Genomic DNA, 57157 nt, shown 5'->3' with positions numbered 1-57157 from the left:
GAAGACGCCTGATGGAGAAGATCGCCGACCCGCGCGACATCATCATCAAGCCGGTTGTCTCCGAGAAGAGCTACGGCCTGATCGACGAGCACAACAAGTACACGTTCCTGGTGCGGAAGACGGCCAACAAGACGCAGGTCAAGATCGCCGTTGAGAAGATCTTCGGTGTCAAGGTCGCCAGCGTCAACACCATCAACCGCCAGGGCAAGCGCAAGCGGACCAGGTTCGGCTACGGCCAGCGCCCGGCCACCAAGCGAGCCATCGTCAGCCTGGTCGAGGGTGACCGGATTGACATCTTCGGCCAGATCGGCTGACGCGCTCGCTCAGTAAGTACAGGGAGAAAGCCCCTCGCCGTCTGGCGAGGGGCATTCGACCGGATTAACCGACGAAGGATGAACGAAAAAGATGGGCATCCGTAAACTCAAGCCGACGACCCCGGGTCGCCGCGGCGCCAGCGTCTCGGACTTCGCCGAGATCACGCGCAGCACGCCCGAGAAGTCGCTGCTTGCACCCCTGCACAGCAAGGGTGGCCGTAACGTCCACGGCCGAGTCACCACCCGTCACCAGGGTGGTGGCCACAAGCGCGCCTACCGGATCATCGATTTCCGGCGTCACGACAAGGACGGGATCCCGGCCAAGGTCGCTCACATCGAGTACGACCCGAACCGCACGTCCCGCATCGCGCTGCTGCACTACGCCGACGGGGAGAAGCGCTACATCCTCTGCCCGACCGGCCTCAAGCAGGGCGACCACATCGAGAACGGCCCCACGGCCGACATCAAGCCGGGCAACTGCCTCCCGCTGCGCAACATCCCGACCGGTACCTTCATCCACGCGGTGGAGCTCCGTCCGGGCGGTGGCGCCAAGCTGGGCCGGTCCGCCGGCGCGCAGATCCAGCTCCTCGCCAAGGAGGGCCAGTACGCCACGCTGCGTATGCCCTCCGGTGAGATGCGCCAGGTCGATGTCCGCTGCCGGGCCTCGATCGGCCAGGTCGGCAACGCCGAGCAGGCCAACATCAACTGGGGCAAGGCCGGACGCATGCGGTGGAAGGGCAAGCGCCCCACCGTCCGCGGTGTCGCGATGAACCCGGTCGACCACCCGCACGGTGGTGGTGAGGGTAAGACCTCCGGCGGTCGTCACCCCGTCAACCCCAAGGGCAAGCCCGAGGGACGTACCCGTGCGGCGAACAAGGCCAGCGACCGGCTGATCATCCGCCGTCGTACCAAGCGGAAGAAGCGGTAGGAGCAGCCAAAATGCCACGTAGCCTTAAGAAGGGTCCCTTCGTGGACGACCACCTTCAGAAGAAGGTGGATGTCCAGAACGAGAAGGGCACCAAGAACGTCATCAAGACGTGGTCGCGGCGCTCCATGATCGTGCCCGACATGCTTGGTCACACGATCGCCGTTCACGACGGCCGCAAGCACGTCCCGGTGTTCGTCACCGAGTCGATGATCGGCCACAAGCTGGGTGAGTTCGCTCCCACGCGAACCTTCCGCAGCCACGTCAAGGAAGACCGCCGCAGCCGGCGATAAGCGCCTCAGGAAGAGGACGTCGAGCCGAGAACGATCGGAAGCGATCGTCACGGGTGAGACGGACTCGACCAAAACGAAGGGTAAGAGGAGTAAGCGATGGAAGCCAGGGCTCAGGCGCGGTTCGCGCGCCACACGCCCATGAAGGCCCGCCGTGTGGTGGACCTCATTCGCGGGCTGCCCGCTTCGGAGGCGCAGGCCGTGCTGCAGTTCGCTCCCCAGTCGGCGAGCGAGACCGTGTACAAGGTGCTTTCGAGCGCCATTGCCAACGCGGAGCACAATTTCAAGCTCGACCGTGACACGCTCTTCGTGAGCCGTGCCTGGGTCGACGAGGGCCCGACGCTGAAGCGGTTTCGTCCCCGTGCTCAGGGTCGTGCCTATCGGATCAACAAGCGGACCAGCCACATCACCGTGATCGTGGAGTCCCGCGAGCCGAAGGGGAGGACCCGCTAGTGGGTCAGAAGGTTAACCCGCACGGGTTCCGCCTCGGCATCACGACCGACTTCAAGAGCCGGTGGTATGCCGACAAGCTCTACAAGTCGTACGTTGCCGAGGATGTGGCGATCCGCCGCATGCTCAAGAAGGGCATGGAGCGGGCCGGCATCTCCAAGGTGGAGATCGAGCGGACCACCGACCGGGTACAGGTCGACATTCACACCGCCCGTCCGGGCATCGTCATCGGCCGCCGCGGCGCCGAGGCGGACCGGATCCGCGGTGACCTCGAGAAGCTGACCAAGAAGCAGGTCCAGCTGAACATCCTCGAGGTCAAGAACCCTGAGATCGACGCTCAGCTCGTCGCCCAGGGTGTGGCCGAGCAGCTGTCCAGCCGTGTCTCGTTCCGCCGTGCCATGCGCAAGGCGATGCAGTCGGCGATGAAGAGCGGTGCCAAGGGCATCCGGGTGCAGTGCTCCGGCCGTCTCGGCGGCGCCGAGATGTCCCGTTCGGAGTTCTACCGCGAGGGCCGCGTGCCCCTGCACACCCTCCGCGCGGACATCGACTACGGCCTGTACGAGGCCCGCACCACCTTCGGTCGCATCGGCGTGAAGGTGTGGATCTACAAGGGTGAGGCTCCGACCAGCCGCGCCGAGCGCGAGGCGGCCGCCGCCGGTGCTCGCGCGGGCCAGCGCCGTGACCGCGACGACCGTCGTGGCCCCGGTGCCGGTGGCGGCGACCGTCCCCGTCGTGGCGCCGGTGGCGCCCGTCGTGGTGCCGGTGCCGGCCGCGGTGACCGCGCTTCGGGTGGCTCCGCCGCCCCCAGGACCGAGGCGGCCTCGCAGGCCGCCCCCGAGACCGGCCCGGCTGCGCAGCCGGGTGCTGAAGGGAGCTGACCATGCTGATCCCGCGCAGGGTCAAGCACCGCAAGCAGCACCGGCCCGACCGTCACGGCGCCGCCAAGGGTGGCACCAGGGTCGTGTTCGGCGAGTTCGGCATTCAGGCGATTGAGCACTCCTACGTGACCAACCGTCAGATCGAGTCGGCTCGTATCGCGATGACCCGTCACATCAAGCGTGGCGGAAAGGTCTGGATCAACATCTATCCGGACCGCCCCCTCACCAAGAAGCCCGCCGAGACCCGCATGGGTTCCGGTAAGGGTTCGCCGGAGTGGTGGGTCGCGAACGTCAAGCCCGGTCGCATCATGTTCGAGCTGTCGGGTGTCGCCGAGCCGGTGGCTCGCGAAGCCCTGCGTCGTGCGATGCACAAGCTGCCGATGAAGTGCCGGTTCGTCAAGCGTGAAGTGGGTGAGGCGTGATGGCTAAGGGCCTGACCGCCGGTGAGCTGCGGGTGGAAGACCAGGACACCCTGGTCACGAAGCTGAAGGAAGCCAAGGAGGAGCTGTTCAACCTCCGCTTCCAGGCAGCGACCGGCCAGTTGGAGAGCCACGGGCGGCTGCGCGCCGTCCGCCGCGAGATCGCCCGTATCTACACGGTGATGCGCGAGCGGGAGCTCGGAATCGTCACGGTAGAGAAGGAGTCGATCGATGGCTGAGGCCACGGAAACCACGACCGAGGCGCGGAACTACCGCAAGACCCGTGAGGGTCTGGTCGTCAGTGACAAGATGGACAAGACTGTCGTGGTCGCTGTCGAGGACCGCGTGAAGCACCCCCTGTACGGCAAGGTCATCCGCAGGACGACCAAGTACAAGGCGCACGACGAGGCCAACACCTGCGGTGTCGGCGACCGCGTTCTCCTGATGGAGACCCGGCCGCTGTCCGCCAGCAAGCGCTGGCGCGTCATCGAGATCCTCGAGAAGGCCAAGTAGACAACGCGCCTCGTGGGGGGTGACACCGTCACCCCCCATGATGGCGTCCAAGGGGGCGAAGCGATCTTCGCCCCGCCTGCGACGGCGGTCCGCGAGGGCTGTCGCCGGAGGAAAAAGACCAGCAGGTTCCGCAAGGCTCACCCGAAACCACGGGTGAGAACCGGCGAGACAAACAGGAGTTCAAGTGATCCAGCAGGAGTCGCGGCTCAAGGTCGCCGACAACACCGGTGCGAAGGAAGTCCTTTGCATCCGTGTTCTCGGTGGCTCGGGCCGACGTTACGCGGGAATCGGCGACATCATCGTCGCCACGGTCAAGGACGCCATCCCGGGCGGCACCGTGAAGAAGGGCGATGTGGTCAAGGCCGTCATCGTCCGCACTGTCAAGGAGCGCCGCCGGCCCGACGGCTCCTACATCCGCTTCGACGAGAACGCCGCCGTCATCATCAAGGACAGTGGCGACCCCCGGGGCACCCGCATCTTCGGTCCCGTCGGACGTGAGCTGCGTGACAAGAAGTTCATGCGGATCATCTCGCTCGCGCCGGAGGTGTTGTAATGCCGAAGCTTCATGTGAAGAAGGGTGACCTCGTCCTGGTCATCGCCGGCAAGGACAAGGGTGCCAAGGGTCGTGTGATCGCCGCCCACCCGCGTGACGAGCGCGTGGTGGTCGAGGGCGTCAACATGGTCAAGAAGCACAGCAAGGAGACCAACCAGGGTCCGCGCGGTGCCAAGGCCGGTGGCGTGCAGACCATGGAGGCTCCCATCCACGTGAGCAACGTCAAGAAGCTCAAGGATGAGAAGCCTTCCAAGGACGACAAGCCCGCCAAGAAGGAGTCGGCCAAGGCCGCTTCCGAGGAGACGGGTGAGGACAACTGATGACCGCGAACACCACCGAGACCGAACAGCGGGCCCTCCCGCGCCTCAAGCAGCGCTACCGCGAAGAGATCATCGCGAAGCTGAACGAGCAGTTCGAGTTCGAGAACATCATGCTGGTGCCCACCATCACCAAGATCAAGGTGAACATGGGTGTCGGCGAGGCCGCGCGCGACTCGAAGCTCATCGAAGGCGCCGTCCGCGACCTCACCGTGATCACCGGTCAGAAGCCGGCGGTCGTCCGCGCCCGCAAGTCCATCGCCCAGTTCAAGCTGCGCGAGGGCATGCCGATCGGTGCGCACGTCACGCTGCGCGGTGACCGGATGTGGGAGTTCCTCGACCGGCTGCTCTCGCTGGCGCTGCCCCGTATCCGTGACTTCCGCGGTCTGTCGCCCAAGCAGTTCGACGGCAACGGCAACTACACCTTCGGTCTCACCGAGCAGGTCATGTTCCACGAGATCGACCAGGACAAGGTCGACCGCCAGCGTGGTATGGACATCACCGTCGTGACCACCGCTAAGACCGACGACCAGGGCCGGGCACTGCTGAAGCAGCTCGGCTTCCCCTTCAAGGAGGCCTGATCATGGCGAAGACGTCGCTCAAGGTCAAGGCTGCTCGCAAGGCCAAGTTCGAGGTCCGGGCGTACACTCGGTGCTCGCGCTGTGGTCGTCCCCGCGCCGTCTACAGGAAGTTCGGCCTGTGCCGCATCTGCTTCCGCGAGATGGCGCACCGGGGCGAGCTGCCCGGCATCACCAAGTCGAGCTGGTAGCCCTCCGCGCGGCCCCGTGAGCGATCACGGGCCCGCGCGAGGCACCGGCCGCACATAGAAGTCGTATTCACCGGGCGCCGCCTACAGGCGCCCACGACCGCACCGTAGGTCCCCTGTGGAAACCGCGGTGAGGAAGGCCACCGGCCATGACGATGACCGACCCGATCGCAGACATGCTGACGCGTCTGCGAAACGCGAACTCGGCGTACCACGACAGCGTGGCGATGCCGTACTCGAAGATCAAGGCGCACATCGCCGAGATCCTCCAGCAGGAGGGTTACATCCAGTCCTGGAGCGTCGAAGACGCCAAGGTCGGAAAGAACCTCGTGGTGGAGCTGAAGTTCGGGCCGACCCGTGAGCGTTCCCTCTCGGGTCTGCGCCGGGTCTCCAAGCCCGGCCTGCGGGTCTATGCAAAGAAGGACAACCTGCCCCGAGTCCTGGGTGGACTGGGCGTCGCGATCATCTCGACGTCCGGCGGCCTCATGACGGACAAGCAGGCCGGCAAGCGTGGAGTGGGCGGGGAAGTCCTCGCCTTCGTTTGGTAGAGGGGAGAACGAACAGCATGTCAAGAATCGGACGGCTGCCCATCCCCGTACCGAACGGAGTGGACGTCGCCATCGACGGCCGGGACGTCACGGTCAAGGGCCCCAAGGGCACGCTTTCACACACGGTCGCGGAACCCATCGCGATCGCCAAGGGTGACGACGGCAATCTGTCCGTCACCCGTCCCAACGACGAGAACAAGGTCCGTGCGCTGCACGGCCTGTCTCGCACCCTGGTCGCCAACATGGTGACCGGTGTCACCCAGGGTTACTCGAAGACCCTGGAGATCGTGGGCGTCGGTTACCGCGTGCAGGCCAAGAGCCCGACTCAGCTCGAGTTCGCTCTCGGCTTCAGCCACCCGGTGATCGTCGACGCCCCCGAGGGTGTCACCTTCCGCGTCGAGAAGCCGACGCTGTTCCACGTGGACGGCATCGACAAGCAGAAGGTCGGCGAGATCGCCGCGAACATCCGCAAGTTGCGCAAGCCCGACCCTTATAAGGGCAAGGGCGTGCGCTACCAGGGTGAAGTTATCCGCCGCAAGGTCGGAAAGGCTGGTAAGTAGGCATGGCTGGCAAGACTGCGTTCGGCAAGCACACGGCCGCCCGCGCCGTCTCGCGGGCCCGCCGCCACGGCCGAGTCCGCAAGAAGGTGGCCGGTACGGCCACACGTCCGCGCCTGGTCGTCAACCGGTCCACGAAGCACCTCTTCGTGCAGATCGTCGACGACACCCAGGGCCACACGCTGGTGAGCGCGTCCACCATGGACGCCTCCCTGCGCTCGGCGGAGGGCGCCAAGACCGACAAGGCCAAGCAGGTCGGCGAGCTTCTCGCTCAGCGGGCCAAGGCAGCCGGGATCACCGCGGTCGTGTTCGACCGGGGTGGCAACCGCTACGCGGGCCGCATCGCGGCGCTGGCAGACAGCGCTCGCGAAGGCGGACTGGAGTTCTGATGACTCCGTCCCAGGATCGCAATCCAGGATCGCACCCGATGGCCCGTCTTACGAATGAGAAGAGGAACCACTAATGGCCGGAGCTCCGCGTCGCGGTGGCGCCGCCGGTGGCGAGCGGCGTGACGGTCGTCGTGACGATCGCCGCGGTGGAAACGCTGACAAGGGCGTCTCGTACATCGAGCGCGTTGTGAAGATCAACCGAGTGGCCAAGGTCGTGAAGGGTGGTCGTCGCTTCAGCTTCACCGCCCTCGTCATCGTCGGTGACGGCAACGGCATGGTCGGTGTCGGCTACGGCAAGGCCAAGGAGGTGCCCGCGGCGATCGCCAAGGGTGTCGAAGAGGCCAAGAAGCACTTCTTCAAGGTGCCCCGTATCCAGGGCACCATCCCGCACATCGTGCAGGGTGAGGAGGCGGCGGGCGTCGTCTTCCTCCGCCCGGCCTCGCCCGGTACCGGCGTCATCGCCGGTGGTCCGGTGCGCGCCGTGCTGGAGTGCGCCGGCATTCACGACGTGCTGTCCAAGTCGCTCGGCTCGGACAACCCGATCAACATCGTGCACGCCACCGTGGCGGCCCTGAAGGGCCTCAGCCGCCCCGAGGAGATCGCGGCCCGCCGCGGCCTCCCGATCGAGGACGTCGCCCCCAAGAGGATGCTCAAGGCTCGCGCCGAGGGCCTCGCGGAGGCCGCGGCCGCGAAGGCGGTGAGCTAGTCCATGGCACGCCTGAAGATTACCCAGGTCCGTTCCAAGATCGGTGGCAAGCAGAACCAGCGTGACTCGCTGCGCTCGCTCGGTCTGAAGCGAATCGGCGATGTCGTCGTCAAGGAGGACCGCCCGGAGATCCGCGGCATGGTCACCGTGGTGACGCACCTCGTCACCGTGGAAGAGGTCGACTAGACATGGCAGAGAACACTCCGCTCCGCATCCACCACCTGCGTCCGGCTCCCGGCGCCAACAAGTCGAAGGTCCGCAAGGGCCGCGGCGAGGCGTCCAAGGGCAAGACCGCGGGTCGTGGCACCAAGGGCACGAGGGCCAGGAACACGGTCCCCCTCGGTTTCGAGGGTGGCCAGGTTCCGCTGCAGCGGCGCCTGCCCAAGTTCAAGGGCTTCTCCAACGCCCTGTTCAAGACGACCTACCAGGTCGTCAACCTTGACAAGCTCGGCGAGCTGTTCCCCGAGGGTGGCGACGTCACCGTCGACACGCTCGTCGCGAAGGGCGCGGTTCGCAAGAACCAACTCGTCAAGGTTCTGGGAACCGGTGACATCTCCGTGGCGTTGAACGTGGAGGCGCATGCCTTCTCGGCCAGCGCCAAGGATAAGATCGCCGCGGCCGGGGGCTCCGTCTCCGAGCTGTAGGCGTTATCATCACGCGGCGCGGGGGCTCGTAATGGGCTCCCGCGCCCGTAGTGCGTTAGAGTTCGCTGGACAGTGGGCCTCGACTCATTTCCTTGGGCTCATTGACTGGATATGGCAAAGATGGAACACCCCCGCACCATCGCTGACCGACCTCGCCTTTCAGGCGCGCAGGAGGGACCGTGCTGACCGCATTTACCCGAGCGTTCCGTACGCCGGACCTGCGTAAGAAGCTGCTCTTCACTTTGGGCATCATCGCGCTGTTCCGACTTGGGTCGGTCCTGCCGACTCCGGGTGTGCATACCGAGAACATCAGCCGTTGTCTCACCCAGGCGCAAGCGGGGGACGCGGGCAACATCTACGGAATGGTGCAGCTGTTCAGCGGCGGCGCCCTTCTGAAACTTTCAGTTTTCGCCCTCGGCATCATGCCGTACATCACCGCGAGCATCATTCTTCAGCTGCTCGTCGTGGTCATTCCGCGACTGGAAGCCCTCAAGAAGGAGGGACAGTCCGGGCAGACCAAGATCACGCAGTACACCCGCTACCTCACGGTCGGCCTGGCGGTCCTGCAGTCGACCGCCTTCGTGGCGCTCGCCCGCAGCGGCCAGCTCTTCCCGCAGTGCCGCGAGGAGATCCTTCTCGACAAGGACAACGTCTTCGCCATCGTCACGATGGTGCTGACCATGACCGCCGGCACCGCCGTCGTCATGTGGCTGGGCGAGCTCATCACCGATCGCGGTATCGGCAACGGCATGTCCATCCTGATCTTCACGCAGGTCATCGCGGTCTTCCCGTCCGAGCTGCTGAACATCGCCCGCCAGAAGGGTGGCTTCGTCTTCGGCGTGGTCATCGTGGTCGGTATCGCGATGATCGCCCTGGTCGTGATGGTGGAGCAGGCACAGCGCCGGATCCCGGTGCAGTACGCCAAGCGCATGGTCGGCCGCAGAATGTACGGCGGGACGTCGACCTACATCCCGCTCAAGGTCAACCAGGCCGGCATCATCCCGGTCATCTTCGCCTCCTCGCTGCTCTACCTCCCGCAGCTGATCACCACGCTCTTCTCGAACACCCAGGAAGAGCCGCACCCGATCATCCAGTGGATCTCGCAGGAGTTCGGCGGTGGCGGGACCACCCCGACGTACATGATCACCTTCTTCCTGCTCATCGTCTTCTTCACGTACTTCTACGTGTCGATTACCTTCAACCCCGTTGAAGTCGCCGACAACATGAAGAAGTACGGTGGGTTCATCCCGGGTATCCGCCCGGGTCGCCCGACGGCCGAGTACTTGAACTACGTGCTCACGCGACTCACCGCTCCAGGCGCGCTGTATCTGGGCCTGATCTCCATGGTGCCGATCGTCGCGCTGGCGCTCGTCGGCGCGAGTCAGAACTTCCCGTTCGGAGGAACGAGCATTCTGATCATGGTTGGTGTCGGCCTCGACACCGTGAAGCAGATCGAGAGCCAGTTGCAGCAGCGTAATTATGAAGGCTTCCTGAAGTAGTGCGCCTCGTCCTGGTCGGGCCCCCCGGAGCGGGTAAGGGGACACAGGCCCAGTTCGTCGCATCGAACCTGTCGATCCCGAAGATTTCGACAGGTGACATCTTCCGCGCCAATGTCTCGGGCGGCACGGAGCTCGGCAAGCTTGCCAAGGAATACATGGACCGCGGTGACCTCGTGCCCGACGAGGTCACCATCGCGATGGTCCGCGACCGCCTCGCCGAGAACGACGCGCAGGACGGCTTCCTGCTCGACGGCTTCCCCAGGAACGTGCCCCAGGCCGAGATCCTGAAGAAGATGCTCGCCGAGTTCCAGGTCGGTCTGGACATCGTCCTGGAGCTCGTGGTCGACGACGAGGAGGTCGTCCGCAGGCTCGCGGGCCGCCGGACCTGCAGCCAGTGCGGCCGCATCTGGCACGTCGACTTCGATGACAAGAAGGACGACATCTGCGACGCCTGTGAGGGCCGGCTGTACCAGCGGGACGACGACAAGGAGGAGACCGTCAGGCACCGTCTGGAGGTCTACCAGGAGCAGACGGCGCCCCTGGTCTCCTTCTACGCCGACGAGGGCATCCTGGTCGGGGTCGACGCCACGGGGCCGGTGGAAGAGGTCACCCAGCGCGCGATGGAGGCCCTGAGGCCCTTCATCGGCTAGCGACCCCTTCGCTGGCCGGCCGAACGACGGCACGGTGCACACCACCCATGGGTTTCCCATGGGTGGTGTGCTGTCATTTAGGGCAGAATCGGGGGAATTGGGATCCCGGACCGCCCGTTGAACCACCCCAGGGGGTGCGCAGGTGTTCAAGAAGAACAAGCACGGAATCCAGCTGAAGACGCCCGAGCAGGTGGACAAGATGCGGGCGGCAGGCCTCGTGGTCGGCCGTACCCTGCAGTTGCTCAGGGAGAGCGTCCGACCGGGTATGACACCCCTGGACCTCGACGCGATCGCGGAGAAGGCGATCAGGGACGAGGGGGCGATCCCCTCCTTCAAGGGCTACCAGGGGTTTCCCGCGACGATCTGCGCCTCGGTCAACCACGAGGTCGTCCACGGCATCCCGAGTGACCGCCGTCCGCTGCGGGAGGGCGACATCATCTCGATCGACTGCGGAGCCATCCTGGACGGCTGGCACGGCGACTCGGCCGTCACGGTCCCGGTCGGCGAGGTCGATCCCAAGCTGACCGAGCTGATGAGGGTCACCGAGGAGGCCATGTGGCGCGGGATCGCCGCGCTCACCGTGGGCCGTCACCTGTCCGACATCGGGCACGAGGTGGAGAAGTACATCCGCTCCCAGGGGCGCTACGGCATCCCGCAGGAGTACGGCGGTCACGGCATCGGCACCGAGATGCACATGGACCCGTGGGTGGCCAACCACGGCAAGCCGGGCCGGGGCCCGAAGTTCGAGCCCGGCATGTGCTTCGCCGTCGAGCCGATGGTGAACCTCGGGACGGACAGGACCAAGGTGCTCGCCGACGACTGGACCGTGGTCACGATCGACGGGAAGGTCTCCGCGCACTTCGAACACAGCGTCGCCGTGACACATAATGGTCCTTGGGTATTGACCGCCCTTGACGGGGGGAAAGAGCGGCTTGCCGACCTGTTGGGAAACGCGGGCTAGTTTCGGCCCGCCGGCGAGCGGATGGGGTTGAGATGGCGGCTGGTCCGGAGATGCGAGCCTCCGACGGAGACCGTGACAAGGTCGCCTCGGTCCTGAGGGAGCACTACGCGCAGGGCCGTCTGACCACGGAGGAGTTCGACGAGCGCCTTGAGCAGCTCTACACGAGCAAGACGTACGGCGAGCTCGCCGTCCTCACCTCCGACCTTCCCGACGTCGACCTGCGTCGGCTCCCCGAGGTCCCCTCACGCGCCCCTGAGCGCTCCAAGGCGGCCGAGGGGAAGAACAAGCAGGGCAAGGGGATGGCGGAGGCATGGGCCGTCTGGGCGACGGCGAGCGGCGTCAACTGGGTGATCTGGCTCATCATCGGGCTGACCGGAGACTTCCCCTACCCGTGGCCCCTGTGGGTGATGGGCCCGTGGGGTGTGGTGTTGCTGGTGGCCACGATCGCCGGCGGCCAGGGGCGGGACAAGAAGCGGTAATAGTGCACTCTGGGCGTTGAGTGTGCATTCCTCCACAGATGATGGCGTTGAATCTTCCTAACGTGAGCGGTGTCCGAACGACAGGACCCCGGTTCGCAGGAGGAAGATCCAATGAGCAAGATCCGTACAGCCCTGGTCGGAGCGGCGCTGGCAGGTTCGCTGGCCGCGGGTGTGGTCGCCGCCCCGTCCGCGACGGCCGCCACGCAGGCCTCCGCGGGGTCCGCCGTCGCGACCCAGGAGACCCAGGCGTCGAGCAAGCACTTCTTCGGTCCGTACTACTCGGGCTTCGGCGGTGGCGAGAGCTTCGGCAGGCGCTCGTACTTCAAGGGCTACTGGACCAGCAGCGGCGGCCGCTACTGGTTCTACGGCGACCTGTTCGACCGTGACCGTGATCGTGAGCGCAGCTACGTGTGGTTCAAGTGGCACGACAGGTTCGGCTCGCACACCAAGGTGTTCAGCACCTTCGGCCGCTCCGGCTTCACCAAGTTCGGCGGGTTCAAGAAGAGCAGCGGCTTCGACGACTTCAAGATCAGGGTCTGCGAGGGCCGCGACAAGTTCGACGACTGCGGCCGCTGGGGGGACGCCTTCTGAGGCGTCTTCCGACGCCTTCCGCGGAGGTGGCCCTCGGGGGCCTTCCGCGGGGGCGGTCCTCGGGGGCGCCCGGTGAGGGCGGGGGGCCTTTCAGCGGGACGTGATCGAGGAGCGTCGACCGAGAAGCCTTGATCAAGGAGAACCGGTCGGGGAACGTTGATCGACAGGGTCGGCCGAACGGGCCCCCGGCGCGGCGTCGCCGGGGGCCTTCCCGTGTCGCCCGCACGGTCCGGCCGACGGGATACCGACCGGGCTCACCCGGCTCGGCCGCCGGGACGCCGACCGGGCCAACCCGGCTCGGTCGGCGGGATGTCGGGCCGCTCGGCTCGGTCCGGTCGCCGGGATGCTGGCCTGACCTGGTCGGACGTGCCACAATGAGGGCGAGAGTGTTCGCGTGCCGAGTCGTGTCGTCCAGCCCGCTCAGGATCTGCGGTATCCTTCGTAGCAGTTGTGTCAAGGCACCGGCCGTGTGTTTCGCATTTCCTCGCCCGGTGCCGTACACTCCTTTTTCGGTTCACTATGACCATTGCGCATCGGCGGTGTCGCAACCGCCGCTCTCATCGAAGCGCTGGGTCGCGGCTGCTTAGTGTTCCGAAGCCTCAGACGACCGATCAGTGAAACGCGAGGGACATGGCCAAGAAAGACGGCGCCATCGAGATCGAGGGCACTGTGGTTGAGTCGCTCCCGAACGCGATGTTCCGGGTGCAGCTCGATAACGGCCATAAGGTCCTGGCCCACATCAGCGGGCGGATGCGGATGCACTACATCCGAATCCTTCCTGACGACAGGGTTGTCGTCGAACTGAGCCCCTACGACCTCAGTCGTGGGCGGATCGTCTACCGATACAAGTAAGCGCGTCTGAGGGACGAATAGGACTATGAAGGTCAAGCCGAGCGTCAAGAAGATCTGTGACAAGTGCAAGGTGATTCGCCGGCACGGTCGCGTCATGGTGATCTGCGACAACCTGCGCCACAAGCAGCGTCAGGGCTAGTCGCTCCAAAAAAGGCCCCGTGAGAGTCCGCTCCAAGAGGCGGACTCGATTCATGTGGGGCTTTCACGTAATCGCGTCTCACACCTGCGCAGGCGGCTCACGCCGTACCCCGCAGGAGACCCCCGGTCGGAGGCCGGGGCCCTCACCCCGGGCATGGGGAGGGGAAGTGAGGCGCAGGACCTCCGCCATAACGAAGGAGAATGCCCGACCATGGCTCGCCTGGTTGGTGTAGACCTCCCCCGCGACAAGCGGCTGGAGATCGCTCTCACCTACATTTTCGGAATCGGACGCACTCGTGCGCTCGAAACCCTCAAGGCCACCGGCGTCAACGGCGACCTGCGGGTTCACCAGCTGACCGACGAAGAGCTGGTGCCGCTGCGCGACTACATCGAGGCCAACTTCAAGATCGAGGGTGACCTCCGTCGCGAAGTTCAGGCCGACATCCGTCGCAAGATCGAGATTCAGTGCTACCAGGGCATTCGGCACCGCCGTGGCCTTCCCGTGCACGGTCAGCGTACGCAGACCAACGCGCGCACCCGTAAGGGCAAGAAGAAGACCGTGGCCGGCAAGAAGAAGCCCGGTAAGAAGTAGTCCGCGTAGCCGCAGGACCGAAGACCTCAGGAGTGAAGGCAAAGAATGCCTCCTAAGAGCCGCCAGGGTGCACCCAAGAAGGTGCGCCGCAAGGAAAAGAAGAACGTCGCTCACGGGCACGCCCACATCAAGAGCACGTTCAACAACACGATCGTTTCGATCACCGACCCGAGTGGGAACGTGATCTCCTGGGCCAGCGCCGGCCACGTCGGGTTCAAGGGCTCCCGTAAGTCCACCCCGTTCGCGGCGCAGATGGCCGCGGAGAACGCCGCCCGCCGCGCCATGGAGCACGGCATGCGCAAGGTCGACGTCTTCGTCAAGGGCCCCGGCTCCGGCCGTGAGACCGCGATCCGCTCGCTTCAGGCGACCGGACTCGAGGTCGGGTCCATCCAGGACGTCACCCCCGTGCCGCACAACGGCTGCCGCCCGCCCAAGCGCCGCCGCGTCTGACGCCCAGGAGAAGATAGAAAATGGCTCGTTACACGGGTGCGGACTGCAAGCTCTGCCGCAGGGAGAAGACCAAGCTCTTCCTCAAGGGCAAGAAGTGCGAGTCCGCGAAGTGCCCCATCGAGATCCGTCCTTACCCGCCGGGTGAGCACGGCCGCGGCCGTCCCAAGGAGTCTGAGTACCAGCTCCAGCTTCGTGAGAAGCAGAAGACCCGCCGCATCTACGGCGTCCTCGAGAAGCAGTTCCACAACTACTACGAGGAAGCCAACCGCAAGACCGGCAAGACCGGCGAGAACCTCCTCCAGATCCTGGAGAGCCGTCTCGACAACGTGGTCTACCGCGCCGGTTTCGCGGAGTCGCGCGACGCCGCCCGCCAGCAGGTCCGTCACGGGCACATCCTGGTGAACGGCAAGAAGGTCGACATCCCGTCGTACCGGGTGCGCGAGCACGACATCGTCGAGGTCCGCGAGAAGTCGCGCAACCTCCTGCCCTACGAGGTGGCCCGCGCCACCGCCGGTGACAAGACGTACCCGGCGTGGCTCGGCGTCATCCCGGACGCGCTGCGCGTCCTGGTCCACCAGCTCCCGGTCCGTCAGCAGATCGATACCCAGGTCCAGGAGCAGTTGATCGTCGAGCTCTACTCCAAGTAGCGCTCCTGCCGGTGCCGTACGGCGATTCGCCGTACGGCACCTATGCTGTTGTTCGAGCGGCGTCAAATAGCGGGCGCCGCCATGCAAGGGAGATTTCACATGCTGATCGCTCAGCGTCCCTCCCTCCTTGAGGAATCCCTTGAGGAGACCCGGTCCAAGTTCATCATCGAGCCGCTGGAGCCGGGTTTCGGCTACACCATCGGAAACTCGCTGCGCCGCACGCTGCTGTCGTCCATCCCGGGCGCGGCCGTGACGAGCATCCGCATCGAGGGCGTGCTGCACGAGTTCACCACCGTGCCGGGCGTCAAGGAGGATGTCACCGACATCATCCTGAACCTCAAGGACCTGGTCGTCTCCTCCGAGCACGACGAGCCCGTGGTGATGTACCTGCGCAAGCAGGGCCCCGGCGACGTCACCGCCGCCGACATCGCGCCTCCGGCCGGTGTCGAGGTGCACAACCCCGAGTTGCGCATCGCCACCCTGAACGGCAAGGCGAAGCTGGAGATGGAGCTGACCGTCGAGCGCGGTCGCGGCTACGTCTCCGCCGCGCAGAACAAGCAGCCGGGCCAGGAGATCGGTCGCATCCCGATCGACTCCATCTACTCCCCGGTGCTCAAGGTCACCTACAAGGTCGAGGCGACCCGAGTCGAGCAGCGCACCGACTTCGACCGTCTGATCCTGGACGTCGAGACCAAGCCGTGCATGAAGCCCCGCGACGCGGTGGCCTCCGCCGGTAAGACCCTCGTCGAGCTGTTCGGTCTCGCCCGCGAGCTGAACGTCGAGGCCGAGGGCATCGACATCGGCCCGTCGCCGACGGACGCGGCCCTCGCCGCCGACCTCGCGCTGCCGATCGAGGAGCTGAACCTCACGGTCCGCTCCTACAACTGCCTCAAGCGCGAGGGCATCCACACCGTGGGTGAGCTCGTGGCCCGCAGCGAGCAGGACCTTCTCGATATAAGGAATTTCGGCGCCAAGTCCATCGAAGAGGTCAAGCAGAAGCTGCACGAGATGACGCTGGCGCTCAAGGACTCCCCGCCCGGGTTCGACCCGAGCGCGGTGGCCGGCGGCGGCTACGACGACGACGACAGCGCCTACGTCGAGACCGAGCAGTACTGAGTCCAGGGGCGCCTCACGGCGCTCCGCGACACCGGGTGGCCTCCCGTCACCTCGGGTGTCACCGCGTTTCACGATGACGAGGGCCTCGCGGCCCTCGGCCCGACCCCGGTACCTCGTACGGCCGGGGCGGGTTTACTCCCAAGGAGAACGTTATGCCTAGGCCCACCAAGGGTGCCCGTCTCGGCGGCAGCCCGGCCCACGAGCGGCTCATCCTGGCGAACCTCGCCACCCAGCTGTTCCAGCACGGCCGGATCAAGACCACCGAGGCCAAGGCGAAGCGTCTGCGTCCGGTGGCGGAGAAGCTGATCACCAAGGCGAAGAAGGGCGACATGCACAACCGTCGCCAGGTGCTGACGATCGTCAGGGACAAGGGTGTCGTCCACCACCTCTTCACCGAGATCGCCCCGACCTTCGCCGAGCGTCCCGGTGGCTACACCCGGATCACCAAGATCGGCCTCCGCAAGGGCGACGCCGCCCCCATGGCCGTGATCGAGCTGGTGTCCGAGCCGCTGAACAAGGTCACGACCAGCCGGACCCCGGCCGCCGCCAAGGCCGCCGAGCCCAAGGCGGAAGAGGCCAAGGTCGAGGAGACCAAGGCCGAGACCACCGAGGAGACGAAGGCCTCCGAGGAGACGACCGAGGCTCCCGCCGAGGAGACCGAGGCCAAGAAGGACAACGCCTGATCTCTCAGGCCCCGTGAAAGGGCCCGGCACTCCCTCCACAGGGAGCGCCGGGCCCTTTTCCGTCCGTCGCGAGCGCCGCCACCGCGAAGGATCGCGGTGGCGGTGAGCGCCGGGCCTTTTCCGTCCGTCGCGGCGGTGGCGAGGGCGGGGACGGAACGCTCGGTGTTCACGGCTCCGCCGCCCGTTTCGGCTACGGGTCCCGCGCCCTGATCGTCCGATGCCGGACAACCGCCGGCCCGCGGCGAGCCGAAGAGCACGTCAACACTTCCCGAGTCCGCCGGATGGCGGCTCGCCAAGTCTCATGGGGAACCATCGTGGTACGGCTGAGGCTGGATCTCGCCTACGAGGGCACCGACTTCTCCGGCTGGGCCAAGCAGCCCGGACGGCGTACGGTCCAGGGGGAGATCGAGGGGGCACTCGGCAGGATCCTGCGGCTTCCCGAGCCTCCGGCGCTGACCGTGGCCGGGCGGACCGACGCCGGTGTGCACGCCCGAGGTCAGGTGGCCCATGTCGACCTGGATCCCGGCGCGTTCGGCGCGCTGGACGGCCGTGGGCGCCGAAGGGGGGCCGCGGGCGAGGACCCCGAGCCGGGATCCGAGGGGGAGCTCGGCGAGAGGCTCTCTGCCATGCGCAGGAGACTCGCCGGAGTCCTGCCCCCCGATGTCCGTGTCCATCACGTCACGGTGGCTCCTGAGGGCTTCGACGCGCGGTTCTCGGCGCTGTCGAGGCGCTACGCCTACCGGGTGTCCGACGCCCCCGGAGGTGTCGACCCGCTCCGCCGCCGCGAGGTCGTCTGGTACAACAGGCCCCTCGACGTGGACAGGTTGAACGCGGCCGCCGCCGCTCTCCTCGGTGAGCACGACTTCGCCGCGTTCTGCAGGAGACGCGAGGGCGCGACCACGATCCGGGAGCTCAAGCGGCTCGACTGGGTTCGTGAGGGCGACCTCGTCGTGGCGACGGTGATGGCCGACGCGTTCTGCCACTCCATGGTCCGGGCGCTCGTCGGATCGCTGCTGCCCGTCGGTGAGGGCCGGCTCCCGGTCGGCTGGCCGGGAGAGGTGCTGTCGCGGGCCGTACGGGACTCGGGGGTGCACGTCGCGCCCGCGCACGGGCTCTGCCTGGAGGAGGTGCGCTACCCCGCGCCGGGCGAGCTCGCCCGGCGGGCCGCGGAGACCCGCCGGGTGCGGACGATCAGTTCGTGACGCGGCGCTCCACGACCTTCGCGGTCTGGTCGCGGAAGGCGCCGCTCACCTTGCCCAGGGACTTCTCCTTGGCGGTCGGCGTGTGGCCGTCGCTGAAGGTGGCGTAGCTGAACACGATGTAGCGGCCCCACACCATCCCGGCCGCGTAGCCGCCCGCGATGTGCACCCGCTCGCCTCCCGTACCGGCGGCGGAGGGAAGGCCGCGGAACCAGAGGTTGCTGTCCAGATCCTTGGCCTTGTCGGCCGCCACCGCGGACTCGCGGGTGGGCAGCACGGCGATCCCCGTGGTCACGGCGTACTTCCGCTTGCTGTCCACGTACGTCGCCCGTAGCACGCGGCGGCAGTCCTGGCTGCGCAGGGTGCCGCCGAACCTGCCGGACGCGGCCTTCTGACACTGCTCGGTGACGTCGGTCTTGACCCGCTTGAACGTCGTCCCGGCCACGGACACCTTCTGGCCGAAGGCGTCGGCCACGGTCATCGTGCCGGGGTCGGTCTTCTCGGAGTTGAGCATCGTGGTGTTGATCGGCTCCGGCTCGCCGGTGATGTCCAGGTCGTCGGTGGGGTCGAGGGTCCCCGACCTGGGAATCGGATCCGTCGCGTTCGCCGACTGCTTGGCGCTGAACGACTGGTAGGCGAAGAAGGCCCCGGTGCCGATGCCGACCACCACGACCGCGACGACGGCGGCGAGCAGGGTCGTACTCGCCCTGCTGCGGGTCGGCTCGGGGGGAGAGGGCGGTGGTTCGGGGGTGAACTCCGAGAGAGGGGTGAACGCCCCACGCATCGTCGCCGGTCCGCTCTCGGGGAGCGCCGCGGTCCCGTCCGCCGGTGAGGAGGTCACCGGCGGGGGCGGGAGAACGGGGAACGAGGGGGCGATGCCGGTCACGACGGGGATGCCGCCCGGTGGGGTGTGGTCCGACAGGGGGAAGGGCTGCGCGGCCTCGGACGGTGTCCGGTCGCGGGTGTCCTGTCCGAAGGGAGGCGCGGGCACCTGTGAGACCGGTTCCGGTTCCTGACGTGTGAAGGGCTGGGTCATGGACGCGGTGGTGGGCGCGGCCATGGGGGGCGGAGCCCCCGGAGCGGGGCCGGGGCCGGACGGGGCGGAATCTGATGGGGCGGGACCGGACGGAGTGAGACCGGACGGGGCGGAACCTGACGGGGCGGGAGGGCTCTCGTCTCGTGGACCGGTGGCCGGTGAGGACACGGAGACCTGATGGGTGGCCTGTCCGGGAGAGGGCTGCGCGAGGGCCTGCTGGGCAGGCCCCTGGCGGGGCGGACTCTGCTGAGGGTTCTGCCGAGTCGGGGGGAGAGGGCCGGAGGCGAGGAGGTCTCCCTCCTCGGGGTGTCCGGGCGCGCCGGCCACGGCGGCGCGGACGTCGGCCGTGGTGTCGTCGCTCTCGTCCGGCTCCTGCGGGGGAGTGGCGTCCGGCGGCCAGACGGCGATGTCGCCGGGCTCTCCCGGGCGAGCGGTGCTCTCCTCGGGGTCGGTCCACACCGGCTCGCCGGTCGCGGCGGGCCAGGGGTTCTCCTGACCCGAGGAGGGCCAGACCTGCATGCCCGCGGCCGCCGCCGTGAAGGCGGGCGGCGGCTGCCAGGGGGGTGCCCCCGGCACGATGGGCGCGGTGGACAGCGGCTGGTCGGCCCGTGGCGAGGAAACCCCGTGCTCGTGGCGCTCGCCCTCGTGCGTCCCACCGGGCCGCGGTGAGACGTTCGGGTTCTCCGGGGTGGGCCAGGCGGGAGGTGAGGGTTCCGGCGGGGTGGGGGAGTTGATCCACGCCGGAGGGGCCGGTTCCGGCCGGGAGAACTCGGACCAGGTGGGGCCCGAGGAGCCGGGGGAGGACTCCGGCCGGGGACCCGAGGAACCCGCGGGATACTCGGGCCGCGGACCCGAGGGATCGCGGGAGAACTCGGGTCGCGGACCCGAGTCCTGGGAGAACTCGGGCCGGGGGGCCTGCGAGGGGCCGGAGGGAGATCCCGGCGGTCCGGAGGGATCGCGGGGAAGGGATTCCGATGCCTGTGGGTGCGACCCGGGCGGCGGGCCCGAGGGGTCGCGGGGGAACTCCGGCCGGGGGTCCTGCGAGGGACCCCGGAGGAACCCGGGCGGCGGGCCGGAGGGGAAGCCGGGTGGGCCGGGGAGATCCGGTCGGGGGTCCCGCGAGGGGCCGGGCGGGAACTCGGGCCTGGTGGAACCCGCGGAGTCGGAGGAGAACTCGGGCCGCGTGGGGCCGGAGGGTTCCGGGTATGAGAGCGGTCCCGGCTGGGGCGCGGGGTGCGCGGGGCCGGGCCAGGGGGCGGGCGGATCGTCCTCCGGCTGGGCGTACCAGTCGTAGGGGGCGCCGTCGCCGGGGACCGTCCACGGCTGAGCCGCGCCCGGGGCCGTCTCCGGCCACCCGGAAGGGCCGGGGGGTTGCTCGTCGTCTGTGAGATCGGTCCGCAGCACGTGGGGCGAGGGCTGGCCGAAACTCGGCGGCGGCGTCGCCGGTGTCGCCGAACCCTCGGCTTCACGTTGGTGCTCGGACCCGGATTCCTGCCCACGCATACGACGCAGCCTAGCGACAGCCGGAGATCGTCATGCGAGTATGGCCGTATCGTCTGTCGGATTCATGCCTCGAAGTGGGGATATGACCCCATGGTCAGGGGCGTTTTCCGGTCAGTGTCCGTGACTCCAGGGCAGGGGTGACGGTCGCGTCCGCCGCGCCGAAGGCCGCCTGGTTCAGCTTCTTGACCTCGGTTTTCTTTGGCATGTGGCCGTCTTTGTACTGGAACCAGACCATCACCACGTAGTGCCCGTGGCGCCATTCGCCGACGAATGCCTCGCCGGTGCCGAGAAGTTTGGTGACCTTATCCTTACCTGGCAGCGGTTTGATGTATTCCTCGCGCTCCTTGCCGGTGCTCGCCGAGACGACCTTGGACGCTCCCGCCGACGTCTTGAGGTTGGCGACCCCCACGGTGCCGATGATCTTCCCCGAGGCGTCGCGGAAGCTGGCGCGCAGGAGCTGGTTGCACCGCGCCGAGGTGAGGGCCTTCTGGAGCTTCTCCCCGACCACGGCCTTGTCGCACTTCTTGTCGGTCCTGCGGGTGGTCATCAGGTAGGTCTGCCCGCCGATCCGTATCTTCTTGTTCTTGAACACCTCGTTCAGGGTGAGAGGGTGCGGGTCGGTGGCGCGGGAGGAGGCGAAGCCGAACTTGCCCTTCGCGGTGTTCGCGGGCGGGATGAGGGGGGCCGCGGCGGTGGGCTCCGTCGCGCCGGGCACCGGGTCGGGGTCGGAGTTGGCCAGCACGGCGAGGCCGATGCCCGCGGCGACCAGCGCCGCGAACGCCCCGGCCGCGATGTAGATCGGGCGGCGTGAGCGGGGCCCCTCGTCGTACGGGCTCCACATCTCCTTGCGAGGCCGCTCGTTGGGCGCCTCGATGGGCCGTCCCTGCGGCCGGGGGGCCTGTGGGGCCTGGGAGGGGGAGTCGGGGGGGCGGTTGTTCTGCGAGGCGTCGAACCAGTGCTGGCCCTGTGCGGGCGGCGACGCGTCAGGCCGGTTGTAAGGCTGGCGGCGCGGCGGCTCCACGGGAAAACCCATGCGCCGAGCGTAGCCCGGTATCGGGGCCGCTTGGCTCAGGAGTATCCGAAGTCCTGGGTCCACCAGGGGCCGTCGGACCCTCGCACGGCTCCGACGCCGGTGGCCCTGAGCTCGCAGTTGAGGATGTTGCGCCGGTGGCCGCTCGTCCCCATCCAGCTGCGCACCGCGTCGTCTGGGGAGGTGTAGCCGCGCCCGATGTTCTCCGCGCCGCCGTCGCGGTAGCCGGTCGCCTCCATCCGCTCCCAGGGGGAGGTGCCGTCGGCGGAGTTGTGGGAGAGGCGGCCCGTGGCCGCCATTCCGGCCGAGTGCCTCCTGGCCGAGACGGTGAGTCTCCTGTCGATCCGCAGCGGTACGCATCCGGCCCGCCTGCGCTCGATGTTGACGAGCCGGACGACCTCACGCTCCATCGCGCCGAGGGCGGAGGTGGCGCCGCCGTCGTCGCCGTTGAGGAGGAGGCGGGAGGGGCCGTCCTCGCCGGAGCCGCCGGAGTCGCCGAGTGACGTGCCGGGGGTCGGGGTGGGGCGCGGGCGCCGGTCCTCGGGGGCGGGGGTGGAGCGGGCGACCCGGGAGAGCGGGGCGCGCTCGACCTGGCCGGCGAGTGCGCCGCTGGGTGTGGGGCGTACGGGCCCGGTGTCGTTCAGGTAGATCTGGTCGGCGGCCTTCTCGTCGCGGCTGCCCCGGCCGATGATGAAGCCGACGAGCAGAACCGCGAGCAGGCACACGAACACCCCCATGCGGCGCAGGCGCGCTCGCTGGGTATGCCCGGGGTGAGGAAGCTGCCACATACCGCTATCAAAGATAGAGATGTTTGCGGTGAGGAAGAAGGGAATGCTGAGAACATGTTGGAACCGTTCTGTGAAGGTTCCGGCGCTATCGTCCTTGACTCGTCGTTCGGCGCCCCCTCTCGGGGAACGTCGCGCCGCCCGGTTTCAAGCCCGCTCCCGGAGGGGTTCCGACGCGGTGACCGGCCCCTTTCCGTTTCAAGCCCGCTCCCGGAGGGGTTCCGACGCGGTGACCGGCCCCTTTCCGTGGTCGTCCGGGTCTCGGCGCCCCGCTCGCGGCGACCTTGGATATTCGACATATAGCGCCGTATATCGGGATAAATCATCATCTCGGCGCCCGGTGTGTGCCGGTTTCCCGGCACCGGCCGGTGGCGGGTAGACTGCCGGGGGAACCGCCGGAGAGTCATGTCGTTTTGCATGCGCTCCTCCGCGCCGGTATCCTGCTAGTTCGTTGTGTGCGAATTGGTCTCCTCTAGCAGACCGATACGCGGCGCGTCCGGCGTCATCTCCTCTTTATCTGGAGACGGAAGGTCCGGGCTGTCGTGTGCCCGCACCTACCGACCATGTTGCTGTCCTCTCCGACAGCGCCGAAGACGCGACCAAAGAAGGCATACGACCGTGCGCACGTACACACCCAAGCCTGCCGAAGTCGAGCGTCAGTGGCACATCATCGACGCCACCGACATCGTGCTTGGCCGGCTGGCCAGCCACGTCGCGATCCTGCTTCGCGGTAAGCACAAGCCGACCTTCGCCAACCACGTCGACACCGGTGACTTCGTCATCGTCATCAACGCCGACAAGGTCGCGCTGACCGGTAACAAGCTTGAGCAGAAGAAGGCCTACCGCCACTCGGGCTACCCGGGCGGTCTGCGCTCCATGACCTACGGCGAGCTCATGGACAAGCGTCCCGACCGCGCCGTCGAGAAGGCCGTGAAGGGCATGCTTCCCAAGAACGCCCTCGGCCGGAAGATGATCAAGAAGCTCAAGGTCTACGCCGGTTCCGAGCACCCGCACCAGGCGCAGCAGCCGGTGTCTTTCGAGCTCACCCAGATCGCCCAGTAGTCACTAGCTGCTTGTCGCCAGCAGCGTTGGCCGACGGCCGACGCCGAGTAGGAAAGTTAAGAGGAGAACCGTGGCTGAGCCCACCGGTGTCGAGACGCCCGTCGAGGGCGCTCAGGAAGCGTACTCCGCGGAGGAGTTCCCCTCCGAGTACACCTCCGAGTCCACTGCCAGCGGCGACGCCGCCGTCCGCAAGCCCATCACCACCGGCAACTCGTACGGCACCGGCCGTCGCAAGGAGTCCGTGGCCCGCGTGCGCATCGTTCCGGGCACCGGCAAGTGGACGATCAACGGCCGTACGCTTGAGAACTACTTCCCGAACAAGGTCCACCAGCAGATCGTGAACGAGCCCTTCGTGGTGCTCGGCGCCGAGGACCAGTTCGACGTCATCGCCCGCATCAACGGTGGTGGCGTCACCGGCCAGGCCGGTGCCCTGCGCATGGGTCTCTCCCGCGCGCTCACCGCCCTGGACGTCGAGGTCAACCGCCCGCCGCTGAAGAAGGCCGGCTTCCTGACCCGTGACGCCCGCGCCACCGAGCGCAAGAAGTACGGCCTCAAGAAGGCCCGTAAGGCTCCGCAGTACAGCAAGCGTTAAGCGTTGGGGCGCCTCTTCGGCACCGACGGGGTACGTGGGGTCGCCGGACGCGACCTCACGGCCGAGCTCGCCATGGACCTGTCCGTGGCCGCGGCTCATGTCCTCGGCGATGCCGGGGCGTTCAACGCCAGCGTCGGGCGGCGAGGCCGTCCCGTCGCCGTCGTGGGCCGGGACCCCCGGGCTTCAGGAGAATTCCTGGAGGCCGCGGTGGTCGCCGGCCTCGCGTCGTCTGGTGTGGACGTTCTCCGGCTCGGCGTGCTGCCCACCCCGGCGGTCGCTTATCTGACGACGGCTCTCAGAGCCGACATGGGCGTGATGATCTCCGCCTCCCACAATCCCGCGCCCGACAACGGGATCAAGTTCCTCACCCGGGGCGGCTACAAGCTGCCCGACACGGTGGAGAACGAGATCGAGCAGCGGCTCGGCGAGAAGTGGGAGCGTCCTGTCGGTGCCTCGGTCGGCCGCGTACGCGAGGCGTACGGTGAGGCCGACCGCTACGTGTCCCACGTGCTGTCCACCGTGGAGGGCCGTCTCGACGGCCTGAACGTGGTCCTCGACTGCGCCCACGGCGCCGCCCACATGGTGGCTCCCGAGGCGTTGCTGCGGGCCGGGGCCACCGTGGAGACGATCGGGGCGCGCCCCGACGGTCTCAACATCAACGCGGGGGTCGGCTCCACCCACCTGGATCGGCTCCAGCAGATCGTGGTCTCCCGGAACGCGGACGTGGGCATCGCCTACGACGGTGACGCGGACCGCTGCCTCGCCGTCTCGCACACCGGTGAGATCGTCGACGGCGACCAGATCATGGCCGTCCTCGCCATGGCGATGCACGCCGAGGGCAAACTGGTCGGTGACACCGTGGTGGCCACGGTGATGTCCAACCTGGGCTTCAAGATCGCGCTCAAGAACGCCGGTGTCGACGTCGTCGAGACCGCCGTGGGCGACCGCTACGTCCTGGAGGCGATGCGGGCCGGGGGCTACAACCTCGGCGGCGAGCAGTCCGGCCACGTCCTGATGCTCGACCACGCCACCACCGGGGACGGCCTGCTCACCTCGCTGCACCTGCTCGCGGTCATGGCCCGGGAGAAGAAGCCGCTCGCCGAGCTGGCCTCGGTGATGACCCGCCTGCCGCAGGTCCTGGTCAACGTGAAGGACGTCGACCGGTCCAAGGCATCGGCTCCCGAGCTGGCCGCCGCGGTCAGCGCCGCGGAGTCGGAGCTGGGCGAGAGCGGGCGCGTGCTGATCCGGCCCAGCGGCACCGAGCCGATGATCCGCGTCATGGTCGAGGCCGCCTCGGCGGAACAGGCGGAGCAGCTGGCCGGTCGCCTCGCCGAGGTCGTCCGTACGGCCTGCGTCTGAGGGGCCCGGTGATCGTCCGGGAGCGCCCCCTCTAGAGACGAATATCGAAAGCGCGGCCCGCACTCCGGTGCGGGCCGCGCTTTTTGTCATGCCCTGTCTGGCTTATCGGGCCGTGTGTGGTTCTGCCCATCGCCACGCCGGACTTCGCATTGATTGACACTCTAGGTGGTTGATCAGACACTTTCAGTGGTTGGGTCGAGGTTTCCGCTTGGAAACGATGCTTATCGAGTCGATGGCCTGATCCTGGTCGCCGACACTCACGCCGTTCTCGCGATGCTCGCATGGCGGCGGGCCGCTGACATCATGATCGATCGGAGGGTGGTGTGTCGCCGTTCACCATTGTCCGGGGCGCCGACCCACTGTCGCGATCCGAGCGAGGGCTCGCCAGGTTTCTCACCCTGACTCTGATCTGGACCTGTGTGGTGCTGACCTCGGTGACCCCCGCGTCGGCGGCGGGCACCGTCGTGTTCAACCAGCCCTTCCACAACAACACGCCGGACGGCGACGGTGCCGTGGTGCTACCCGCGCTGCCGGCCGGAGTGAGTACGCCGAACTTCGCGTGCCTGTCAGCCTCCGGCAACACCAGCACGGGCGTCCTGCGTAGCTGCGCCGGCGCTCTGGACAGTCAGGGCTCCGGCAAGCTGCGGCTGACGGACACCTCGACCTACCGGGCGGGCGGCGTCTTCGGTGCGGTCAGCGTGCCCACCTCGCAGGGGCTCGACGTCACCTTCAACACCTACCAGTACGGCGGGAACAATGCCGACGGCATCGCCTTCGTGCTGGCGGCGGTCGATCCGACGACCCCTCAGTCGCCGCCCAACATCGGTCAGGTGGGTGGGGCGCTGGGCTACACCGGGACCAACAGCCTTTCCGGTCTGGCCTACGGCTACCTAGGTATCGGCCTTGACGTGTTCGGAAACTACAGCACCAGCACCTACCAGGGAACAGGCTGCGCGAATCCGGCCTATATCAGTACGACCGGCGGCAAGGTCGCCGGTCAGGTCGTCGTGCGCGGGCCGGGTAACGGCACAGTCGGCTACTGTGCGATCAACAGCACGGCCACCTCGACAACCTCCGCCGCGCTTCCCCTGCGGGCGGCCACCCGCACGGCCGTCCCGGTACAGGTCGGTATCAATCCCACGAGCTCCACGCAGACGACCGCGAGCGGTCTGACGGTCCCGGCCAACAGCTACCAGGTGGTGGTCACCCTGGTCGGCGGCGCCACCAGGACCCTGTCCGGGACGCTTCCCACCGTCCAGGCCGGCCTGTACCCGTCGAGCTGGCTGAACTCCGCCGGGATCCCCAGGCAGCTGGCGTTCGGATGGGTGGGCTCCACCGGGGCGGTGACCGACTTCCATGAGATCGGTGAGGCCAAGGTGACCACGATCAGCGCCGTCCCCGAGCTGACCGTCGCGCAGACGAGTTACAGCGTCACGAGTCCGCAGCAGGGCGCCCCGGTGACCTACAACGTCGTCGCGGGGGTCGACGTCGGCATCGCAGAGACCGCCCCGATCTCCATGACCCAGACCATGCCCGCGGGGGTGACGCCGGTAGGCGCGTCCGGCACGGGGTGGGTGTGCGCGGTGCCGTCGGGGCAGTCCATCACCTGTACGAACAGCAACGGCCCGTTCCCGGCGGCGGCGACGTTGCCGCCGATCACCGTACACGGCGTCGTCACCGGGAGCAGCGTCACGTCGGCGCTGATCCAGACGGCGACCGTGGTCACCTCGTCGTCCGTCGACGCCAACCCCGCCTACTCGACGACGGCGACCGCCGGCACACTGCCGTCGGCGCCCGGCAATATCGGGCTGAGCCCGAACTCGGGCACGATCGCCGGTGGCGGGACGGTGATCGTGTCCGGCACGAACATCTCCGGCGCCACCGCCATCGAGATCGGCACCACCGCCCAGCAGCAGGCGGGAACCTCGGTGGTCCTGCTGCCGTGCCCCACCGGGGTGACCACCGGATGCTTCGTCAACAACGGCAACGGCACCCTGACCATCCCCTCCATGCCGGCGCGAGCCACGGCCGGAACGGTCAATGTCACGGTCGTCACCCTGGGGCGCTCCGCGTCCGCGACATACACCTACATCTCCGCCCCCTCGGCACCCGCCACGCCCACCGCGGTGGCGGGGAAGACCAGCGCGACGGTGAGCTGGACGGCGCCGGCCGGTAACGGCAGCACCATCACCGGCTATGTCATCACGCCCTCCATCGCCGGAGTGGCCCAGACCCCGCTGTCCTTCGACGCATCCACTACGAACAGGACATTGACCGGGCTGACCGCGGGCGCGTCCTACACCTTCACCGTCGCCGCGGTGAACGCGGTCGGCACCGGCCCGGCCAGCGCCGCCTCCAGCGCGGTCACCCCCTACGACGTCCCAGGCCGGCCCATCATCACCTCGGCCACGGCGGGCACCTTGTCGGCGAACCTCACCTGGACGGCACCGGCCGGTAACGGCAGCACCATCACCAGTTATGTCGTCACTCCCTTCATCGCCGGTGTCGCGCAGTCGACCCAGACGTTCAGCGGCACCGCGACCAGCCAGACCGTTACCAACCTGACGGCGGGGACCTCGTACACCTTCACCGTCGCCGCCGTGAACGCGGCGGGTTCCGGCCAGGCGTCCCTGCCCTCCGGCGCGGTCGTGCCCAACACTTCACCGAGTTTCACCTTCGCCGCGCCGCCCGCCGGTGAGGTGAACGTCCCCTACAGCTTCTCGTTGACGATCACCGGTGGAACCGCGCCGTACACGTGGTCGGTCAGCGACGGCAGCCTGCCTCCCGGCCTGACGCTGAACGCCTCCACCGGCCTGCTGTCCGGCATCCCCACCCTGGGAGGCAGCTACTCCTTCACCGCGCGGGTGACGGACGCCAGCGGTGCGCGTGCCAACCGCGATGTCACCGTGGTCGTCGCGGCGGCGCCGGTCCTGACGTTCGCGGCGCCGCCCAGCGGCGCGGTGAGCATTCCCTACAGCATCCCGCTCACCGTCACCGGCGGTACCGCGCCGTACGTCTGGTCGGTCACCGCGGGCAGCCTGCCGCCGGGTCTGACGCTGAACGCCTCCACCGGCCTGCTGTCCGGCACGCCGACGGCGGGAGGCAGCTACTCCTTCTCCGTCAAGGTGGTCGACGCGCTGGGCCAGAGCAGCACCAGGACGGTGAGCCTGACGGTCGCGGCGCTGCCGACGTTCACCTTCAACCCACCGCCGACCGGCCAGGTCGGGGTCGCCTACAGCGTGCCGCTGACCGTGAGCGGCGGTACCGCGCCGCTCGTCTGGTCGGTCAGCGCGGGCAGCCTGCCGCCGGGGCTGACGCTGAACGCCTCCACCGGAGTACTGTCCGGCACGCCGACGGCGACGGGCAACTACCCGGTCACCTTCCGGGTGGTCGACGCGAACAATCTGGCGGCCACCCAGTCCGCGACCTTCGTCGTGGTGGCCGGGCCACTGGCTATGGTCAAGACGGCGAGCGCCTCCTCGACGGTCCCGGGGGGCACGCTCAACTACACGATCACTGTGACCAACACCGGGACGAGCGCCTTCACCGGGGTCACGCTGACCGACCCGCTGGCGGACGTCCTTGACGACGCTACTTACAACGCCGACGCGACCGCGAGCGCTGGTTCGGTGTCGGTGACCGGGCAGACCCTGAACTGGACCGGCAACGTGGCGGCGGGGGCGACCGTGACCATCGCTTACTCGGTGACGGTGAGCAGTTCCGGTACAGGCAACAAGGTGCTGGCCAACGCGGTGACCTCGTCGACGGTCGGCAGCACCTGCCCGGCGGGCGGCGGCGATCCACGCTGCTCGGCCATCGTGACCGTGTCCGGGCTGGCCATCGTCAAGGTCGCCAGCCTCTCGACGACGACTCCCGGTCAGAGTATCGGCTACACGATCACGGTGACGAACAACGGCCAGACCCCTTACACCGGCGCGACGTTCATCGACTCGATGGCCGGCCTGCTCGACGACGCCGTCTACAACGCCGACGCGACCGCCTCCAGCGGCAGCGTGTCGTACACCAGCCCCAACCTGACCTGGACAGGGAACCTCGCTCCGGGAGGAAGCGCGAACATCACCTACTCGGCCACGGTGCGAAACCCCGACACCGGGGACAGGAGCGTCTCCAACACGATCTCCTCGTCCACTCCCGGCAGCACCTGCCCGCAGGGAAACCCGGGCCCGCAGTGCACCGCCACCACCTCGGTCCTGGTTCCGGGCCTCGCGATCAGCAGCAGCTCGGACGTGGCCACCACGACGCCCGGCTCGGTCGTGCGCTACACGTTCACCGCCTCCAACACCGGGCAGACCCCCTACGTCGGGACGAGTATCACCGTCTCCCTGGCGGACCTACTGGACGACGCGACGCCCAACGGCGACATCTCCGCGACGACGGGAACCGTCGTCACCAACCCGGACGGCACCGCCACCTGGACCGGCGACCTGGCGGTCGGCGCGACCGTCACCGTCACCGCCTCGGTCACCGTGAACAATCCCGACACCGGCAACAGGGTCCTGAGGACCTTCGCCGTCTCCAACGCGCCGGGCAGCAACTGCCAGGTGGGCAACCAAGCCCCCGGGTGCTTCAGCGTGATCACGGTCCTGATCCCCGGCCTGACGATCGCCAAGGCGGCCGACACGGCGACCACGACCCCCGGCTCGGTCGTGAACTACACGGTGCTGGTCACCAACTCGGGGCAGACCGCCTACACCGGTGCGACGTTCGCCGACGCGCTGGGCGGGGTGCTCGACGACGCGACCTACAACGCGGACGCCGCCGCGACCGGCGGCTCGGTCGGCTTCGCGGGCTCCACGCTGACCTGGACAGGCAACCTCGCGGTCGGGGCGACCGCCACGATCACCTACTCGGTGACCGTCAACAATCCCGACACCGGGAACAAGACACTGACCAACACCCTCACCTCGACCACCGTCGGTAACAACTGCCCCACGGGCAGCGGCGACGCCCGGTGCGCCGGCAGCGTGACGGTTCTCGTCCCGCAGCTGACGGTGACCAGCACGACCCCGTCGAGCACCACGGTTCCGGGCGGCGTCGTGTCGTACACGTTCGCGCTGGCCAACACCGGGCAGACCCCCTACGTGGGCATCAGCGCCACGCTGGGTGTCGAGGGCCTTTTCGGCGACGTGACCTACAACGGCAACCTGCTCGCCAGTTCGGGCAGCCTCGACGTGCTCCCGGACGGCTCGCTCCTGTGGACGGGGGACGTCGCGGTCGGCGCGACGGTCACCATCACCGGTTCGGTCACCGTGAACGACCCCGACACCGGCGACAAGGTCCTTCAAACCTCCTTCACCTCCGCCGCGCCCGGCAGCACCTGCCCGAGTGTCGGTGCGACGGCGCCCAGCTGCTTCACCCTGGTCACCGTCCTGGTCCCGGCGCTGACGATCACGAACACCGCCGACACCCAGACGACCACGCCGGGCGGTAAGGTCACCTACACGACGACGGTCACCAACACCGGACAGACCTCCTACACCGGAGCCCAGGTCGTCAACCAGCTGGCCCAGGTGCTCAACGACGCCGCCTACAACGCCGACGCGACCACGACGGCCGGTACGGTCGCCTTCGCCGGGTCCAACCTGACCTGGACCGGAAACCTGGCGATCGGGGCGAGCGCGACCGTCACCTACTCGTTCACCGTGAACGACCCCGAACTCGGCGACGGGCAGATGACCAACGTCGCGGTGTCGTCCACGCAGGGCAGCACCTGCCCTGCGGGAAGCACCAACGCGGCGTGCACCTCGACGGTGCCGGTCCTGTCTCCGGGACTGACCGTGGTCAAGACCGCGAACGCCGCGACGACGATCCCCGGGGCCACCGTCGGCTACACGGTCACCGTCACCAACTCCGGGCAGACGCCCTACACGGGGGCCACCGTCACCGACGCGCTGGGCGGGGTGCTGGACGACGCGGTCTACAACGCCGACGCGACCGCGACGGTCGGCAGCGTGTCGTACACCAGTCCCAATCTGACCTGGACCGGAAATCTGGCGGTCGGCGCGAGCGCGACGATCACCTACTCGGTCACCGTGAGCAGCCCCGACACGGGTGACGCCCTGCTCGTGAACAGCACCGCCTCCTCAGCGCCGGGAAGCAACTGCCCGGTGGGAGGGACCGACACCCGATGCACCGTCTCGGTGCCGGTTGCGCGGCTGGTCATCTCCCAGAGTTTCGTCGGGAGCAGCACGACCCCCGGCTCGACGATCCGCCTCAACGCCACGTTCACCAACACCGGGAACGTCCCCTACACGGGGATCAGCATCGCCAGTCCCACCGCGGGCGTCGTCGACGACGCCACTCCCAACGGCGACCAGACCGCGAGTTCGGGAACGCTGATCCTCAGCTCCACCGCGATCACCTGGACCGGCAACATCCCCGTCGGGGGCGTCGTCACGGTCACCGGCACCCTGACCGTGAAGAATCCCGACACGGGCAACAAAGTCATCACCGGCACCCTGGTCTCGGCCGCGCCCGGCAACAACTGCCCGTCCGGCGGCTCCGACCCCCGCTGCACCGCTTCGATGAACGTGCTCGTCCCCGGTCTGACGATCACCAATGTCGCCGACACCGGTGCCACGGTCCAGGGGGGCACCGTCGGCTACACGGTCACCGTCACCAACTCCGGGCAGACGGCCTACACCGGGGCGACGTTCACCGAGTCGCTGACCGGAATACTGGACGACGCGGTCTACAACGGCGACGCGAGCGCGACGAGAGGCACCGCCGCCGTCGCCGGATCCACCCTGAGCTGGACCGGTGACCTGGCGGTCGGGGCGAGTGCCACGATCACCTACTCGGTCACCGTGCGAAACCCCGACCCCGGTGACAGGAACCTGGCCGGCACGATCTCCTCGCCCACCACCGGCGGCAACTGCGCTCCGGCGAGCGGTAACGCGCAGTGCACCAGCAACGTGATCGTGCTCATCCCGGCGCTGACCATCGTCCAGACCGCCACTCCGACGACGGCGGTTCCGGGAAGCACGGTCACCTACACGGTCGTCGCCACCAACACCGGGCAGCTCCCCTACGCGGGGGCGACGTTCACCGACTCACTGGCGGGTGTGCTGGACGACGCGGCCTACAACACCGACGCGAGCGCGACGAGCGGCACCGTGGACTTCGCGGACCAGGCCGTGACCTGGACCGGGGACCTCGCGCCCGGTGCGAGCGCGACGATCACCTACTCGGTCACCGTCGACAACCCGGATACCGGTGACGCGAGCCTGGTGAACACGATCACCTCCACCACCTCCGGCAACAACTGCCCGTCCGGCGGGACCGACCCCCGCTGTGGCACCACCGTCGCGGTCACCGCGATCACCACCCTGACCTTCGACAAGGCCGCGAACACCCTCTCGGCCGCGCAGGGCGAGACGGTCACCTACACCGTCACGATCAGTAACAGCGGGCTGACACCCTACGTCGGCGCGACGTTCACCGACGACCTGACCGACGTTCTGGACGACGGGACCTACAACAACGACGCTGTGGCAGGCGCGGGCACCGTCGGCTACACCGCACCCAACCTGACCTGGACCGGCACCGTCCCGGCCGGCGGGTCCACCACGGTCGTCTACTCGGTGACGGTGCAGGCCTCACCCGACGGGACCCTCGTCAACACCCTGGTCTCGACCTCACCGGACGGCAACTGTGCCTCGGGGAGCACCGACCCGCGCTGCACGGCCACGGTGACCGTGGCCAAGCTGACCATCGTGACCACGTCCAACGCGGCGACCTATCTGCCGGGGCAGGTGGTGCACTACACGTCGGTGATGACCAATGCCGGGCAGACGCCGTACAACGGGATCAGCGTCCTGTTCAACGGAATCGAGGGCGTCGACGACAGCGTGCCCAACGGGGACCAGAGTGCCACCTCCGGGTCGCTGACCCTGGGGCTCGACGGGCTGACCTGGACCGGGAGCATTCCGGTGGGCGGCAGCGTCACGGTGACCGGCAGTATCACGATCAACAATCCCGACACCGGCGACAAGCTGATCACCCTCACCTCGGTCTCCTCGGCGCAGGGCAGCGGTTGCCCGGTGGCGACCGCTCCCGGCTGCACCAACTCGATCACCGTGCTGACCCCCGGGCTGACGATCACCAAGACCGCCGACCGGAGCAGCGTGGTTCCAGGTGCCCCGGTGGCCTACACGATCACGATCGCCAACAGCGGGGACAGCGCGTACACCGGTGCCGTCGTCACCGACACGCTGACCGGGGTGCTGGACGCGGCGACGTACAACGGCGACGCGGCGGCGACGACCGGCACGGTCGTCCTCACGGCCGGGGCGCTGACCTGGACCGGTGATCTGGCGGTCGGCACGACCGCGACCGTCACCTACTCCGTCACCGTCAACAGCCCTTCCACCGGTGACAAGCTTCTGAGCAACAACGTCGCCTCCACCGAGATGGGCAGCACCTGCCTGCCCGGCGGCGGAAGCCCGGCCTGCAATGTGGGCGTCGTCGTCCTCACACCGATCCTGACGATCGAGAAGACGCCCGGCGTCACGTCGACCACTCCGGGAGGTACGGTCACCTACACGGTCACCGCCACCAACACCGGGCAGGTCCCCTTCGCCTCGGCGACGTTCACCGACGCGCTGGCGGGGGTGCTGGACGACGCGGTCTACAACGCCGACGCGAGCGCCACGAGGGGAGCCGTCGCCTTCACCGGCTCCAACCTGACCTGGACCGGAGCCCTCGCCCCCGGGCAGGGGGTCACCCTCACCTACAGCGTCACGGTCGACACCCCGGGCACCGGTGACCTGATACTGACCAATATCGTCACCTCCGCCACCTCGGGCAGCACCTGCCCGACCGGAGGCACCGATTCGCGGTGCTCCAGCGAGGTGCCGGTCTCCAGGATCGCTATCACGAACGTGGCGAACGCCACCACGGCGCTCCCGACCCAGGTGGTCACCTACACGATCACGGTCACGAACACCGGGAAGACGCCGTACAGCAACGTCGTGGTGAACGACCTGCTGGGCGGGGTGCTGGACGACGCGACCTACAACGGCGACGGGGCGGTTTCGGCGGGTGGTTTCGGCTTCTCCAGCAGCGACGAGGGAACCTGGACGCTTCCCCTGGCGGTCGGTGCCAGCGCCGTCGGGACCTTCTCGGTGACGGTGCTGAACCCGGACCCCGGGAACAAGATCCTCACCACCGTGATCACCTCGGCGACCCCGGGCACCAACTGCCCGGTGGGGAGCGCCGACTCCGCCTGCACCTCGACGGTCGACGTGCTGACTCCCGTCCTGACCGTCTCCAAGAGCGCGGACCGGACGACGGTTACACCCGGTGAGACCGTCACCTACACGATGACGGTCGCCAACACCGGGCAGGCGCCGTACACCGGGGCGACGGTGACCGACGACCTCACCAAGGTGCTCCCCGACTCCGTCTACAACGCGGACGCGAGCGCCACGAGTGGCGCCGTCACCTTCGCCGGCCCCAACCTGACCTGGACCGGCGATCTCGCGGTCGGCGCGACCGCGACGATCACCTACTCGGTCACCGTGCTGAACCCCGATCCCGGTGACAAGCTGATGGTCAACCGTGCCTTCTCCGACACGCTGGGCAGTACCTGCCCGTCCGGCGGATCCGTCCCGGCCTGTACGACGCTCGTCATCGTGCTCGTACCGGCGCTGACCATCGTCAAGACGGCCAACACGGTGACCACGGCCCCTGGGAGCACGGTCGGCTACACGATCACCGCCACCAACAGCGGGCAGACGGACTACACCGGCGTGAGCGTCACCGATCCGCTGGCGGGTGTGCTGGACGACGCCGCCTACAACAACGACGCGAGTGCCACGACCGGAACGGTGGGCCTCGCAGGGCAGACCCTGACCTGGACCGGCGATCTGGCGGTCGGGATGACGGTGACCATCGGCTACTCGGTCACCGTCAACAGTCCCGACACCGGAAACCGGGTGCTCGCCAACGCCGTCTCCTCGTCCGCGCCGGGCAGCACCTGCCCGGTGGGTGGCACCGCCCCGGCCTGCGCCTCGTCGGTGGCCGTCCTCGTCCCCGGACTGGCCGTATCCATCGTCGCCGACCGGGCGACCACGACTCCCGGCGGCGTCACCCGGTTCACCGTCACGATCGCCAACACCGGTCAGACCCCGTACGCCGGCACGAGCGTCGCCAACTCCCTCGCCCGGGTGCTGGACGACGCGACCTACGACAACGACGCGACCGCCACCGTCGGCACGGTGGGCCTCGCCGGTCAGACTCTGACCTGGACCGGTGACCTGCCGGTCGGGGCGACCTCGACCGTCACCTACACGGTGAAGGCGAAAGACCCCGACACCGGTGACACGAGCATGACCAACACCGTCTCCTCGTCCGCGCCGGGCAGCACCTGCCCGGCGGGTGGCACCGACCCGGCCTGCGGCGCGACCGTCACCATCCTGATCCCCGCGCTGAGCATCGCGATGACCGCCGACACGGCGACCACGACACCCGGAAGCACCGTCGGCTACACGATCACGCTTACCAACACCGGGCAGACGGACTACACAGGTGCCTCCGTCGTCGCCGCGCTCAACGGACTGTTCCCCGACACGGTCTACAACAACGACGCGAGCGCCTCCACCGGCGTCTTCGAATACATCGCGCCGAACCTGACCTGGGTCGGATCCCTCGCGACCGGCGCGAGCACCACGATCACCTACTCCGTCACAGTGAAGGACCCCGACCTCGGTGACAAGGCACTGACCAGCGATGTGACCTCCACCGCGCCGGGCAGCACCTGCCCGGTGGGTGGCAGCGCCCCGGCGTGCACGACGTTCGTGCGTGTCCTGATACCGCAGCTCACGATCACGCAGACCGCCCACGCCGGCACCGTCGTCGCCGGGGAGGCCGTCAACTACACGGTGACCCTGGTCAACACCGGCGAGACCGGCTATTCCGGCGCCGCGTTCACCGAGTCGCTGGCCGGGGTGCTCGACGACGCCGTCTACGCCGGTGACGCGACCGCCACCGTCGGCACCGTCACCTACGCCGACGGCACCCTCACCTGGACGGGCGCCCTCCCCATCGGCGACACCGCGACGATCACCTACTCGGTCACCACCGTCTATCCCCCGCCGGGCGACAAGACCCTGACCAGCACCGTCAGCTCCGTCACGGCCGGGTCGACCTGCCCCGAGGGGGGAACCGATCCACGCTGCACCACGACCGTCGCCGTCCTGACTCCCGGCCTCACCATCGTCAAGACCACGAACGACAGCGGTGCCGTGGTGGCGGACGCCACAGTCCAGTACACGATCACGGCCACGAACACCGGTGAGGCTCCGTACGCCGAGGCCGCGTTCACCGACACGCTGGCCGGGGTTCTCGACGACGCCACCTACAACAACGACGCGACGGCCACCGTCGGCACCGTCACCTACACCGACGGTGTCCTCGGCTGGACCGGCGGCCTGCCGGTGGCGGCGAGCGCGGTCGTCACCTTCAGCGTGCTCGTCACACACGAGGGCACAGGCAACGCGATCCTCGACAACCGGGTCACCTCGGCGACGGTCGGCAGCACCTGCCCCGTCGGAGGCACAGACCCCGGCTGTTCCGTCCAGAACGCCGTGACCCCCACCAGCATCACTCTCATCGACCTGACCCCCGACTTCACCTTGGCCGGAAAACCGGATTCGACGGTTCGCCGCAACGAGGCCGTGACCATGACGGTCATCACGAACAGTTTCGACGGCTACACCGTCACCGTTCAGGCGGCGTCTCCCGAGCTCACCTCCGACCAGCCGGGCAACGACGCCACCATCCCGATCGGGAACCTGCGCGTGCGCGAGAGCGGTACGTCGTCGGCCTTCCAGCCCCTTTCGACCACCGACCCGGTACTCGTCCACAGCCAGTCGGGTCCGTCCGCTCCCAACGGAGACGCCATTGGCAATGATTTCGAGGGGGACATCCCCTTCGTGCCGATCGGTGGCTATTCGGGGACGCTCACCTACGTCGCGACGGCCCAATGACACGGTGCCGTCACCGAGGCATCGCACACCACTCACCTCGTACACGAGCAACGTGAAGGAGAAAGCCATGGCATCGATCGTGATGACCTGTCCCTCCACCGGCCCACGGCGCGCCGCGGCCGTCTGCGGGCTCGGCGCGGCCATGGTCGTCGCCCTCGCCGCACCGTCATCGGCTGCGTCCGTACTCAAACCGCATCCCGAGGGCCCCGAGAGCAGGGGCGAGAAGGCGGCGGCCGGAGGCGTACCCAGCCTGAGCATCAGCATCGACAACGGCCGGACCGCCGCCGAGGAGGGGGACCGGCTCACCTATACCGTCAAGGTCCGTAACACCGGCGCGACCCGGGTGCGCGAACTCGACCTCACCCAGACCCTGCCGACCGGCCTCAGGTTCGTCTCGGCGGACGGCCAGGGCTCGGCCTCGAAGGGGCAGGTCCGCTGGAGCGTCGACGTACCGCCTGGCAAGGAGGCCACCTTCCACACCGTCGCGGAGGTGGGGGCCACACCGGCGGATCTCCTGCGCCTGGCCAGCATCGCCTGCGCGAGCATCGAGGGAAACGACAGGCCGATCGTCTGTGCCACCCACTCCGACCAGTTGCCGGCCGGCGCGGCGGCGGCCGAGGCCGAGCACGTGGCCGCCCACCCCGTGTCGAGCCGCCTGGGGTACGTGGGTATGGGCGCTGCTGCCGCGCTGTCGGTCCTGGTACTGGCCGGGCTACTGCTCCTCCGCCGCTCCAGGCGCGGACGCCACCTGCGGGAGCCGTCCTCGTAACGATCAGAGCGACGAAGTACGGGGTCCGTGCTCCGTCGCTCAGGAGTGTGACCGAAGCCGCGCCTCCAGGGTCCGGATGCCGACCTCCCCATCGACGACCCTGGTGCGGCGGAGCTCTCGTTCGGTCAGGACGCAGAGGTAGCCCTGAGCCATCAGGCCGGGACATCCCTCCATCTCCGGGAGTTTTCCGAGGTGGGAGAGTTCCGTGGCAGGGGCGCGAGAGCAGACGACGACATGTCGGTGCTCTTTCGTTCACTCGTCGCCGGTGAGGGAGAAGCTCCGCAGGCGTACTCCCGCCCAGACGACAGCGCCGACGGTGACGATCAACAGGGCCGGTACGGCGAAGCCGAGGGTGATCTCGGTGGAGAAGAACGCGGAGGAGGAGATCTGGTCGGCGATCGTCTGGGCCCACTGCTGGATGGAGAACCTGCGGGCGCCGGGGACGAAGTTGCCGACCACGCCCTCCCAGACGAGCGCGTAGACGATGCCGATCGTGACCGCGTGCCGGGTCAGCACCCCCAGCAGCATGAACACCGCCGCGTACGCGATCCCGCCGACGAGGGAGCCGAGCGCGAAGCCGTACGCGATGCCGGATTCGAGGTTGACCAGGAGATAGGCCGCGACGAAGGTCGGTACGGCGGCGAACAGCGCGAGCATCGAGGCGGCGACCACGAACTTGGTCTGGGCGATCACCGAGCGGGAGATCGGCTTGGACAGCAGGTGGATGATCGTGCCGTCGTCGATCTCGGGGGCGATCACCCCGGTCCCCGCGATCAGGCCGAGCAGCGGCAGCATGGTGCCGATGGCGAAGGTCTGCATGAGCGCGACGGCGGTCCGCTCGTCGGCGGCGCCGATGAACCTCATCAGCGCCGCCATGGCGATCAGCACGACGGGCAGCATGATCAGCAGCCAGATCCGGCGGCGGCCGAGGAGCGCCCGGTAGGAGATTCCGGCGATGACACCGTTCATGGTCAGCTGCTCCTGTTGATCAGGTAGGAGAAGACGCTCTCCAGGTCTTCGTCGGCGGGGGAGACCTGCATGATCCGGACGTTCGCGTCCCTGGCGACCCTGGGCAGCAGCCAGGTGAAGCGCCGGAAGTCGACGGCGTGCACCTCCAGGCCCGTCTCGGTCAGTGAGACGGAGCCCGAGGAGGCGTCGGCGATCAGCGCGGATGCGAGGCGGCGGTCGTCGCTGGAGCGGACCTTGAACAGGTGGGGGCGGTCGGTCATCCGGCGGCGGATCTCGCGGAAGTCCCCTGAGGCGGCGTGGCGTCCGGCGACGAGGACCTCGATGTGCTGGGCGACCCGCTCCACCTCCTCCAGGATGTGCGAGCTGAACAGGATGGTCTTGCCCGCGGTGCCCATGGAGCGGACCAGGTCCATCAGGTGCAGGCGCTGGCGCGGGTCCATGCCGTTGAACGGCTCGTCGAGCAGCAGGACCTGCGGGTCGTGGACGAGGGCCGCGGCCACCTTGACGCGCTGGCGCATGCCCTTGGAGTACGTCTCGATCCTGCGGTCCTTGGCGCTCTCCATCTCGACCAGGGCGAGGGCCTTGCGCGCCGCGTCGTCGGGGTTGGGCAGGCGGTGCAGCCTGGCGCTGGACAGCACGAACTGCCAGCCGGTGAGGAAGCCGTAGACGGCCTCGCGCTCGGGGACCAGGCCGATGGAGCGGTAGATCTGGTGGTTGCGCCAGATGCGGTCGCCGTCGAGGGTGACGGTGCCGTTCGAGGGGGGCAGGAAGCCGGCCATCATGTGCAGCAGGGTGGACTTGCCCGCGCCGTTCGGGCCGAGCAGTCCGGTGACGCCGGGGCCGACGGTCATGGTGATGTCGTTGACGGCGACCACGTTGCCGTACCACCGGGACACCTGGGCCAGTTCGATCTTCATCGGGAGGCCGCCTTACGGTAGCGCGCGATCAGGGCCGTGAGGGACAGGGCGATGAGTGCGATCATGATCGCTCCCGCGACCAGGGTTCCGCCGCTCGCGGGGTAGATGACGCCCGCGCTGGGCTCGGCCCCGAAGATCCCGACGTGGACGGCGGCGTCCACCAGGAAGAAGGGGTTGATCAGCCAGGCCCACGCGGCGGCGCCGTCGTCGCCCATCGACTCCAGCGTCGCGAACAGCACGGTCGACACGGCCGAGGCGAGCAGGTAGAAGGCGATGACGGAGGCCACGCCCAGGCCGCGCCTGGGGGTGAACGAGGCGATGGCCACGCCGAGGCAGGCGAGCAGCAGCGCGTAGCCGACCGCGCCGACCATGGCGGTGAGGTATTCGAAGGTGTGCGTGTCGCCGGGCAGGTCGATGACCACCTCGCCGATGTAGAGCACGGTGAGCGGCACCGCGAGCAGCAGGAACATCGCGCTCGCCATCGCCGCGAGCTTCGCCCCGACGTAGTCCCAGATCGTCACCGGGCGCGACAGGTAGAGCGGCAGCACCCGGAAGCGCAGGTCGGGCGCGACGGTGTACGGCGACTGCGAGGCGAGGAAGATCGCGAGCACGGCCTGCATGACGATGGCGTACTCGCTGTAGCGCATCCCCTCCTGCTTGATCAGCGCCATGGCCGCGATGGAGACGACCGCGGGCAGGAGCATCACGCCCAGGAGCACGAACGGGATGATCTTCGAGCGGGCGGTGCGGCCGAGCCCGAAGATCCCGCGCAGGCTGTGCACGGTGAGTGCGACGGCGGCCTGGCGTCGGCCGAGCCGTGCCCCCTCGTAGTGGCGGTATCCGATGTCGTGGATGACACCCGTGGGTTCGGAGACGGACTCAGACATTGGCGGGCTCCCTGAAGACGTCCTCGATGCGCTGGCGGCCCTGCTCCACGCGTACGAGGGAGAGGTCGAGCTCGCAGACGGCGTCGCGGAGCACGTCGAAGGTCTCCGGCGCGCGGACGTGGACGAGCAGCATCCTGCCGTGCGGGGTGACGGTCTCGCCCAGCTCGGTGAGGCGGGCCGCCAGCGCGTCCTGGCCCTCCTCGACCTCGACGGTCACCGTCTGGGTGCTCTGGGTGAAGTCCCCGATGGAGGAGGAGCGCAGCAGCTTGCCGCCGTCGATCACGATGACGTGGTCGCAGACCCGCTCCAGCTCGCCCAGCAGGTGGGAGGTGACGAGCACGCTGATGCCGAACTCCGAGCCGATCCTGCGGATGAGCGCGAGCATCTCGTCGCGGCCCCGGGGGTCGAGGCCGTTGGTGGGCTCGTCGAGCAGGACGAGGCGCGGGTCGTGCACCAGGGCCTGGGCGAGCTTGACGCGCTGCTTCATGCCGGTGGAGTAGCCGCCCATCGCCCGGTAGCGCTCCTCGTACAGCCCGACGTGGCGCAGGACGTCGGCGGCGCGCTCGCGGGCCGCGGTGCGCGGCAGGCCGGACATCTGGGCCATGTGCACGGTGAACTCGGTGGCGGACAGGTCGGGTGGCAGGCAGTCGTGCTCGGGCATGTAGCCCACGATCCGGCGGATCTCCGCGCCCTTGGTCGTCACGTCCATGCCCAGCACCTGGGCACCGCCCGCGCTGGGTTCGAGGAGGCCGAGGAGGATCTTGATCAGCGTGGACTTGCCCGCGCCGTTGGCGCCGACCAGGCCGGTCACACCGGAGCCGACGGTGACGGTGAGCTGGTCGAGCGCCGTCACCCGGGGGAAACGTCTGGTTAGTCCCTCGGTGGCGAGGATAGTCATGCTCGGACACTATCCGTCGCCGCAGGTGCGCACCTCCGTCATGCGAAGGAGTCTCCCCTCGTCCAAAAGGTCAATTCTCAGCCGCTATCTCCCACCCGGGCGCGCCGGCAGCCGCATGCCGAACCGGGACCAGTAGGCCCTCTGGACGAGCAGCGTCACCACACCGGAGATCACCATGCCCGCGACGTTCACCCCGAGCTGGACGGCCGAGGCGGCCATGTCGCCCCAGCGGGCGAGCGCGGCGGCGACCGCGAAGTATCCGGCGGCGGGGACCGTGGTGACCGAGATGAAGACGCCGACCAGGGCCGAGGACTTGCCCGCGGTGACCGAGAGCACCCCGGCGGCCCCCGCGAGCAGCGCGACGATGAACGACCACCTGTCGGGCTTCACGATGAACTCGATCTCCTCGTGCCCGGTCGCGAGCGTGCCCACGCCGATCCAGCCGAGCCCCCGCGCGGCCAGCGCGCAGACGAAGGTGATCGTGAGGGCGGCGGCGAAGCCCAGGACGAGTGTCCTGGCCGCGCGGCCGATGAGGTTCCCGTCGGTGCGGAGCAGGCCGAAGCAGATGGCCGCGATCGCGCCGAACTCCGGCCCCAGCACCATCGCGCCGATGATGAGGATCGGTGAGTTGACGATCACGCCGATCGCCGCGAGCAGCGTGGCGATCGTGAGGAACGCGAGGAAGGCCCAGGTGAGCCGGGTGTCCTCGTCGACCCGCTGGGCGAACTCCGCCCAGACCACGGCGTCCTCGCTGTCGCCGGGTGCCTCCTCCTGGGCGCGCTCGGCCGCCTGTGAGATCGACAGGTCGATCTGCTCGGCCGCGATCGACCCCTCCGTGTGGAGGCCGAGCTCCTGGAGTCGCTCGATCACCTGGTTGGCGGCCTCACGGGCGATGTCGAACTGGACGAGGTCCCCGGCCGGGGAGCGCGCGACACCGGGGAACAGGACGATGTTGAGGACGCCGACGCACTCGTCGAGCACCTTCAGCACCTTGTCCGTCAGCTCCGCCGGAGTGATCACACGTAGATGCAGCACGGGCCAACCCTAGGACCTGGCTCCCGGCCGGCTGAAGCCCGGGAGCCGTACGGTCGTCGTCCGCCCCTTTCCTGCGTCCCGACTGCCCGGGCCGGTGCGGGAGCGGAGCCCGTCAGGGAACCTTGAGGGCGGGGTCGGCGCTCAGGCGCCGGAGCAGGTCGGCTGTGCGGGAGGCCCGCTCGGCGTCCTGGCCGGTCCGGTGGTCCGACTCGATGGCGTCCGCGAGGGCGCCCAGCTCCCGCGGCGGCAGGAAGGCGTGCGCCGCGCGCAGCCGCAGCAGGATTTTGCGGCCGCCCGGCTCCTGGGCGTACAGGTACAGGTAGGGGAGCCGGTGGCCGGTCAGGTCACGGGCTCTTGAGCACTCGGGGAAGGAGTCCAGCCAGACGTGGGCCCGCGCGAGATCCACCCTGCGCGTCGTGAACGCACCGTGGACCTCCACGACGCTTCCCTCCATCTCCGCGCGGAAGCGGAGGACGCCGAGGAGGACGATGAGGAAGACCACCATGACCAGGGCGAGGGGCAGCGTCAGGATCAGCGAGGAGTCGTCGAGGGAGAGCTCGACGGCCCGCCCGATCTCCGAGATCGCGAACAGCGGGAAACCGACGAAGGGGCCGGCGAGGAGTATGGCAGCGATCTTCATGCCGGTGCTCGCGCCGACGCTCAGCTTCAGCGGACCATGAGATGAGATGCTCACATATAAGACACTAATCCACTCTTCTGGAGAGGGCTTGGTGCTGTTACGCCATACATAACCGCAGGCGGGGAAGTTTTTTACCTCCGATGGGTGAACGGCCGAAACAGGGTCCGGAAAGGTGACGGGGTGTGACGCCGGAGGTCCACTACGTCATGATCATGGCCTTGACGTGCGGATTCGTAGTCGTACGGTTACCGATCGCATCTCGGTTCACGTTTCCGGGGAAGGTGTGGGTGTGTGTTCCCGCCGCGCCCGAGCGGGAACGGACGACCTATTCACGGGATACCTCCGCAGCGTTTATTCAGCCAATTCTGTCAATAAAACACCGATATTCCCCATTGTTCACTCAATAACCATCGAGAATGACTCGCAGGTATAGGCTTCCGCTGTTCCTGGTGTGGTGTCGGCCTTTTTCGTCGTCGCCGCCTGCCGGTGGGCCCACGGTCCGGTCGCCCGCCCGGCGAAGGTGGCGGGCGGCGCCCTCTCCCGGCAGGGCGCGCGGGCGGCACCACCCGCGCGTGCACCCGAGGTCACGGACGGCATGGGGGTGGGATGGCGACGGCCGGCGAATCGGATCGGACCGCTTCCGGCGGCGCGGCGCGCCGGTACCGCCGTGACCCGCTGGGGTTCGTCGAGTGGGCGGCCCGCGAGCACGGCCCGGTGTTCCGGCTGCCCGACGACGGGTCACTGTGCGTGGCCGACCCGGTCGAGGCCCTGCGGGTGCTGCACAACGAGGAGGGTCACTACGACGAGGTGTCCGACTTCTTCCATGTCCGCGGCGGGCGGCTGGGGCCGCGGGAGACGCAGGTCGCCATCGGGCGTGCGGCGCGGGCGACGGTGCGCGCCCACCTGGCCGCCCACCGCGAGCGGCTGCCCGCCGTCGTGGCGGGGCTGGGAGAGGTCAGCGAGTGGCCGTCGGCCGGGCGCACCGCCGCGCACCGGTTCCTGGCCGAGGCGCTGCTGCGCCCGGACAGCCCGCCGGCGCTGCGGGAGCTGATGACGCGGGTGGTGGAGCGTGACGTCCTGATCCGTTCCGGCGGCCGGCCGGCACGCGTGGCGCGGGCGGCGCTGTGGGCGCGCGTGGTGCGGGCGGTCGCCGGCGAGGTGCGCGCCCGCCGGGCCGGCCGGGCCGGTGTGACCGGTCCGGCCGGTCAGGAACCCGGTCGCCCCGGAGACCTGCTGGACGCCGTGCTCGGGTCCACCCCGCCCGACACGCCCGCCGCGCAGGTCGCCCAGGTGTATCTCCTGCTGTTCCGTACCTCGGTGGCGCCGGTCGGCCACGTGGTCGGCTGGGCGCTGCTGGCGGCCGCCGCCCACGGCGTCGACCTGGCGGACGTGCCCGCGGAATCGGCCGTACGGGAGTCGCTGCGGCTGTGGCCGGTGGCGTGGCTGCTGGGCCGCCCGGTACACCGCGCCCACCGGATCGGCGGCGTGCGGCTGGAGCCGGGGGAGAGCGTGTCGGTCTGCGTCTACCTGCTGCACCGCGACGAGCGGTACTGGTCGCAGGCCGCCCGGTTCCGGCCAGGACGGTGGGACGACGGCCCCGGCCCTCGCGGGGCCTACCTGCCCTTCGGTGGCGGCCCGTTCACCTGTGCCGGGGCCGCTGTCGCGCAGACCCTGGCCACCGGCCTGCTCGCCGCCGTGAGCGACGGCGCCCGCCTGGAGGTGCGCGGCGGTCACGGGCGCCCCCACGTCGCGGGCATCATCACCCCGCCCTCGTTCCAACTGCGCCGGACCCCCATCAGACCCTGACCGCCAGCGGCCACCAGGAAGGGAGGTGAACTCCATGAGGAAGTTGCTGCGCCGTGTTACCGGCCGCCGGGTCAACCGGCAGGCATGGTTCGTCTGGTAAGACTCTCTCCCCCTCCGGCCGCGCCTGGCCTCCGACGGCCCGGCGCGGCCCCGACGGGTCCGCGCTCAGGGAGGCGCTCATGACGCATGTGGACGAGACGCTGGCGGCGTACGAGAGCGTCGCGGCACGGTACGACGAGCTGAACGCGCGGATGGACACCGCCGCCCTGGTGGACCGCTACGTGGAGATGGCGGGCCTGTACGGTACGGGCGGGCGGCGGCTGCTGGACGCCGGGTGCGGGACCGGCCGCAGCAGCGTGGCCTTCCGCGAGCGGGGGTTCGAGGTGACCGGCTACGACCTGTCGCCGGCGATGGTGGCGATGGCCGGGAGCAGACCCGGAGCCGAGGACGTCCGGTTCCTGGTGGGACGGCTGCAGGAGCCCCCGCCGGGGCTGACCGGCTTCGACGTGGTCGCCTGCGTGGACCTGCCGATGGCGTACCTGGCCGGCACGGACGAGCTGCGGTGGGCGCTGGCGTCGGCGCGCGACCAGCTCGCGGACGGCGGGGTGCTGATCTTCGACCTGAGCACCATCGGCTACTACCGGCGTACGTTCGGCGTCCCAACGGTCGCCGACCGCGGGGACCGGTACGTGGCGTGGTTCGCGGCGTCGCCGCGGATCGAGGCCGACGCGGTCGTGGTCACCCAGTTCGACCTGTTCGAGCGGGTCGGCGCGGGCTGGGAGCGGGTGTCGATGCGGCACGTGCAGCGGCACCGCTCCGACCGGACGGTGCGCCGGGTGGCCGAGCGGGCCGGGCTGCGCGTCGTGGCCACCCGCGGGCTGGTGGGGACGTCGGCGCGGGAGCCGGCCGACGAGGACGACCACGACCGGATCCTGTACGTCGCCCGCCGGGCCGACTGAGTCTCCCCCGGACCCCGAACCGGCGCCGCGTCCGAGCCGCTCGGTCGTCGTTTCCTACGTTTCCGATCAGATGCGGCGGAGGCGGACGCGCTGGATGGAGTGGTTGGCGTCCTTGTGGAGGACGAGATCGGCCCGGCCTCTGGTGGGGGCGATGTTCTCGACGAGGTTGCGCTCGTTGATGTCGCGCCAGATATTTCTGGCGAAGTCGGTCGCCTCCTCCTCCGACAGGCCGGCGAGATATTTGAAGTAGGACTTCGGGTCCTCGAAGGCCGTACGCCGGAGCTTGTGGAAACGGTCCACGTACCAGTCGCGGATGTGTTCGACCTTGGCGTCCACGTAGATCGAGAAGTCGAAGTAGTCGTTGATCGCGAGGGCGGTGGGCGGTGCGGGCTGCAGGACGTTGAGGCCCTCGACGATGAGGATGTCGGGTCGGCGCACGGTCTGGGTCGCGCCGGGCACGATGTCGTACTCCAGGTGGCTGTAGACCGGGGCCGTCACCTCCGGAAGGCCCGCCTTGACGTCGGCGACGAACCTGACCAGGGCCCGCCGGTCGTAGCTCTCGGGAAAGCCCTTCCTGTGCATGATGTCCCTCGCGGTGAGGACCTCGTTGGGGAAGAGGAAGCTGTCGGTGGTGATCAGGTCCACCCGGGGGTGCTCGGGCCAGCGGGCCAGCAGGGTGTGCAGCAGCCGGGCCGTGGTCGACTTGCCGACCGCGACGCTCCCCGCGATGCCCAGGACGTACGGGGCCGTCCTGCGCCCGCCGCCGAGGAAGGTGTTGAGCGCCGCGCTGCGCTGCCTGGCCCCGGTGAAGTGGAGGTTGAGCAGCCGGGTGAGCGGCAGGTAGATGTCGGTGACCTCGGCCAGGTCGATCGGGTCGTCGACGCCGCGTAGTTCCTCCAGCTCGTCCTCGGTGAGCGTGAGGGGCGTGTTCTTGCGGAGTTCGCTCCACTGAGCCCGGCTGAGCTGCACGTACGGTGTCGCGGTGTCCAAACCGTTGGCCATGTTCAGAGAGCCTACTGATCCGTCGAGGGCGGGTTCCTGGCGGGTGTTGGTCCGTGGGACGGGGTTCTGGCGGGTGTCGGTGTGCCGGGGGCGGCCTCCCGGTGGGTGTTGGTGTGCCGGGAGCGCTTCCCGGTGGGTGCTGGTGTGCCGGCAGCGGTTCCCGACGGGTGCTGGTGCGTCGGGAGCGCTTCCCGACGAGGGATGGTGCGTCGGGAGCGCTTCCCGACGGGTACCGGGCGGGATTCTTGGTCTGTCCGGGGGGTTCTCCATAGACGCACCGGACGACTTCTCAGGGAGGGGGTATGACAATGTGCGGAATAGTGGGATATACGGGACAGCGCCAGGCGATCGAGGTCGCGGTCGAGGGGCTGGGCCGCCTGGAGTACCGGGGATACGACTCGGCGGGGATCGCTCTGGTCGGGGCGGACGGCCTGGTCGTGGAGAAGCGGGCGGGGAAGCTGGCCAACCTGCGCTCGGCGCTGGTCTCACGTCCCACACCGCCGGCCGCGGCGACGACGGGGATCGGGCACACCCGGTGGGCCACCCACGGGGCCCCCACCGACCGCAACGCCCATCCGCACACCGACTGCGAGGGACGGATCGCGGTCATCCACAACGGGATCATCGAGAACTTCGCCGCGCTCAGGGCCGAGCTGGAGAACGCGGGGCACAGGATCGTCTCCGAGACCGACACGGAGGTGGTGGCGCACCTGCTGGAGCGGTTCGCCGCCGGAGGGCTCATGGAGGCGATGCGCCGGGTCTGCCTGCGGCTGGAGGGGGCGTTCACCCTGCTCGCGATCTCGGCCGACGAGCCCGACGTGGTGGTGGGCGCGCGGCGCAACTCACCGCTGGTCATCGGCAGGGGCGAGGGGGAGAACTTCCTCGGCTCGGACGTGGCGGCGTTCATCGCGTACACGCGCGAGGCGGTGGAACTGGGCCAGGACCAGGTGGTCGAACTGCGTCCCTCGAAGATCACGGTCACCGACTTCCAGGGCCTCCCGGCCGTGACGCGCGACTACCACGTCGACTGGGACGCCTCGGCCGCGGAGAAGGACGGCTACGACCACTTCATGCTCAAGGAGATCGCCGAGCAGCCCCGGGCCGTCGCCGACACGCTGCTCGGCAGGGTCGGCGAGGACGGCCGGCTGGTGCTGGACGAGATGCGACTGTCCGACCAGGAGCTACGTGACATCAACAAGATCATTCTGGTCGCCTGTGGGACCTCCTACCACGCCGGGCTCATCGCGAAGTACGCCATCGAGCACTGGGCGAGGCTGCCCTGCGAGGTCGAGGTGGCGAGCGAGTTCCGCTACCGCGACCCGATCCTCACCCGGGACACGCTGGTGATCGTGATCAGCCAGTCGGGCGAGACCATGGACACCCTCATGGCGGTACGGCACGCGCGCGGGCAGCGGTCGCGGGTGCTGGCGGTCTGCAACGTGAACGGTTCCACGATCTCCCGCGAGTCCGACGCCGTCCTCTACACGCACGCGGGCCCGGAGGTCGCGGTGGCCTCCACCAAGGCGTTCCTCACCCAGCTGGTGGCGTGCTACCTGGTGGCGCTCTATCTCGCCCAGGTCAGGGGGACGAAGTACGGCGACGAGATCACCCAGATCGTCGACCGGCTGGCGGAGGCGCCGTCGAAGGTGAGCGAGGTCCTCTCGACCGTCGAGCCGGTCCGCGCGCTGGCCAGGTCGCTCGCCGACGAGCGGTGTGTGCTCTTCCTCGGGCGGCACGTGGGCTTTCCCGTCGCGCTGGAGGGGGCGCTGAAGCTCAAGGAACTGGCGTACATGCACGCGGAGGGCTTCGCGGCGGGCGAGCTGAAGCACGGCCCGATAGCGCTGATCGACAAGGGGCTCCCGGTCGTGGTCGTCGTCCCTTCGCCTTCGGGCCAGCGGATGATCCATGACAAGATCGTGTCCAACATCCAGGAGATCCGGGCGAGGGGCGCGAGGACCCTCGTCGTCGCCGAGGAGGGGGACGTCGCGGTCGGGCGCTACGCCGACACGCTGATCCACATCCCGGTCGTGCCGACCCTGCTCCAGCCGCTGGTCGCCGCGGTGCCGCTCCAGGTCTTCGCCTGCGAGCTGGCCACGGCCAAGGGGCACGACGTCGACCAGCCCCGCAACCTCGCCAAGTCGGTCACGGTGGAGTAAGCCCTCCCCGCGCGTTGTCCACAGCCTGTGGATAAAGTCTATGGATTACCCACAGCCGTAAGTGGGTATAGGCTCTGCCCTTCTTCTTGTCCCATTAAGTGTCGATATATGCCATATAACGGTTTACTGAGGCGCATCAACGTGGCGTGAATCCACCGGATCCAAGGGAGCCGCAAGATGGACCGTCGTCGTTTCCTCGCCCGAGGTGGCGCACTGGCCGCGCTGGGGGTGGCCGGGCCGTTCGCGGGGGTCGCGCGGGCGGGGGCGAACGGGGAGCTTCTCCCGGGGGCCGGGTACGGCCCGCTGAAGCCGGTCAAGGACGAGCGGGACGGCGTGGTGCGCCTCCACCTGCCCGACGGCTTCCACTACCGGTCCTTCAGCTCGGCCGGCGACAAGTACAGCGACGGATCCACCGTCCCCTCCAGGCACGACGGCATGGCCGCGTTCCGCGGGCCGGGCGGCAGCGCGATCCTCATCCGCAACCACGAGGTCAACGGCCCGGTCGGCGCGTTCGGAAACCCGGCCAAGGCCTACGATCCGGCGGCCGGCGGCGGCACCTCGACGCTCAGGGTCACCCGCTACGGCAAGGTGCTCACCTCCGCCCCCAGCCTGACCGGCACCCAGATGAACTGCTCGGGCGGCCCGATGCCCTGGGGTGCCTGGGTGAGTTGCGAGGAGACCGTGAACGGGCCGGACGTGGGCGACGACTTCACCGGCCAGGACAACGGCAAGCTCACGCGCAAGCACGGCTACATCTTCGAGGTCCCGCTCGACGGCCAGGCCGGAGGACCGATCAGGAACGCCGGGCGGTTCGCCCACGAGTCGGTCGCGTTCGACGGGTTCACCGGCGCGCTCTACCTCACCGAGGACAACTTCGGCTTCGCCTCCGGCTTCTACCGCTACCTGCCCCCGAAGAACCCGCTGACGGCCCGCCGCATCCTCGACGGCGGCCGGCTCCAGATGCTGGCCGTGCGTGGCGCGCCCGGCAAGAACCTCTCCCTCGGCCAGCCCAGGGGAGCCTCGTACTCGACGACCTGGGTGGACATCGACGACCCCGACCCCACCTTCATCGGCACCCCCGCCAACAGCCTCGCCCTCCAGGCCGTCGGCAACCAGGGCAGGGCGAAGGGCGCGGCGCTCTTCTCCCGGCTGGAGGGGGCGATCAACCACCACGGCACGATCTACTTCGTCTCCACCCAGGGCGGCGCGACCGCGTCCGGCGACACCCCGCGCGGCGGCTTCGGCAAGGGGCGCGGCCAGGTGTGGGCGTACGAGACGTGGAGCGGGCGGCTCAAACTCGTCTACGAGTCGCCGGGCGCGGTCACCCTCGACCTGCCGGACAACGTCACCGCCAGCCCCAGAGGCACCCTGGTCCTGTGCGAGGACGGCGCGGGTGACAACTACCTGCGCGGCCTCACCCGCCAGGGCGAGATCTTCGACTTCTCCCGCCTCGCCCCCGTCCGCGGCGACTCCGACGCCGAGTTCGCCGGCTCGACCTTCGGCCCCGGCGGTCACACCCTCTACGTCAACGTCCAGTCCACCAAGGGGACGAGCTTCGCCATCTGGGGCCCCTGGCAGCGCGGCGGCTTCTGACCGGCGGGAACGCGGGCCGACGGCGCGACGCCACTAGCCTGGGAGGGTGATCGTTGGTATCGGTGTCGACGTCGTGGACGTGGCGAGGTTCGAGGCGACGCTGGTGCGGACGCCCGCGCTGCGGGGACGCCTGTTCACCGAAGGGGAGAGCGGGCTGGCCACGGAGTCCCTCGCCGCCAGGTTCGCGGCGAAGGAGGCCGTCGCGAAGGCCCTCGGCGCCCCTCCCGGGCTGCGTCACCTGGACGCCGAGGTGCTCAGCGGGGAGCACGGGCGGCCCGAGCTGCGGGTGACCGGCCGGGTGGCGGACGTCGCCGAGGCCCTGGGCGTGGCCCGGTGGCACGTCTCCCTCACCCACGACGGGGGCGTCGCGATCGCCTACGTGATCGCCGAGGGATAGATTCGGTGGAATGCGGACCGCGTACACCTCCGACCAGATCAGGGCGGCCGAGGCGGCACTGATGGCGACGCTGCCCGAGGGCGCCCTGATGGAGAGGGCGGCCACCGGGCTCGCGGTGGCCTGCGCCAGGATGCTCGGCGGCGTGTACGGCTCCCGCGTCGTGCTGCTCGTCGGCGGTGGCGACAACGGCGGTGACGCCCTTTACGCCGGGGCCCGTCTCGCGGCCAGGGGGGCGAGGGTCGACGCGCTCCTCGCCGGTACGCGCGTCCACGCGGCGGGTCTGGAGGCCCTGCGCCGCGCGGGCGGCCGCGTCACCCGGCTCAACCCCGATCACGGCTCCGGCCCCGGCCCCGGCCACGATCCCGGTTCCGGTTCCGACCGCGATCCCGGTTCCGGTTCCGGTCCCGGCGCGGGAAACGGGCCCGGTCTCGCGGTGGCCACCGCGGATCCCGCGGGTGCGCGCGTTCGCGGCCTGCTCGACGCGGCGGACCTGATCGTGGACGGGATGCTCGGGATCGGCGGGGCCGGGGCACTCAGGGAGCCGTACGCGACCCTCGCCCGGCTCGCGAACGACGCGCCCGGCGAGGTCGTCGCGGTGGACGTGCCCAGCGGCGTGGACGCGAGCAGCGGCCGGGTGGAGGGTCCCGCGGTCGTCGCGGACGCCACCGTCACGTTCGGGGCGTGGAAGATCGGGTTGCTCGTCGATCCCGGCTCCCGGCACGCGGGCCGGACGGAACTCGTGGACATCGGCCTCGGCCCCCACCTGCCCGAGCCCGAGGCGGTCGCGCCGACGGACGCCGACGTGGCCGCGATGCTGCCCAGACCCGACGCCTCGTCCGACAAGTACCGCCGGGGCGTCGTCGGGGTCGCGGCGGGCAGCGAGCTCTACACCGGCGCCGCGGTGCTGGCGGTGGGCGGGGCACTGCGGGCCGGGGTGGGCATGGTCCGCTACGCGGGGGGCGCGGAGCCGGTGGCCCAGGTGCGGGCCCGCTGGCCGGAGGCCGTGATCACCACGCTCGCCCCCGGGGAGGGGGTCGAGAGGGTGGGCCGCGTGCAGGCGTGGGTGCTCGGCCCCGGCCTCGGCACCGGCGACGAGGCCCGCGCCGTCGCCCGTTCCGTGCTGTCGAGCGAGGTCCCCGTGCTCGTCGACGCCGACGCGCTCACCCTGGTGGCCCAGGACAGGGCGCTGCTCCGCAGGGACTCGCCGGTCCTGATCACCCCGCACGCGGGCGAGCTCTCCCGCCTGATCGGTGTGCCGAGGGAGCGGATCGAGGCGCGGCGCCTGGAGAGCGTACGGCGGGCGGCGGCGGAACTGGGGGTGACCGTGCTGCTCAAGGGCTCGACCACGCTGGTCGCCGAGGAGGACCGGCCGGTCGGGATCAACCTCACCGGCAGCCCCTGGCTCGCGACCGGCGGCACCGGCGACGTGCTGGCGGGTCTGGCGGGCGCGCTGCTGGCCGCGGGACTGAGCGGGTACGACGCGGCCTCCTGCGCCGCGTATCTGCACGGAATCGCCGGTCGTCAGGGCCCTCTCACCGCCTGGGACGTCGCCGAGGCCCTGCCGGAGGTGGCGCGCTCCCTGCTCGGCGGGCCTCGGCATCGCCTCTCACCTGCCAAACTGGGGTCATGAGTTTCCCGATGACTCCCGCCGAGGCACGGGTGGATCTCTCGGCGATTCGTGAGAACGTGAGGCAGCTCGCGAGCCACGCTCCCGGCGCCGAGATGATGGTCGCGGTCAAGGCCGACGCCTACGGGCACGGGCTGGTTCCCGTGGCCCGCGCCTGCCTGGAGGCCGGCGCGGGACGGCTGGGCACCGCCTACATCCGCGAGGCCCTGGAACTGAGGGCCGCCGGGATCACCGCGCCGATCCTGGCGTGGATCATCCCGCCGGGAGAGCCGCTTGAGCAGGCCGTCGGGCACGACATCGAGCTCTCGGCGAGCTCCGTCTCGATGATCGACGCGATCGCCGACGCCGCCGCGGAGGCCGGTGGGGCGGCGAGGGTGCACCTGAAGGTCGACACCGGCATGTCACGCGGCGGCGCGACGGCGGCGGAATGGGCGGCCCTGGTCCAGCGGGCGTTGCGGCACCGGGCCGAGGGCGTGATCGAGATCGTCGGGCTCTGGTCCCACTTCGCCTGCGCCGACATCCCGGGAGACCCGTCCATCGCGGCCCAGCTGGCGGCCTTCGACGAGGCGCTGCACATCGCGGAGAAGGCCGGGGCCGGAGGCTCCCACGTCATCAGGCACATCGCCAACTCGGCGGCGATCCTGACGCTGCCGCAGGCACGCTACGACATGGTCCGTCCTGGCATCGCGACCTTCGGCCTGAGCCCCGTGCCCCGGCTCGGAGGTTTCGGGCTGCATCCGGCGATGACGCTCGTCGCCCGGATCGCCCTGGTCAAACGGGTGCCCGCCAGGTCGGGCGTCTCCTACGGACACCTGTACGTCACGGATCGTGAGACGACGCTTGGCCTCGTCCCCCTCGGGTATGCGGACGGGGTCCTACGGCACGCCACCAACGTGGCGGAGGTGATGGCCGGTGGCCGCAGACGGCGGATCGCGGGCAGGGTCTGCATGGACCAGTTCATGATCGACGTAGGAGACGACCCGCTGACGGAGGGTGACGAGGTGATCCTGTTCGGCGACGGTTCCCGTGGCGAGCCCACCGCTCAGGAGTGGGCGGATTCCCTCGACACGATCACGCATGAGATCGTGACCAGGATCGGTTCGCGGGTCCCGCGCGTTTACCGGTGAAAGGAAGCTCAGGGGGGCGCATGAGTAGTACCAGACGGCGCAAGGTCGGTATCGCGGGCGCGGTCGTCGGTGTCACGTCGGCCGGAGTGGCCGCAGGGGCTCTCGCCAAGCGGTACGCCGTCGGACGCATCAGGCTCCGCCCCGACCTGGAGGCGAGCGAGCCGCTCGGAGAGCTGCGCGGCCGTCCCACCACGGTCACCACCTCCGACGGTGTTCCCCTGTACGCCGAGGTCGACGGGCAGGAGGAGGCTCCGCTGACCGTGGTGTTCTGCCACGGTTACACGCTCAACCTCGACTCCTGGCACTACCAGCGGCGTGACCTGGGCGGCGAGCACCGCCTGGTCCTGTGGGACCAGCGCTCCCACGGGCGCTCGCCACGCATCCCGATGAAGGACTGCTCGATCGACCGGCTGGGCGACGACCTGGCCGAGGTGATCGAGGCGCTGGTGCCCGGTCCGTGCGTGCTCGTCGGCCACTCCATGGGCGGTATGACGATCATGGCGCTGGCCGACAGGCACCCGGAGCTGTTCGGCGACAGGATCAAGGGCGTGGCGCTGATCTCCACCTCCACCGGCAAGCTCGGCGAGATCTCCCTGGGTCTGCCCGCGCTGCTGTCGAAGGCGGTGCACAAGGTCACGCCGGGCACGGTGTCGCTCCTGAGACGCGGTGGCTCGCTGGTCGACAAGAGCCGCCAGGTCGGCAACGACGTGGCCTTCCTCGTCCTGCGCCACCTGGGTTTCGGTGATTCCAAGAACATCAGCCCCACGGTCGTCGACTTCGCCGAGTCGATGATCCGCTCCACCCCGTTCGAGGTGATCGCCGAGTTCTACCCGGCGCTGATGTCGCACGACAAGCTGAGCGCGCTACGCGTGCTGGACGAGGTCCCGACCTCCATCATGGTCGGCGACAAGGACTGGCTCACCCCTGTCGAGCACAGCAGGGCGATGGCTGCGGCGCTGCCGAGCGCCCGGTTCACCGAGGTTCCGGAAAGTTCGCACCTGGTCCAGCTGGAGCGGCCTACCGTGGTCAACGACGCCCTGCACGACCTGCTCAAGCGGGTGGACGCGGCCGACATCGATGACGAGGACCGGTGAGCCGCAGGCGCACGTACGGCGTACGGTGAGCCCTGAGCGGGGTTCGCCGGGGCCGTGAACGGCGCTGAGCCCTGGAAGGTCCTGGAAGACCTCGTGAGGCCCAGGAAGGCATGGAACAGGAGTGACGAAGCGGTGAGAATCGTGGCGACCGCCGAGGAGATGCGGGAGCTGGGCGAGGAGTTGGCGGCCCTGTTGCGCCCGGGGGACCTCGCGGTGCTCTCGGGCCCGCTCGGCGCGGGCAAGACGACCCTGGTGCAGGGGATCGCCGAAGGGCTCAAGGTGCGCGGCCCGATCACCTCGCCGACCTTCGTCATCGCCCGGGTGCACCCCTCGCTCTCGGGTGGACCGGCCCTGGTCCACGTCGACGCCTACCGCCTCGGGGGTGATCTGGAGGTCGACGACCTGGACCTGGACGCCTCGATCGAGGAGTCGGTGACGGTCGTGGAGTGGGGCGAGGGCCTGGTGGAGGGGCTCGCCGACGACCGGCTGGAGATCCTCATCGGCAGGGGCGCCTCCGAAGAGCCGGGGGAGGAGCGGACCGTCGCCCTCAGGGGAATCGGGCCGCGCTGGCACGGCGTCATCTGATCTGCCTACAAAGACAGAGAAATCCTGGCACGCTCGGACTACGCACCATTGGTCTAGATCGTCAGGCGTGATGATCGACTCTTGCGGGTTTGCCCATGTTTAATGGGGAACAGGTGGGAAATCGTGCCGGGCGAGGGTCGTCGGCCGGAGGGCGAAGTGGAGTTCGACGGTGCCAAGCGTCAAGCGTGTCGCGGTTGTGGGAGCCATCCTCCTTTTCGGACTGGTCGGGTGCTCTGCGGGTGCCGAAACGGCCGACCCGTCGGGCACACCCACCACGGCCCCACCTGATTCCGGCATCAGCCGGCAGGACATCGAGGTCCAACTCCAGCCGGCCCGCGCCAAGGCCGGGCAGAAGGTATGGATCCTGGCCAACTGCCCGATCCCGCAGGGCGGCCCCGAGCATCGCGGTACCGCGTCCTCCAAGATCTTCCGAACCCCGGTGACCCTCGACCCGATCCTCGCGACGCCCACGCCCGACCCCGCCTCGACCGCGACCCCGGCGCCGCGTCCGTGGGTCCGTGGCCAGGCCACCGTCGCCGAGGGCACCGAACCCGGGATCCACGAGGTCAACGCGAGGTGCGAGGGGACCAACGACACCGGCAAGGCCAACCTCAGGATCGTGGCCGACACCGAGCCGAGCTCCACCCCCACCTCCAAGCCGACCAGGACGATCATCAGCACCGAGGCGCCGGAGACGGGTGGCGGCGGCACCGCCGCCGGAGGCCCGAACGACTCGGGCGCCCCGATCGGCACGACCGGCGTCCTGCTCGCCCTCGCCCTGGCCGGCGGCATCGGCATCGCGGTCGTGCGTCGCCGCCGTTCGTAGTCCTCCATGGCCGATTCAACCCGCTGGTCCAGGATCGTCCTGGCCGGGGTCATCACCGGCGTCGTCCTGGTCGCGTTCGGCAACCGGGGCGGCGAGGTCGAGAAGGAGAAGGCGCCCGCCCGCGCGTCGGTCTCGCCCAGCCGCATCGACATCCCCTCGTTGGGGATCAAGGCGCCGCTGATGAAGCTCGGCGTGACCGACGGCCGGGTCGACCTGCCGCCGTACGAGAAGCCGAACGTCGCGGGCTGGGTGAAGGACAGCGCGGTCCCCGGTGACGAGGGGTCCGCGGTGATCCTCGGGCACGTGGACACCAAGACCGCGCCCGCGGTCTTCTACAAGCTCAAGGAGATGCGGGAGGGGCAGGTG

General features: G+C 69.0%; 58 protein-coding genes (2 of these 58 running past the window's edge). 48 read left to right on the top strand and 10 right to left on the bottom strand.

Annotated features, from left to right (window positions below):
- The 32 genes from rplD to truA form a co-directional block, all read left to right on the top strand.
- Positions 1–12: the end of a 50S ribosomal protein L4 gene (gene rplD, locus AB0B90_RS02170; protein WP_350943267.1), read on the top strand. 636 nt of this gene lie to the left of the window's left edge; only the last 12 of its 648 coding nucleotides appear in the window; its start codon lies beyond the left edge, outside the window; it ends in the stop codon at positions 10–12.
- Positions 12–314: a 50S ribosomal protein L23 gene (gene rplW, locus AB0B90_RS02165; protein WP_030912923.1), complete on the top strand. Its 303-nt coding sequence runs from the start codon at positions 12–14 to the stop codon at positions 312–314. Before rplD ends, rplW begins: the two co-directional genes overlap by 1 nt.
- Before the next feature lie 91 nt (positions 315–405).
- A complete protein-coding gene (gene rplB, locus AB0B90_RS02160; RefSeq protein WP_350943268.1) occupies positions 406–1242 on the top strand; it encodes a 50S ribosomal protein L2 in 837 nt (278 codons plus the stop codon).
- Between the two features lie 11 nt (positions 1243–1253).
- Positions 1254–1532 (top strand): 30S ribosomal protein S19, encoded by a 279-nt coding sequence (rpsS, locus tag AB0B90_RS02155; RefSeq protein WP_012887835.1) that lies wholly within the window; start codon positions 1254–1256, stop codon positions 1530–1532.
- Positions 1533–1628: 96 nt separating this feature from the next.
- Positions 1629–1982, top strand: coding sequence for a 50S ribosomal protein L22 (gene rplV, locus AB0B90_RS02150; protein WP_030912916.1), 354 nt, complete (start codon positions 1629–1631; stop codon positions 1980–1982).
- Entirely contained in the window at positions 1982–2857 is an 876-nt protein-coding gene (gene rpsC, locus AB0B90_RS02145; RefSeq protein ID WP_350943269.1) for a 30S ribosomal protein S3, read from the top strand. The genes rplV and rpsC overlap by 1 nt, the downstream gene beginning before the upstream one ends.
- 2 nt (positions 2858–2859) lie before the next feature.
- Positions 2860–3279, top strand: a complete 420-nt coding sequence (rplP, locus tag AB0B90_RS02140) for a 50S ribosomal protein L16 (RefSeq protein WP_350943270.1) — start codon at positions 2860–2862, stop codon at positions 3277–3279.
- Positions 3279–3515 (top strand): 50S ribosomal protein L29, encoded by a 237-nt coding sequence (rpmC, locus tag AB0B90_RS02135; RefSeq protein WP_030912909.1) that lies wholly within the window; start codon positions 3279–3281, stop codon positions 3513–3515. The genes rplP and rpmC overlap by 1 nt, the downstream gene beginning before the upstream one ends.
- Positions 3508–3789, top strand: coding sequence for a 30S ribosomal protein S17 (rpsQ, locus tag AB0B90_RS02130; protein WP_350943272.1), 282 nt, complete (start codon positions 3508–3510; stop codon positions 3787–3789). Before rpmC ends, rpsQ begins: the two co-directional genes overlap by 8 nt.
- A gap of 184 nt (positions 3790–3973) precedes the next feature.
- Positions 3974–4342 carry a 50S ribosomal protein L14 gene (rplN, locus tag AB0B90_RS02125; protein ID WP_012887841.1) on the top strand — a complete coding sequence of 123 codons (369 nt, stop codon included), beginning with the start codon at positions 3974–3976 and terminating at the stop codon, positions 4340–4342.
- Positions 4342–4662: a 50S ribosomal protein L24 gene (gene rplX, locus AB0B90_RS02120; protein WP_350943274.1), complete on the top strand. Its 321-nt coding sequence runs from the start codon at positions 4342–4344 to the stop codon at positions 4660–4662. The genes rplN and rplX overlap by 1 nt, the downstream gene beginning before the upstream one ends.
- Positions 4662–5240 (top strand): 50S ribosomal protein L5, encoded by a 579-nt coding sequence (rplE, locus tag AB0B90_RS02115; protein ID WP_350943275.1) that lies wholly within the window; start codon positions 4662–4664, stop codon positions 5238–5240. Before rplX ends, rplE begins: the two co-directional genes overlap by 1 nt.
- Before the next feature lie 2 nt (positions 5241–5242).
- Positions 5243–5428: a type Z 30S ribosomal protein S14 gene (locus AB0B90_RS02110; RefSeq protein WP_012887844.1), complete on the top strand. Its 186-nt coding sequence runs from the start codon at positions 5243–5245 to the stop codon at positions 5426–5428.
- Between the two features lie 146 nt (positions 5429–5574).
- Positions 5575–5973 carry a 30S ribosomal protein S8 gene (gene rpsH / locus AB0B90_RS02105; RefSeq protein ID WP_350943276.1) on the top strand — a complete coding sequence of 133 codons (399 nt, stop codon included), beginning with the start codon at positions 5575–5577 and terminating at the stop codon, positions 5971–5973.
- Between the two features lie 17 nt (positions 5974–5990).
- Positions 5991–6533, top strand: a complete 543-nt coding sequence (rplF, locus tag AB0B90_RS02100) for a 50S ribosomal protein L6 (protein ID WP_350943277.1) — start codon at positions 5991–5993, stop codon at positions 6531–6533.
- A gap of 2 nt (positions 6534–6535) precedes the next feature.
- A complete protein-coding gene (rplR, locus tag AB0B90_RS02095) occupies positions 6536–6919 on the top strand; it encodes a 50S ribosomal protein L18 (RefSeq protein ID WP_344913778.1) in 384 nt (127 codons plus the stop codon).
- A gap of 73 nt (positions 6920–6992) precedes the next feature.
- Positions 6993–7625: a 30S ribosomal protein S5 gene (gene rpsE, locus AB0B90_RS02090; RefSeq protein ID WP_329089955.1), complete on the top strand. Its 633-nt coding sequence runs from the start codon at positions 6993–6995 to the stop codon at positions 7623–7625.
- Positions 7626–7628: 3 nt separating this feature from the next.
- Complete coding sequence (rpmD, locus tag AB0B90_RS02085; protein ID WP_012887849.1) at positions 7629–7811, top strand: 50S ribosomal protein L30; 183 nt, start codon at positions 7629–7631, stop codon at positions 7809–7811.
- A 2-nt stretch (positions 7812–7813) separates the two neighbouring features.
- A complete protein-coding gene (gene rplO / locus AB0B90_RS02080; RefSeq protein WP_350943278.1) occupies positions 7814–8269 on the top strand; it encodes a 50S ribosomal protein L15 in 456 nt (151 codons plus the stop codon).
- Between the two features lie 179 nt (positions 8270–8448).
- A complete protein-coding gene (gene secY, locus AB0B90_RS02075) occupies positions 8449–9768 on the top strand; it encodes a preprotein translocase subunit SecY (protein WP_350943279.1) in 1320 nt (439 codons plus the stop codon).
- Complete coding sequence (locus AB0B90_RS02070) at positions 9768–10418, top strand: adenylate kinase (protein ID WP_350943280.1); 651 nt, start codon at positions 9768–9770, stop codon at positions 10416–10418. The genes secY and AB0B90_RS02070 overlap by 1 nt, the downstream gene beginning before the upstream one ends.
- Positions 10419–10560: 142 nt before the next feature.
- A complete protein-coding gene (map, locus tag AB0B90_RS02065) occupies positions 10561–11379 on the top strand; it encodes a type I methionyl aminopeptidase (RefSeq protein WP_350943281.1) in 819 nt (272 codons plus the stop codon).
- A gap of 32 nt (positions 11380–11411) precedes the next feature.
- On the top strand, positions 11412–11858 hold the full coding sequence (locus AB0B90_RS02060) for a DUF1707 domain-containing protein (protein ID WP_362920303.1): 447 nt from the start codon (positions 11412–11414) through the stop codon (positions 11856–11858).
- 111 nt (positions 11859–11969) lie between these two features.
- A complete protein-coding gene (locus AB0B90_RS02055) occupies positions 11970–12449 on the top strand; it encodes a hypothetical protein (RefSeq protein ID WP_362920301.1) in 480 nt (159 codons plus the stop codon).
- A 630-nt stretch (positions 12450–13079) separates the two neighbouring features.
- On the top strand, positions 13080–13301 hold the full coding sequence (gene infA, locus AB0B90_RS02050; RefSeq protein ID WP_012887858.1) for a translation initiation factor IF-1: 222 nt from the start codon (positions 13080–13082) through the stop codon (positions 13299–13301).
- 25 nt (positions 13302–13326) lie between these two features.
- On the top strand, positions 13327–13440 hold the full coding sequence (rpmJ, locus tag AB0B90_RS02045; protein ID WP_003956441.1) for a 50S ribosomal protein L36: 114 nt from the start codon (positions 13327–13329) through the stop codon (positions 13438–13440).
- Positions 13441–13650: 210 nt separating this feature from the next.
- The gene (gene rpsM, locus AB0B90_RS02040; protein ID WP_306859572.1) at positions 13651–14031 is read left to right on the top strand and encodes a 30S ribosomal protein S13; all 381 of its coding nucleotides are present in this window, start codon (positions 13651–13653) and stop codon (positions 14029–14031) included.
- A gap of 45 nt (positions 14032–14076) precedes the next feature.
- Positions 14077–14481, top strand: a complete 405-nt coding sequence (gene rpsK / locus AB0B90_RS02035) for a 30S ribosomal protein S11 (RefSeq protein WP_012887860.1) — start codon at positions 14077–14079, stop codon at positions 14479–14481.
- A gap of 20 nt (positions 14482–14501) precedes the next feature.
- A complete protein-coding gene (gene rpsD, locus AB0B90_RS02030) occupies positions 14502–15128 on the top strand; it encodes a 30S ribosomal protein S4 (RefSeq protein ID WP_350943285.1) in 627 nt (208 codons plus the stop codon).
- Positions 15129–15227: 99 nt separating this feature from the next.
- Positions 15228–16244: a DNA-directed RNA polymerase subunit alpha gene (locus AB0B90_RS02025; RefSeq protein ID WP_089210160.1), complete on the top strand. Its 1017-nt coding sequence runs from the start codon at positions 15228–15230 to the stop codon at positions 16242–16244.
- 152 nt (positions 16245–16396) lie between these two features.
- Positions 16397–16927, top strand: a complete 531-nt coding sequence (gene rplQ / locus AB0B90_RS02020) for a 50S ribosomal protein L17 (protein WP_362920299.1) — start codon at positions 16397–16399, stop codon at positions 16925–16927.
- A gap of 281 nt (positions 16928–17208) precedes the next feature.
- Positions 17209–18129: a tRNA pseudouridine(38-40) synthase TruA gene (gene truA / locus AB0B90_RS02015; protein WP_350943289.1), complete on the top strand. Its 921-nt coding sequence runs from the start codon at positions 17209–17211 to the stop codon at positions 18127–18129.
- Here truA and AB0B90_RS02010 read toward each other — a convergent pair.
- The 3 genes from AB0B90_RS02010 to AB0B90_RS02000 form a co-directional block, all read right to left on the bottom strand.
- The gene (locus AB0B90_RS02010) at positions 18119–20665 is read right to left on the bottom strand and encodes a hypothetical protein (RefSeq protein WP_362920297.1); all 2547 of its coding nucleotides are present in this window, start codon (positions 20663–20665) and stop codon (positions 18119–18121) included. The two genes, truA and AB0B90_RS02010, sit on opposite strands and share 11 nt — an antisense overlap.
- 94 nt (positions 20666–20759) lie before the next feature.
- Positions 20760–21698: a hypothetical protein gene (locus AB0B90_RS02005; protein WP_362920295.1), complete on the bottom strand. Its 939-nt coding sequence runs from the start codon at positions 21696–21698 to the stop codon at positions 20760–20762.
- Between the two features lie 35 nt (positions 21699–21733).
- Entirely contained in the window at positions 21734–22483 is a 750-nt protein-coding gene (locus AB0B90_RS02000; RefSeq protein WP_350943294.1) for a CAP domain-containing protein, read from the bottom strand.
- Between the two features lie 615 nt (positions 22484–23098).
- On the opposite strand from AB0B90_RS02000, the gene rplM reads away from it, so the two are divergent.
- The 5 genes from rplM (at position 23099) to AB0B90_RS01975 (ending at position 38273) form a co-directional block, all read left to right on the top strand.
- Entirely contained in the window at positions 23099–23542 is a 444-nt protein-coding gene (rplM, locus tag AB0B90_RS01995) for a 50S ribosomal protein L13 (protein ID WP_344746717.1), read from the top strand.
- Positions 23543–23612: 70 nt separating this feature from the next.
- Complete coding sequence (gene rpsI / locus AB0B90_RS01990) at positions 23613–24134, top strand: 30S ribosomal protein S9 (RefSeq protein WP_350943295.1); 522 nt, start codon at positions 23613–23615, stop codon at positions 24132–24134.
- A gap of 3 nt (positions 24135–24137) precedes the next feature.
- A complete protein-coding gene (glmM, locus tag AB0B90_RS01985; protein WP_350943296.1) occupies positions 24138–25493 on the top strand; it encodes a phosphoglucosamine mutase in 1356 nt (451 codons plus the stop codon).
- 323 nt (positions 25494–25816) lie between these two features.
- Positions 25817–37504: a putative Ig domain-containing protein gene (locus AB0B90_RS01980; protein WP_362920292.1), complete on the top strand. Its 11688-nt coding sequence runs from the start codon at positions 25817–25819 to the stop codon at positions 37502–37504.
- A gap of 67 nt (positions 37505–37571) precedes the next feature.
- Entirely contained in the window at positions 37572–38273 is a 702-nt protein-coding gene (locus tag AB0B90_RS01975) for a hypothetical protein (RefSeq protein ID WP_350943299.1), read from the top strand.
- A gap of 252 nt (positions 38274–38525) precedes the next feature.
- Here AB0B90_RS01975 and AB0B90_RS01970 read toward each other — a convergent pair whose 3' ends face one another.
- The 6 genes from AB0B90_RS01970 to AB0B90_RS01945 all read right to left on the bottom strand — a co-directional run bounded on the left by AB0B90_RS01970 (position 38526) and on the right by AB0B90_RS01945 (position 43673).
- Positions 38526–39242 carry an ABC transporter permease subunit gene (locus AB0B90_RS01970; protein WP_350943300.1) on the bottom strand — a complete coding sequence of 239 codons (717 nt, stop codon included), beginning with the start codon at positions 39240–39242 and terminating at the stop codon, positions 38526–38528.
- Between the two features lie 2 nt (positions 39243–39244).
- Entirely contained in the window at positions 39245–40159 is a 915-nt protein-coding gene (locus AB0B90_RS01965) for an ABC transporter ATP-binding protein (RefSeq protein ID WP_350943301.1), read from the bottom strand.
- Positions 40156–41046 (bottom strand): ABC transporter permease, encoded by an 891-nt coding sequence (locus AB0B90_RS01960; RefSeq protein ID WP_350943303.1) that lies wholly within the window; start codon positions 41044–41046, stop codon positions 40156–40158. Before AB0B90_RS01960 ends, AB0B90_RS01965 begins: the two co-directional genes overlap by 4 nt.
- Entirely contained in the window at positions 41039–41944 is a 906-nt protein-coding gene (locus tag AB0B90_RS01955) for an ABC transporter ATP-binding protein (RefSeq protein ID WP_350943304.1), read from the bottom strand. The genes AB0B90_RS01960 and AB0B90_RS01955 overlap by 8 nt, the downstream gene beginning before the upstream one ends.
- A gap of 84 nt (positions 41945–42028) precedes the next feature.
- A complete protein-coding gene (locus tag AB0B90_RS01950; RefSeq protein WP_350943306.1) occupies positions 42029–42979 on the bottom strand; it encodes a DUF389 domain-containing protein in 951 nt (316 codons plus the stop codon).
- A gap of 112 nt (positions 42980–43091) precedes the next feature.
- Entirely contained in the window at positions 43092–43673 is a 582-nt protein-coding gene (locus tag AB0B90_RS01945) for a hypothetical protein (protein ID WP_362920289.1), read from the bottom strand.
- Positions 43674–44225: 552 nt separating this feature from the next.
- Between AB0B90_RS01945 and AB0B90_RS01940 the strand changes: the two genes are divergently transcribed.
- Positions 44226–45425, top strand: coding sequence for a cytochrome P450 (locus AB0B90_RS01940; RefSeq protein ID WP_362920287.1), 1200 nt, complete (start codon positions 44226–44228; stop codon positions 45423–45425).
- A gap of 179 nt (positions 45426–45604) precedes the next feature.
- Positions 45605–46384 (top strand): class I SAM-dependent methyltransferase, encoded by a 780-nt coding sequence (locus AB0B90_RS01935; protein WP_362920285.1) that lies wholly within the window; start codon positions 45605–45607, stop codon positions 46382–46384.
- Between the two features lie 66 nt (positions 46385–46450).
- Here the strand turns inward: AB0B90_RS01935 and coaA are convergent, their stop codons facing one another.
- Positions 46451–47386, bottom strand: a complete 936-nt coding sequence (coaA, locus tag AB0B90_RS01930) for a type I pantothenate kinase (protein WP_350943312.1) — start codon at positions 47384–47386, stop codon at positions 46451–46453.
- Positions 47387–47694: 308 nt separating this feature from the next.
- Here coaA and glmS point away from each other — a divergent pair, with 308 nt between their 5' ends.
- The 9 genes from glmS to AB0B90_RS01885 form a co-directional block, all read left to right on the top strand.
- Positions 47695–49542: a glutamine--fructose-6-phosphate transaminase (isomerizing) gene (glmS, locus tag AB0B90_RS01925; protein WP_350943566.1), complete on the top strand. Its 1848-nt coding sequence runs from the start codon at positions 47695–47697 to the stop codon at positions 49540–49542.
- Between the two features lie 177 nt (positions 49543–49719).
- On the top strand, positions 49720–51135 hold the full coding sequence (locus tag AB0B90_RS01920) for an alkaline phosphatase PhoX (protein WP_350943313.1): 1416 nt from the start codon (positions 49720–49722) through the stop codon (positions 51133–51135).
- Between the two features lie 46 nt (positions 51136–51181).
- A complete protein-coding gene (locus AB0B90_RS01915; protein WP_362502946.1) occupies positions 51182–51532 on the top strand; it encodes a holo-ACP synthase in 351 nt (116 codons plus the stop codon).
- Between the two features lie 10 nt (positions 51533–51542).
- Positions 51543–53162 (top strand): NAD(P)H-hydrate dehydratase, encoded by a 1620-nt coding sequence (locus AB0B90_RS01910; RefSeq protein ID WP_362920282.1) that lies wholly within the window; start codon positions 51543–51545, stop codon positions 53160–53162.
- Positions 53159–54286: an alanine racemase gene (gene alr, locus AB0B90_RS01905; RefSeq protein WP_350943318.1), complete on the top strand. Its 1128-nt coding sequence runs from the start codon at positions 53159–53161 to the stop codon at positions 54284–54286. Before AB0B90_RS01910 ends, alr begins: the two co-directional genes overlap by 4 nt.
- 20 nt (positions 54287–54306) lie before the next feature.
- The gene (locus tag AB0B90_RS01900) at positions 54307–55380 is read left to right on the top strand and encodes an alpha/beta hydrolase (RefSeq protein ID WP_350943320.1); all 1074 of its coding nucleotides are present in this window, start codon (positions 54307–54309) and stop codon (positions 55378–55380) included.
- A gap of 132 nt (positions 55381–55512) precedes the next feature.
- On the top strand, positions 55513–55965 hold the full coding sequence (gene tsaE / locus AB0B90_RS01895) for a tRNA (adenosine(37)-N6)-threonylcarbamoyltransferase complex ATPase subunit type 1 TsaE (RefSeq protein WP_350943322.1): 453 nt from the start codon (positions 55513–55515) through the stop codon (positions 55963–55965).
- Between the two features lie 169 nt (positions 55966–56134).
- The gene (locus AB0B90_RS01890) at positions 56135–56791 is read left to right on the top strand and encodes a hypothetical protein (RefSeq protein ID WP_350943324.1); all 657 of its coding nucleotides are present in this window, start codon (positions 56135–56137) and stop codon (positions 56789–56791) included.
- Positions 56792–56797: 6 nt separating this feature from the next.
- Positions 56798–57157 carry the 5' portion of a class F sortase gene (locus AB0B90_RS01885; protein ID WP_350943326.1) on the top strand. 201 nt of this gene lie beyond the right edge of the window, so only the first 360 of its 561 coding nucleotides appear in the window; it begins with the start codon at positions 56798–56800; its stop codon lies beyond the right edge, outside the window.

It is taken from the genome of Streptosporangium sp. NPDC049078, assembly GCF_040648855.1.
In the GTDB taxonomy this organism is placed as follows: Bacteria; Actinomycetota; Actinomycetes; order Streptosporangiales; family Streptosporangiaceae; genus Streptosporangium.
Note: the sequence above shows the minus strand (reverse complement) of the source record. Positions and strands in the feature narration are given on the sequence as shown.

Excerpts from the sequence above, each read along its gene's own strand:
- rplW (WP_030912923.1), top strand. The coding sequence starts at position 12 with ATGGAGAAGATCGCCGACCCGCGCGACATCATCATCAAGCCGGTTGTC.
- rplB (WP_350943268.1), top strand. The coding sequence starts at position 406 with ATGGGCATCCGTAAACTCAAGCCGACGACCCCGGGTCGCCGCGGCGCC.
- rpsS (WP_012887835.1), top strand. The coding sequence starts at position 1,254 with ATGCCACGTAGCCTTAAGAAGGGTCCCTTCGTGGACGACCACCTTCAG.
- rplV (WP_030912916.1), top strand. The coding sequence starts at position 1,629 with ATGGAAGCCAGGGCTCAGGCGCGGTTCGCGCGCCACACGCCCATGAAG.
- rplP (WP_350943270.1), top strand. The coding sequence starts at position 2,860 with ATGCTGATCCCGCGCAGGGTCAAGCACCGCAAGCAGCACCGGCCCGAC.
- rpmC (WP_030912909.1), top strand. The coding sequence starts at position 3,279 with ATGGCTAAGGGCCTGACCGCCGGTGAGCTGCGGGTGGAAGACCAGGAC.
- rpsQ (WP_350943272.1), top strand. The coding sequence starts at position 3,508 with ATGGCTGAGGCCACGGAAACCACGACCGAGGCGCGGAACTACCGCAAG.
- rplX (WP_350943274.1), top strand. The coding sequence starts at position 4,342 with ATGCCGAAGCTTCATGTGAAGAAGGGTGACCTCGTCCTGGTCATCGCC.
- rplE (WP_350943275.1), top strand. The coding sequence starts at position 4,662 with ATGACCGCGAACACCACCGAGACCGAACAGCGGGCCCTCCCGCGCCTC.
- AB0B90_RS02110 (WP_012887844.1), top strand. The coding sequence starts at position 5,243 with ATGGCGAAGACGTCGCTCAAGGTCAAGGCTGCTCGCAAGGCCAAGTTC.
- rpsH (WP_350943276.1), top strand. The coding sequence starts at position 5,575 with ATGACGATGACCGACCCGATCGCAGACATGCTGACGCGTCTGCGAAAC.
- rplF (WP_350943277.1), top strand. The coding sequence starts at position 5,991 with ATGTCAAGAATCGGACGGCTGCCCATCCCCGTACCGAACGGAGTGGAC.
- rplR (WP_344913778.1), top strand. The coding sequence starts at position 6,536 with ATGGCTGGCAAGACTGCGTTCGGCAAGCACACGGCCGCCCGCGCCGTC.
- rpsE (WP_329089955.1), top strand. The coding sequence starts at position 6,993 with ATGGCCGGAGCTCCGCGTCGCGGTGGCGCCGCCGGTGGCGAGCGGCGT.
- rpmD (WP_012887849.1), top strand. The coding sequence starts at position 7,629 with ATGGCACGCCTGAAGATTACCCAGGTCCGTTCCAAGATCGGTGGCAAG.
- rplO (WP_350943278.1), top strand. The coding sequence starts at position 7,814 with ATGGCAGAGAACACTCCGCTCCGCATCCACCACCTGCGTCCGGCTCCC.
- AB0B90_RS02060 (WP_362920303.1), top strand. The coding sequence starts at position 11,412 with ATGGCGGCTGGTCCGGAGATGCGAGCCTCCGACGGAGACCGTGACAAG.
- AB0B90_RS02055 (WP_362920301.1), top strand. The coding sequence starts at position 11,970 with ATGAGCAAGATCCGTACAGCCCTGGTCGGAGCGGCGCTGGCAGGTTCG.
- infA (WP_012887858.1), top strand. The coding sequence starts at position 13,080 with ATGGCCAAGAAAGACGGCGCCATCGAGATCGAGGGCACTGTGGTTGAG.
- rpmJ (WP_003956441.1), top strand. The coding sequence starts at position 13,327 with ATGAAGGTCAAGCCGAGCGTCAAGAAGATCTGTGACAAGTGCAAGGTG.
- rpsM (WP_306859572.1), top strand. The coding sequence starts at position 13,651 with ATGGCTCGCCTGGTTGGTGTAGACCTCCCCCGCGACAAGCGGCTGGAG.
- rpsK (WP_012887860.1), top strand. The coding sequence starts at position 14,077 with ATGCCTCCTAAGAGCCGCCAGGGTGCACCCAAGAAGGTGCGCCGCAAG.
- rpsD (WP_350943285.1), top strand. The coding sequence starts at position 14,502 with ATGGCTCGTTACACGGGTGCGGACTGCAAGCTCTGCCGCAGGGAGAAG.
- AB0B90_RS02025 (WP_089210160.1), top strand. The coding sequence starts at position 15,228 with ATGCTGATCGCTCAGCGTCCCTCCCTCCTTGAGGAATCCCTTGAGGAG.
- rplQ (WP_362920299.1), top strand. The coding sequence starts at position 16,397 with ATGCCTAGGCCCACCAAGGGTGCCCGTCTCGGCGGCAGCCCGGCCCAC.
- truA (WP_350943289.1), top strand. The coding sequence starts at position 17,209 with ATGGCGGCTCGCCAAGTCTCATGGGGAACCATCGTGGTACGGCTGAGG.
- AB0B90_RS02010 (WP_362920297.1), bottom strand. The coding sequence starts at position 20,665 with ATGCGTGGGCAGGAATCCGGGTCCGAGCACCAACGTGAAGCCGAGGGT.
- AB0B90_RS02005 (WP_362920295.1), bottom strand. The coding sequence starts at position 21,698 with ATGGGTTTTCCCGTGGAGCCGCCGCGCCGCCAGCCTTACAACCGGCCT.
- AB0B90_RS02000 (WP_350943294.1), bottom strand. The coding sequence starts at position 22,483 with ATGTGGCAGCTTCCTCACCCCGGGCATACCCAGCGAGCGCGCCTGCGC.
- AB0B90_RS01975 (WP_350943299.1), top strand. The coding sequence starts at position 37,572 with ATGGCATCGATCGTGATGACCTGTCCCTCCACCGGCCCACGGCGCGCC.
- AB0B90_RS01970 (WP_350943300.1), bottom strand. The coding sequence starts at position 39,242 with ATGAACGGTGTCATCGCCGGAATCTCCTACCGGGCGCTCCTCGGCCGC.
- AB0B90_RS01965 (WP_350943301.1), bottom strand. The coding sequence starts at position 40,159 with ATGAAGATCGAACTGGCCCAGGTGTCCCGGTGGTACGGCAACGTGGTC.
- AB0B90_RS01960 (WP_350943303.1), bottom strand. The coding sequence starts at position 41,046 with ATGTCTGAGTCCGTCTCCGAACCCACGGGTGTCATCCACGACATCGGA.
- AB0B90_RS01955 (WP_350943304.1), bottom strand. The coding sequence starts at position 41,944 with ATGACTATCCTCGCCACCGAGGGACTAACCAGACGTTTCCCCCGGGTG.
- AB0B90_RS01940 (WP_362920287.1), top strand. The coding sequence starts at position 44,226 with ATGGCGACGGCCGGCGAATCGGATCGGACCGCTTCCGGCGGCGCGGCG.
- AB0B90_RS01935 (WP_362920285.1), top strand. The coding sequence starts at position 45,605 with ATGACGCATGTGGACGAGACGCTGGCGGCGTACGAGAGCGTCGCGGCA.
- coaA (WP_350943312.1), bottom strand. The coding sequence starts at position 47,386 with ATGGCCAACGGTTTGGACACCGCGACACCGTACGTGCAGCTCAGCCGG.
- glmS (WP_350943566.1), top strand. The coding sequence starts at position 47,695 with ATGTGCGGAATAGTGGGATATACGGGACAGCGCCAGGCGATCGAGGTC.
- AB0B90_RS01920 (WP_350943313.1), top strand. The coding sequence starts at position 49,720 with ATGGACCGTCGTCGTTTCCTCGCCCGAGGTGGCGCACTGGCCGCGCTG.
- AB0B90_RS01910 (WP_362920282.1), top strand. The coding sequence starts at position 51,543 with ATGCGGACCGCGTACACCTCCGACCAGATCAGGGCGGCCGAGGCGGCA.
- alr (WP_350943318.1), top strand. The coding sequence starts at position 53,159 with ATGAGTTTCCCGATGACTCCCGCCGAGGCACGGGTGGATCTCTCGGCG.
- AB0B90_RS01900 (WP_350943320.1), top strand. The coding sequence starts at position 54,307 with ATGAGTAGTACCAGACGGCGCAAGGTCGGTATCGCGGGCGCGGTCGTC.